The organism is Pseudomonas sp. 30_B (genome assembly GCF_017491605.1).
Classification (GTDB): Bacteria; Pseudomonadota; Gammaproteobacteria; order Pseudomonadales; family Pseudomonadaceae; genus Pseudomonas.
Window position 1 is genome coordinate 56,391 of record NZ_JAFGYY010000001.1, and the last position, 57,671, is coordinate 114,061.

At 65.3% G+C, this 57,671-nt stretch carries 41 protein-coding genes (2 of these 41 cut by a window edge); 26 read left to right on the forward strand and 15 right to left on the reverse strand.

Annotation, left to right across the window (positions count from 1 at the left end):
- The 7 genes from pilQ to hemE form a co-directional block, all read left to right on the forward strand.
- On the forward strand, positions 1–391 hold the final stretch of the coding sequence (gene pilQ / locus J5M67_RS00255) for a type IV pilus secretin PilQ (RefSeq protein ID WP_207882134.1). 1,748 nt of this gene lie to the left of the window's left edge; 391 of the gene's 2,139 nt are visible here — the last part of the coding sequence; the start codon falls outside the window, past its left edge; the stop codon is at positions 389–391.
- Positions 392–399: 8 nt separating this feature from the next.
- Complete coding sequence (gene aroK, locus J5M67_RS00260) at positions 400–918, forward strand: shikimate kinase AroK (protein ID WP_207882136.1); 519 nt, start codon at positions 400–402, stop codon at positions 916–918.
- Positions 919–968: 50 nt separating this feature from the next.
- Positions 969–2,075 carry a 3-dehydroquinate synthase gene (aroB, locus tag J5M67_RS00265; protein WP_207882138.1) on the forward strand — a complete coding sequence of 369 codons (1,107 nt, stop codon included), beginning with the start codon at positions 969–971 and terminating at the stop codon, positions 2,073–2,075.
- 6 nt (positions 2,076–2,081) lie between these two features.
- The gene (locus tag J5M67_RS00270; protein ID WP_207882140.1) at positions 2,082–3,770 is read left to right on the forward strand and encodes an AAA family ATPase; all 1,689 of its coding nucleotides are present in this window, start codon (positions 2,082–2,084) and stop codon (positions 3,768–3,770) included.
- A gap of 462 nt (positions 3,771–4,232) precedes the next feature.
- Entirely contained in the window at positions 4,233–8,678 is a 4,446-nt protein-coding gene (gene gltB / locus J5M67_RS00275) for a glutamate synthase large subunit (protein WP_207882144.1), read from the forward strand.
- A 27-nt stretch (positions 8,679–8,705) separates the two neighbouring features.
- On the forward strand, positions 8,706–10,124 hold the full coding sequence (locus J5M67_RS00280; protein WP_207882147.1) for an FAD-dependent oxidoreductase: 1,419 nt from the start codon (positions 8,706–8,708) through the stop codon (positions 10,122–10,124).
- A gap of 207 nt (positions 10,125–10,331) precedes the next feature.
- Positions 10,332–11,396 (forward strand): uroporphyrinogen decarboxylase, encoded by a 1,065-nt coding sequence (gene hemE, locus J5M67_RS00285; RefSeq protein ID WP_207882149.1) that lies wholly within the window; start codon positions 10,332–10,334, stop codon positions 11,394–11,396.
- A 389-nt stretch (positions 11,397–11,785) separates the two neighbouring features.
- Here the strand turns inward: hemE and gabP are convergent, their stop codons facing one another.
- Together gabP and J5M67_RS00295 are read right to left on the reverse strand one after the other, a co-directional pair.
- A complete protein-coding gene (gabP, locus tag J5M67_RS00290) occupies positions 11,786–13,177 on the reverse strand; it encodes a GABA permease (RefSeq protein ID WP_207882151.1) in 1,392 nt (463 codons plus the stop codon).
- A 244-nt stretch (positions 13,178–13,421) separates the two neighbouring features.
- Positions 13,422–14,741, reverse strand: a complete 1,320-nt coding sequence (locus J5M67_RS00295) for an MFS transporter (protein WP_207882153.1) — start codon at positions 14,739–14,741, stop codon at positions 13,422–13,424.
- Between the two features lie 262 nt (positions 14,742–15,003).
- Between J5M67_RS00295 and J5M67_RS00300 the strand changes: the two genes are divergently transcribed.
- Complete coding sequence (locus tag J5M67_RS00300) at positions 15,004–15,912, forward strand: LysR substrate-binding domain-containing protein (protein WP_207882155.1); 909 nt, start codon at positions 15,004–15,006, stop codon at positions 15,910–15,912.
- Between the two features lie 79 nt (positions 15,913–15,991).
- Positions 15,992–16,759 (forward strand): ParA family protein, encoded by a 768-nt coding sequence (locus tag J5M67_RS00305; RefSeq protein WP_207882157.1) that lies wholly within the window; start codon positions 15,992–15,994, stop codon positions 16,757–16,759.
- Between the two features lie 40 nt (positions 16,760–16,799).
- Here J5M67_RS00305 and J5M67_RS00310 read toward each other — a convergent pair whose 3' ends face one another.
- From J5M67_RS00310 to J5M67_RS00350, 9 genes are all read right to left on the reverse strand, one after another.
- On the reverse strand, positions 16,800–17,606 hold the full coding sequence (locus J5M67_RS00310; protein ID WP_207882159.1) for a universal stress protein: 807 nt from the start codon (positions 17,604–17,606) through the stop codon (positions 16,800–16,802).
- A gap of 77 nt (positions 17,607–17,683) precedes the next feature.
- Entirely contained in the window at positions 17,684–18,127 is a 444-nt protein-coding gene (locus tag J5M67_RS00315; RefSeq protein ID WP_207882161.1) for a YiiD C-terminal domain-containing protein, read from the reverse strand.
- A gap of 105 nt (positions 18,128–18,232) precedes the next feature.
- Positions 18,233–18,667, reverse strand: coding sequence for a thioredoxin TrxC (gene trxC, locus J5M67_RS00320; protein WP_207882163.1), 435 nt, complete (start codon positions 18,665–18,667; stop codon positions 18,233–18,235).
- Between the two features lie 51 nt (positions 18,668–18,718).
- A complete protein-coding gene (locus J5M67_RS00325) occupies positions 18,719–19,996 on the reverse strand; it encodes a bifunctional O-acetylhomoserine aminocarboxypropyltransferase/cysteine synthase (protein ID WP_207882165.1) in 1,278 nt (425 codons plus the stop codon).
- 123 nt (positions 19,997–20,119) lie between these two features.
- Positions 20,120–21,580, reverse strand: a complete 1,461-nt coding sequence (selO, locus tag J5M67_RS00330; RefSeq protein ID WP_207882167.1) for a protein adenylyltransferase SelO — start codon at positions 21,578–21,580, stop codon at positions 20,120–20,122.
- A gap of 58 nt (positions 21,581–21,638) precedes the next feature.
- Positions 21,639–24,995, reverse strand: coding sequence for a mechanosensitive channel MscK (gene mscK, locus J5M67_RS00335; protein WP_207882169.1), 3,357 nt, complete (start codon positions 24,993–24,995; stop codon positions 21,639–21,641).
- Between the two features lie 83 nt (positions 24,996–25,078).
- Positions 25,079–26,821 (reverse strand): potassium/proton antiporter, encoded by a 1,743-nt coding sequence (locus J5M67_RS00340; protein WP_207882171.1) that lies wholly within the window; start codon positions 26,819–26,821, stop codon positions 25,079–25,081.
- Between the two features lie 100 nt (positions 26,822–26,921).
- On the reverse strand, positions 26,922–27,578 hold the full coding sequence (locus J5M67_RS00345; protein WP_207882173.1) for a hypothetical protein: 657 nt from the start codon (positions 27,576–27,578) through the stop codon (positions 26,922–26,924).
- A 161-nt stretch (positions 27,579–27,739) separates the two neighbouring features.
- Positions 27,740–29,542: an acyl-CoA dehydrogenase gene (locus tag J5M67_RS00350; RefSeq protein ID WP_207882175.1), complete on the reverse strand. Its 1,803-nt coding sequence runs from the start codon at positions 29,540–29,542 to the stop codon at positions 27,740–27,742.
- Between the two features lie 132 nt (positions 29,543–29,674).
- Here J5M67_RS00350 and J5M67_RS00355 point away from each other — a divergent pair, with 132 nt between their 5' ends.
- A complete protein-coding gene (locus J5M67_RS00355) occupies positions 29,675–30,511 on the forward strand; it encodes a 23S rRNA (adenine(2030)-N(6))-methyltransferase RlmJ (RefSeq protein WP_207882177.1) in 837 nt (278 codons plus the stop codon).
- A 216-nt stretch (positions 30,512–30,727) separates the two neighbouring features.
- On the opposite strand, the gene msrA is transcribed toward J5M67_RS00355, so the two are convergent.
- From msrA to aceE, 4 genes are all read right to left on the reverse strand, one after another.
- Positions 30,728–31,375, reverse strand: coding sequence for a peptide-methionine (S)-S-oxide reductase MsrA (gene msrA, locus J5M67_RS00360; protein WP_207882179.1), 648 nt, complete (start codon positions 31,373–31,375; stop codon positions 30,728–30,730).
- Positions 31,376–31,457: 82 nt separating this feature from the next.
- Positions 31,458–34,157 carry a bifunctional diguanylate cyclase/phosphodiesterase gene (locus J5M67_RS00365; protein ID WP_207882181.1) on the reverse strand — a complete coding sequence of 900 codons (2,700 nt, stop codon included), beginning with the start codon at positions 34,155–34,157 and terminating at the stop codon, positions 31,458–31,460.
- Between the two features lie 286 nt (positions 34,158–34,443).
- Positions 34,444–36,078: a dihydrolipoyllysine-residue acetyltransferase gene (gene aceF, locus J5M67_RS00370; protein ID WP_207882182.1), complete on the reverse strand. Its 1,635-nt coding sequence runs from the start codon at positions 36,076–36,078 to the stop codon at positions 34,444–34,446.
- An 11-nt stretch (positions 36,079–36,089) separates the two neighbouring features.
- A complete protein-coding gene (aceE, locus tag J5M67_RS00375; RefSeq protein WP_207882184.1) occupies positions 36,090–38,738 on the reverse strand; it encodes a pyruvate dehydrogenase (acetyl-transferring), homodimeric type in 2,649 nt (882 codons plus the stop codon).
- Between the two features lie 244 nt (positions 38,739–38,982).
- Here aceE and glnE point away from each other — a divergent pair, with 244 nt between their 5' ends.
- From glnE to J5M67_RS00455, 16 genes are all read left to right on the forward strand, one after another.
- Entirely contained in the window at positions 38,983–41,928 is a 2,946-nt protein-coding gene (gene glnE / locus J5M67_RS00380) for a bifunctional [glutamate--ammonia ligase]-adenylyl-L-tyrosine phosphorylase/[glutamate--ammonia-ligase] adenylyltransferase (protein WP_207882186.1), read from the forward strand.
- Between the two features lie 272 nt (positions 41,929–42,200).
- Positions 42,201–43,244 carry a lipopolysaccharide heptosyltransferase II gene (gene waaF / locus J5M67_RS00385; protein WP_207882189.1) on the forward strand — a complete coding sequence of 348 codons (1,044 nt, stop codon included), beginning with the start codon at positions 42,201–42,203 and terminating at the stop codon, positions 43,242–43,244.
- Positions 43,241–44,311, forward strand: coding sequence for a lipopolysaccharide heptosyltransferase I (gene waaC, locus J5M67_RS00390; protein ID WP_207882191.1), 1,071 nt, complete (start codon positions 43,241–43,243; stop codon positions 44,309–44,311). The genes waaF and waaC overlap by 4 nt, the downstream gene beginning before the upstream one ends.
- A complete protein-coding gene (locus tag J5M67_RS00395) occupies positions 44,308–45,429 on the forward strand; it encodes a glycosyltransferase family 4 protein (RefSeq protein WP_207882193.1) in 1,122 nt (373 codons plus the stop codon). Before waaC ends, J5M67_RS00395 begins: the two co-directional genes overlap by 4 nt.
- Positions 45,426–46,232 (forward strand): lipopolysaccharide core heptose(I) kinase RfaP, encoded by an 807-nt coding sequence (gene rfaP, locus J5M67_RS00400; RefSeq protein WP_207882195.1) that lies wholly within the window; start codon positions 45,426–45,428, stop codon positions 46,230–46,232. Before J5M67_RS00395 ends, rfaP begins: the two co-directional genes overlap by 4 nt.
- Positions 46,232–46,966, forward strand: a complete 735-nt coding sequence (locus J5M67_RS00405; protein ID WP_207882197.1) for a lipopolysaccharide kinase InaA family protein — start codon at positions 46,232–46,234, stop codon at positions 46,964–46,966. The genes rfaP and J5M67_RS00405 overlap by 1 nt, the downstream gene beginning before the upstream one ends.
- Positions 46,963–47,718 carry a lipopolysaccharide kinase InaA family protein gene (locus J5M67_RS00410; protein WP_207882199.1) on the forward strand — a complete coding sequence of 252 codons (756 nt, stop codon included), beginning with the start codon at positions 46,963–46,965 and terminating at the stop codon, positions 47,716–47,718. Before J5M67_RS00405 ends, J5M67_RS00410 begins: the two co-directional genes overlap by 4 nt.
- A complete protein-coding gene (locus J5M67_RS00415) occupies positions 47,715–49,202 on the forward strand; it encodes a lipopolysaccharide kinase InaA family protein (protein WP_207882201.1) in 1,488 nt (495 codons plus the stop codon). Before J5M67_RS00410 ends, J5M67_RS00415 begins: the two co-directional genes overlap by 4 nt.
- Before the next feature lie 5 nt (positions 49,203–49,207).
- Positions 49,208–50,965, forward strand: a complete 1,758-nt coding sequence (locus J5M67_RS00420; RefSeq protein WP_017520455.1) for a carbamoyltransferase — start codon at positions 49,208–49,210, stop codon at positions 50,963–50,965.
- A complete protein-coding gene (locus tag J5M67_RS00425) occupies positions 50,949–52,079 on the forward strand; it encodes a glycosyltransferase (protein WP_207882203.1) in 1,131 nt (376 codons plus the stop codon). Before J5M67_RS00420 ends, J5M67_RS00425 begins: the two co-directional genes overlap by 17 nt.
- 33 nt (positions 52,080–52,112) lie before the next feature.
- Positions 52,113–53,711, forward strand: a complete 1,599-nt coding sequence (locus J5M67_RS00430; protein WP_207882205.1) for an aldolase catalytic domain-containing protein — start codon at positions 52,113–52,115, stop codon at positions 53,709–53,711.
- Positions 53,712–53,718: 7 nt separating this feature from the next.
- Entirely contained in the window at positions 53,719–54,462 is a 744-nt protein-coding gene (locus tag J5M67_RS00435; protein ID WP_207882207.1) for a 3-deoxy-manno-octulosonate cytidylyltransferase, read from the forward strand.
- The gene (locus J5M67_RS00440; RefSeq protein ID WP_207882209.1) at positions 54,462–55,133 is read left to right on the forward strand and encodes an HAD family hydrolase; all 672 of its coding nucleotides are present in this window, start codon (positions 54,462–54,464) and stop codon (positions 55,131–55,133) included. Before J5M67_RS00435 ends, J5M67_RS00440 begins: the two co-directional genes overlap by 1 nt.
- Positions 55,130–56,029, forward strand: coding sequence for a lipopolysaccharide core biosynthesis protein (locus J5M67_RS00445; protein WP_243434411.1), 900 nt, complete (start codon positions 55,130–55,132; stop codon positions 56,027–56,029). The genes J5M67_RS00440 and J5M67_RS00445 overlap by 4 nt, the downstream gene beginning before the upstream one ends.
- A complete protein-coding gene (locus J5M67_RS00450) occupies positions 56,026–56,982 on the forward strand; it encodes a glycosyltransferase (protein ID WP_207882211.1) in 957 nt (318 codons plus the stop codon). The genes J5M67_RS00445 and J5M67_RS00450 overlap by 4 nt, the downstream gene beginning before the upstream one ends.
- 36 nt (positions 56,983–57,018) lie before the next feature.
- On the forward strand, positions 57,019–57,671 hold the 5' portion of the coding sequence (locus J5M67_RS00455; RefSeq protein ID WP_368735914.1) for a glycosyltransferase family 2 protein. It continues 208 nt past the right edge of the window; 653 of the gene's 861 nt are visible here — the first part of the coding sequence; it begins with the start codon at positions 57,019–57,021; the stop codon falls past the right edge of the window.

The window sequence follows — 57,671 nt, forward strand, 5'->3', positions numbered from 1 at the left end:
CAGCTCCAGTGGCGCGACCTCGGTGTCCTTCAAGGAGGCCGCGCTGGCCCTGGAAGTGACCCCGCAGATCACGCCGGACAACCGCATCATCATGGAAGTCAAGGTCAACAAGGACGAGCCGGACTACGCCAACGCACTCAATGGCGTGCCGCCGATCAAGAAGAACGAAGTGAACGCGAAAGTGCTGGTCAACGATGGCGAAACCATCGTGATCGGTGGCGTGTTCTCCAACACCCAGACCAAGGCGACCGACAAGGTTCCGTTCCTGGGCGACGTTCCGTTCATTGGACGCCTGTTCCGTCGCGATACGGTAACCGACAGCAAGAACGAGCTGCTGGTTTTCCTTACCCCGCGGATCATGAATAATCAGGCCTTTGCAGTCGGCCGTTGATCAATGTCGTGTCCAATTTGATTCTGGTAGGCCCGATGGGGGCTGGGAAAAGCACCATCGGGCGTCTTCTCGCCAAAGAGCTTCACCTCGTTTTCAAGGATTCGGATAAAGAGATCGAGCAGCGCTGCGGAGCCAACATCCCCTGGATATTCGATGTCGAGGGCGAGGCGGGCTTCCGTGAGCGCGAGCAGTCGATGCTTGCCGAGTTGTGCGCCGAAGGTGGCATGGTCGTCGCCACGGGCGGCGGCGCGGTGATGCGCGATGCCAATCGGCAAATTCTCAAGAACGGCGGCAAGGTGATCTACCTGCATGCCTCGGTCGAGCAGCAGATTTCCCGCACCGCGCGCGACAAGAACCGCCCGCTGCTGCAGAAGCCCAATCCGGATCAGATCCTGCGTGACCTCATGCAACTGCGTGATCCGCTGTATCGCGAAATCGCCGATGTGATCATCGAAACCGACGAGCGGCCACCGCGCCTGGTGGTTCTGGAAATCCTGGAGCGTTTGCGTGAGTTGGAGCGCCATTAACGGCGCTCCAATCTGCGGTATCCTAGTCCCCTTTCTTGCCTGGGGGTTTCATGCGCACACTCAACGTCGATCTGGCCGATCGCAGCTACCCGATCTACATCGGAGAGGGGCTGCTGGATGATCCGCGCTACTTCGAGCCGCACATTCGCGGCCGTCAGGTAGCCATCGTCACCAACGAAACCATCGCGCCGCTGTACCTGGATCGACTGCAGAAGACCCTGGCCGGCTACAAGGTCATCACGGTCGTGCTCCCCGATGGCGAAGCCTACAAGCAGTGGGAAACCCTGCAGCTGATCTTCGATGGCCTGCTGACTGCGCGCCATGACCGCAAGACCACCCTGATCGCCCTCGGTGGCGGCGTTATCGGCGATATGACCGGTTTCGCCGCGGCCTGCTACCAGCGCGGTGTCGATTTCATCCAGGTGCCGACCACCCTGCTGTCACAGGTCGACTCCTCGGTAGGCGGCAAGACCGGTATCAACCACCCGCTGGGCAAGAACATGGTCGGCGCGTTCTACCAGCCGCAGGCCGTGGTCATCGACACCACCACGCTGCGCACCCTCCCGCCGCGAGAGCTGTCCGCCGGGCTGGCGGAAGTCATCAAGTACGGCTTCATCTGCGACGAGCCGTTCCTGACCTGGCTGGAAACGCACATGGATGACCTGCTGGCGCTGGAGCCGACTGCGCTCACCGAGGCCATCGAGCGCTCCTGCGCCGCCAAGGCCCGCGTGGTCGGCGCCGATGAGAAGGAAACTGGTGTCCGTGCGACCCTCAACCTGGGCCATACCTTCGGCCATGCCATCGAAACCCACATGGGGTATGGCGTCTGGCTGCATGGCGAGGCGGTCGGAGCGGGAACCGTGATGGCACTTGAGATGTCGCATCGGCTGGGATGGCTGACAAGTGTCGAGCGTGATCGTGGCATTCGTCTGCTGGCTGCGGCAAAGCTGCCGGTCGTTCCGCCGCAGGAAATGAACGCCGAGCATTTTCTCGAGCACATGGCCGTCGACAAGAAAGTGCTCGATGGGCGTTTGCGTCTGGTCTTGCTCCAAGGGCTGGGGGCCGCGGTCGTGACCGCCGAATTCCCCCGTGAGATTCTGGAAGAAACACTGCGCGCTGACTACCAGACACTGGTCGGTCAGGCAGGAGAGCAATGAGGTCCCATGTCCAGTTTGCACGCCGATGAGGCCTTTCTGGCCCACTACCAGTTCAGTCATGACCCGTTTGCACCCCGGGTTCCCGGCTTCAAGTTCTTCCCGGCGCAGCGCAAGCCTGTCCTGGGGCAACTGCACCATCTGGCACGCTACAGCCACCTGCTGCTGGCCGTAACCGGCCCGGTCGGTAGCGGCAAGACGCTGCTGCGCCAGGCACTGGTGGCCAGCACCAACAAGGACGCGGTTTCCAGCGTGGTCATCTCCGGCCGCTCGGTGACCGACGAAGCCACCCTGCTGCGTCAACTGGCGCAGGGCCTGGGCATCACCCAGACCAGTCTTGAGCCCATCCTGGCCAAGGTTGCCCAGCTGGCGATCACCGGGCAGGACGTCTATCTGCTGGTGGACGACGCCGAGCAACTGCGTGATGAAGCTCTGGAGGTCCTGCTGCTCCTGGCCGCCGGCAACACCGAGGCGCGCCTGCACGTCTTCCTGTTTGGCGAACAGGCCCTGCTGTCGCGCCTGGAAGTGTTGTCCGAAGGCGAAGAACGCTTCCACGCCATCGAACTGCAGCCTTACAGCGAAGAAGAGACCCGCGAATACCTCGCGCAGCGGCTGGAGGGTGCGGGGCAGGGCATCGAACTGATTTCCGCCGACCTGCTGGCCGATATCCATGAGCAATCCGGCGGCTGGCCGGGAGCGATCAACCAGGCCGCCCGGGATGCGATGATCGAAGCGATGCTGGCTGACCGCGGCGGCGCCCGCAAGGCTGCCAGCAGCGGCTTCAAGCTGCCGAAGAAGCACCTGGCCATTCTCGGCGTGGTCGCCATCGGCGTCGTCGCTGCCTGGTTCATGCAGGGCAAGACCAGCAAGCCTGAAACGACCGGCAACACCGCTGCACAGACATCCTCCCAGCTGCCGCTGGGTGGCGCGGCGCCGCAGCCGGATGCCCAGCCGAAGCCCGATGCCCAGGGCGGTGGCCCGTCGGTCGAGTTCGCCGGCTCCAACCAGCCGCTGCCGTTGCCGCTGGTAGGCGAAAGCCAGCCGGTGATCCGCGAACCCATGGCCCAGGCCGGTGGTCAGGAAGATGCCGACGAAGGCGCCATGCCGTCCGCGGCCATTCCGCCAACCGTGACCACTTCCGCGCCGCCGGTAACGCCGTTGGCCAATAATGGCCCGGCACCCCTGAACCCGGTGCCGCCGGCGCCGACCCAGGCGCAGCCAGCGACGCAACCGACGCCGAAGCCGGCACCGACCCAGGCTGCTACGCCGCGTCCCGAGCCGGTCAAGCCTGCCGCCACCGCTGCGGCCAAGCCTGCAGCCAAGCCGGCAGCGACCAAGCCTGCTACCACCGTCGCCAGCGCCAAGCCGGCCACGGCCAGCAAGCCTGCTGCCACCGGTGGCACGGGCAGCAGCAGCTGGTACCAGTCCCAGGCCGGTTCGCGCTACTCCGTGCAGGTGCTGGGCACCGGCTCGGAAGCCAGTGCCAAGGCCTTCATCAGCCAGCAGGGCGGTGGTGACTACCGTTACTTCCGCAAGAACCTGCAGGGCAAGCCGTTCTACGTCGTGACCTACGGCAGCTTCGCCGACCGCACCGCCGCACAGGCCGCGATCAAGAAACTGCCGGCGAAGATCCAGGCCTCCAAGCCCTGGGCCCGACCCTTCTCCAGTATCCAGCAGGACATCGCCGGAGCGCGCTGAAAGGTCGCACTGTCGCAATAATGAAAAAGCCGGGCCCCATAACATGGGGCTCGGCTTTTTTATTGGGTTGTTTCTTTGGCTGCATTCTTATAAAAATGCGACATCGGGTGTCGGCAGTGCGTCAAAAAAAACAGTGACGCCAGTCGCGCCGTGTGTACAATGACCTCCCTTTGCCTATCGGAAACTTGCCGCTTGAGCGAGTAGACAGGCAAAGCGCTTGATAGAGGGTCTGCTGACGTTTCGTCATGGCCAGACCGGCACCGCCGCCACGTTGGGTAAGACGTGGCAATTCGCGCGGAACGGTCATTCCAGGTGAACCAGGGGCTGGAGCGGCGCTGCACAATAGATGCGGCCCGTGCCTTTGGGGTGCGCGGGAAACAAGCCAGCAAAGGCGAAACCAGGCGATGGCGAAACGTCAGCAGACCCTGGAAATTAAAAAAGTTTTGCCGGTGAGAGTTCCCTATGAAAGCAGGTCTGTACCATCCTGAGACGTTCAAGGATAACTGCGGATTCGGTCTGATCGCCCATATGACGGGCGAGGCAAGCCACGAACTTCTGCAAACCGCCATCGAAGCACTGACCTGCATGACCCACCGAGGTGGGATCAACGCGGACGGGAAAACCGGGGACGGCTGTGGGCTGCTGATCCAGAAGCCCGACCAGTTCCTGCGCGCCGTGGCCCAGGAATCCTTCGGCGTCGAGCTGCCCGCCCAATATGCGGTGGGCATGGTCTTCTTCAACCAGGACCCGGTGAAGGCCGAAGCCGCCCGCGCGAACATGAATCGCGAGATCGAGCGCGCCGGCCTGAAGTTGGTCGGCTGGCGCAAGGTGCCGATCGACACCAGCGTCCTGGGTCGCCTGGCGCTGGAGCGCCTGCCGCAGATCGAGCAGGTGTTCATCGGCGGTGAAGGCCTGTCCGACCAGGAATTCGCGGTCAAGCTGTTCAGCTCCCGTCGCCGCTCCTCCGTGGCCAACGCCGAGGACGCCGACCACTATGTCTGCAGCTTCTCGCACAAGACCATCATCTATAAGGGCCTGATGATGCCGGCGGACCTCGCCGCCTTCTATCCGGACCTCTCCGACGAGCGCCTGAAGACCGCCATCTGCGTGTTCCACCAGCGCTTCTCGACCAACACCCTGCCGAAATGGCCGCTGGCCCAGCCGTTCCGCCTGCTGGCGCACAACGGTGAGATCAACACCATCACCGGCAACCGCAACTGGGCCCAGGCCCGCCGCGCCAAGTTCGCCAACGAATGGATGCCGGATCTCGAAGAGCTGGGCCCGCTGGTCAACCGCGTGGGCTCGGACTCCTCCAGCATGGACAACATGCTCGAGCTGATGGTCACCGGCGGCATGGACATGTTCCGTGGCCTGCGCATGATCATTCCGCCGGCCTGGCAGAACGTCGAGACCATGGACGCCGACCTGCGCGCGTTCTACGAATTCAACTCGTTGCACATGGAGCCGTGGGACGGCCCGGCCGGCGTCGTGCTGACCGATGGTCGCTACGCCGTCTGCCTGCTCGACCGCAACGGCCTGCGCCCCTCGCGTTGGGTTACCACCAAGAACGGCTACATCACCCTCGCCTCGGAAATCGGCGTGTGGGACTACAAGCCCGAGGACGTGATCGCCAAGGGCCGCGTCGGCCCGGGCCAGATCCTCGCGGTGGACACCGAGACCGGCCAGCTGCTGCAGACCGAGGACATCGACAACCGTCTGAAGTCGCGCCACCCCTACAAGCAGTGGCTGCGCCAGAGCGCGCTGCGCATCCAGGCGACCCTGGACGACGACCAGGGCGTGGCCAGCTACGACGGCGACCAGCTCAAGCAATACATGAAGATGTTCCAGGTCACCTTCGAGGAGCGTGACCAGGTGCTGCGTCCGCTCGCCGAGCAGGGCCAGGAAGCCGTCGGCTCGATGGGCGACGATACCCCGATGGCGGTGCTGTCCAAGCGCATCCGTTCGCCGTACGACTATTTCCGCCAGGTCTTCGCGCAGGTGACCAACCCGCCGATCGACCCGCTGCGCGAAGCGATCGTAATGTCGCTGGAAACCTGCCTGGGCATCGAGCAGAACATCTTCGAAGAGTCCCCGCACCACGCCAATCAGGCGATCCTGACTACCCCGGTGATCTCCCCGGCGAAGTGGCGGACCCTGATGAACCTGGAGCGTCCGGGCTTCGACCGTCACCACATCGACCTGAACTACGACGAGTCCGTCGGCCTCGAAGCGGCCGTGCGCAACATCGCCGACCAGGCTGAGGAGGCCGTGCGCGCCGGCAAGGTACTGCTGGTGCTGTCCGACCGCCACATCGCTCCCGGCAAGCTGCCGGTGCATGCGGCCCTGGCCGTCGGCGCCGTGCACCATCGCCTGGTGCAGACCGGCCTGCGTTGCGATTCCAACATCCTGGTGGAAACCGCTACTGCCCGTGACCCGCACCACTTCGCGGTGCTGGTGGGCTTCGGCGCGTCCGCGGTCTACCCGTTCCTCGCCTACGAGGTGCTGGCCGACCTGATCCGCACCGGTGAAGTGCTGGGCGACCTCTACGAGGTCTTCAAGTACTACCGCAAGGGCATCTCCAAGGGGATGCTGAAGATCCTCTCGAAGATGGGCATCTCTACCATCGCCTCCTACCGTGGCGCCCAGCTGTTCGAAGCCATCGGCCTGTCCGACGAGGTCACCGGCCTGTGCTTCCCGGGTACCCCGAGCCGCATCCAGGGCGCGCGCTTCATCGACATCGAGAACGAGCAGAAGCTGCTGGCCTTCGAGGCCTGGAACAACCGCAAGCCGATCCAGCAGGGCGGCCTGCTGAAGTTCGTCTACGGCGGGGAATACCACGCCTACAACCCGGACGTGGTGAACACCCTGCAGGCCGCCGTGCAGCAGGGCGACTATGCCAAGTTCAAGGAATACACCGCGCTGGTCGACCAGCGCCCGGTCTCCATGCTGCGCGACCTGCTCAAGGTCAAGACCAGCGAGCAGCCGCTGGGCCTGGACGAGATCGAGCCGCTGGAGTCCATCTTCAAGCGCTTCGACGCCGCCGGCATCTCCCTCGGTGCGCTGTCTCCGGAGGCCCACGAGGCCCTGGCCGAAGCCATGAACCGCCTGGGCGGCCGTTCCAACTCCGGTGAAGGTGGCGAAGACCCGGCGCGCTACGGCACGCTGAAGAGCTCGAAGATCAAGCAGGTGGCCACCGGCCGCTTCGGTGTGACCCCGGAATACCTGGTCAACGCCGAAGTCCTGCAGATCAAGGTGGCCCAGGGCGCCAAGCCCGGCGAGGGCGGCCAGCTGCCCGGCGGCAAGGTCAACGGCCTGATCGCCCGCCTGCGCTATGCCGTGCCCGGCGTGACCCTGATCTCGCCGCCGCCGCACCACGACATCTACTCCATCGAAGACCTTGCCCAGCTGATCTTCGACCTCAAGCAGGTCAACCCGCAGGCGCTGGTTTCGGTGAAGCTGGTGTCCGAGCCCGGCGTCGGCACCATCGCCGCGGGCGTGGCCAAGGCCTATGCCGACCTGATCACCATTTCCGGCTACGACGGCGGCACCGGCGCCTCGCCGATCACCTCCATCAAGTACGCCGGTTCCCCGTGGGAGCTGGGCCTCGCCGAGGCGCACCAGACCCTGCGCGGCAACGACCTGCGCGGCAAGGTCCGGGTGCAGACCGACGGCGGCCTGAAGACCGGCCTGGACGTGATCAAGGCGGCCATCCTCGGCGCCGAGAGCTTCGGCTTCGGCACCGCGCCGATGATCGCCCTGGGCTGCAAATATCTGCGCATCTGCCACCTGAACAACTGCGCCACCGGCGTTGCCACCCAGAACGACAAGCTGCGCAAGGACCACTTCATCGGCACCGTGGACATGGTGGTGAACTTCTTCACCTTCATCGCCAGCGAGACCCGTGAGTGGCTGGCCAAGCTCGGCGTGCGCAGCCTGGAAGAACTGATCGGCCGTACCGACCTGCTGGAAATCCTCCCGGGCGAGACGCCCAAGCAGGGCAACCTCGACCTCACGCCGCTGCTGGGCAGCGACCTGATCCCGGCCGAGAAGCCGCAATTCTGCGAAGTCGACAAGAACCCGCCGTTCGACCAGGGCCTGCTGGCCGAGAAGATGGTCGAGCTGGCCCGCTCCGCCATCCAGGGCGCCAAGGGCGGCGAGTACGAACTGGACATCTGCAACTGCGACCGTTCCATCGGCGCGCGGATTTCCGGCGAGATCGCCAAGGTCCACGGCAACCAGGGCATGGCCAAGGCGCCGATCACCTTCCGCTTCAAGGGCACCGCGGGCCAGAGCTTCGGCGTATGGAACGCCGGCGGCCTGCACCTGTACCTGGAAGGCGACGCCAACGACTACGTGGGCAAGGGCATGACCGGCGGCAAGCTGGTCGTCACCCCGCCCAAGGGCAGCCCGTTCAAGTCGCAGGAGTCGGCGATCGTTGGCAACACCTGCCTCTACGGCGCCACGGGCGGCAAGTTGTTCGCCGCCGGTACCGCGGGCGAGCGTTTCGGCGTGCGCAACTCCGGCGCCCACGCCGTGGTTGAAGGCACGGGTGACCACTGCTGCGAGTACATGACCGGCGGTTTCATCTGCGTACTGGGCAAGACCGGCTACAACTTCGGCTCCGGCATGACCGGTGGCTTCGCTTATGTCCTCGACATGGACAACACCTTCGTTGACCGCGTGAACCATGAGCTGGTGGAAATCCAGCGCATCAGCGGCGAAGCGATGGAGGCCTACCGCAGCCACCTGCGCAAGGTCCTGGTCGAGTACGTGGCGGAAACCGCGAGTGAATGGGGCGCACATCTGCTGGAGAACCTCGACGATTACCTGCGTCGGTTCTGGCTGGTGAAGCCGAAGGCCGCAAGCCTCGGTTCCCTGCTGACCAGCACCCGTGCCAACCCGCAATAAGCGCTCGAAGTCTGAAGAGGTCTTGAAATGTCTGAACGTCTGAATAACGACTTCCAGTTCATCGAAGTCGGGCGCAAGGATCCGAAGAAGAAACTGCTGCGCCAACGCAAGCGCGAGTTCGTGGAAATCTACGACTTGTTCAAGCCGGCGCAGGCCGCTGACCAGGCGCACCGCTGCCTGGGCTGCGGCAACCCGTACTGCGAGTGGAAGTGCCCGGTACACAACTTCATCCCCAACTGGTTGAAGCTGGTCTCCGAAGGCAACATCCTCGCCGCCGCCGAGCTGTCCCACCAGACCAACACCCTGCCGGAAGTCTGCGGCCGGGTGTGCCCGCAGGACCGCCTGTGCGAAGGCGCCTGCACCCTGAACGACGGCTTCGGCGCGGTCACCATCGGCTCGGTGGAGAAGTACATCACCGATACCGCCTTCGCCATGGGCTGGCGCCCGGACATGTCCAAGGTCAAGCCCACCGGCAAGCGCGTCGCGGTGATCGGTGCGGGCCCGGCGGGCCTGGGCTGCGCCGACGTGCTGGTGCGTAACGGCGTGACCCCGGTGGTGTTCGACAAGAACCCGGAAATCGGCGGCCTGCTGACCTTCGGCATCCCCGAGTTCAAGCTGGAGAAGCAGGTGCTCTCGCGCCGTCGCGAAGTCTTCACCGGCATGGGCATCGAGTTCCGCCTGAACACCGAGATCGGCAAGGACATCGCCATGGAGCAACTGCTCGATGAGTACGATGCCGTGTTCATGGGCATGGGCACCTACACCTACATGAAAGGCGGCTTCCCCGGCGAGGACCTGCCCGGCGTGCACGATGCGCTGGACTTCCTGATTGCCAACGTGAACCGCAACCTGGGCTTCGAGAAGTCGCCGGAAGACTTCGTCGACATGAAGGGCAAGCGTGTCGTGGTGCTGGGCGGTGGCGACACTGCGATGGACTGCAACCGCACCTCCATCCGCCAGGGTGCCAAGAGCGTGACCTGCGCCTATCGCCGTGACGAAGAGAACATGCCCGGCTCGCGCAAAGAGGTGAAGAACGCCAAGGAAGAAGGCGTGAAGTTCCTCTTCAACCGCCAGCCCATCGCCATCGTCGGCGAGGACAAGGTGGAAGGCGTGAAGGTGGTCGAGACCCGTCTCGGCGAGCCGGACGCCCGTGGCCGTCGCAGCCCCGAGCCGATCCCGGGCTCCGAGGAGATCATCCCGGCGGAAGCCGTGCTGATCGCCTTCGGCTTCCGCCCGAGCCCGGCCCCATGGTTCGACCAGCACCAGGTGGAAATCGACAGCCAGGGCCGCGTCATTGCCCCGGCCGCCGCGCAGTTCAAGCACCAGACCAGCAATCCGAAGATCTTCGCCGGCGGCGACATGGTCCGCGGTTCCGACCTGGTGGTGACGGCGATCTTCGAGGGGCGCACTGCGGCTGAAGGCATCCTGGATTACCTGGGCGTCTAAGCCGGACCTGTAGGGGCGAGGGGGACGCCATTGTTATTGCTCGCGAACTCTGGCCCCGCAGCGGGGTTTGTTCGCGAGCAAGCTCGCTCCTACGAAAAGCACATTCCAGTGCGGCAGAATGCCGCTTAAGACAAAAGGCACGGCACCCGCCGTGCCTTTTCGTTTGGGCTTTGCGAAAATGCCCGCACTTTTTTTCCGGATGCCGTTATGACTGCCCTGAAGAACGATCGCTTCCTCCGCGCCCTGCTCAAGCAGCCCGTCGATGTCACCCCTGTCTGGATGATGCGCCAGGCTGGCCGCTACCTGCCGGAATACCGCGCCACCCGCGCCAAGGCCGGTGACTTCATGAGCCTGTGCATGAACCCGCAGATGGCCTGCGAAGTGACCCTGCAGCCGCTGGACCGCTACCCGCAGCTGGACGCGGCGATCCTCTTCTCCGACATCCTCACCATCCCCGACGCCATGGGCCAGGGCCTGTTCTTCGAGACCGGCGAAGGTCCGCGTTTCAAGAAGGTCGTGACCACCCAGGCCGACATCGACGCCCTGCCGATCCCCGATCCGGAGAAGGACCTGGGCTACGTGATGGACGCCGTGCGCACCATCCGCCGCGAGCTGAACGGCCGCGTGCCGCTGATCGGCTTCTCCGGCAGCCCCTGGACCCTGGCCACCTATATGGTGGAAGGCGGCTCCAGCCGTGACTTCCGCAAGACCAAGGCGATGCTTTACGACAACCCGCAAGCCCTGCATGCGCTGCTGGACAAGTTGGCGCAGTCGGTCACCAGCTACCTCAACGGCCAGATTCTCGCGGGCGCCCAGGCGGTGCAGATCTTCGATTCCTGGGGCGGCGCTCTATCGGCGGCGGCCTACCAGGAGTTCTCCCTGGCCTATATGCAGAAGATCGTCGACGGCCTGATCCGCGAACATGAAGGGCGCCGCGTGCCGGTGATCCTCTTCACCAAGGGCGGTGGCCTGTGGCTGGAATCCATGGCCAACACCGGCGCCGAAGCGCTGGGCCTGGATTGGACCTGCGACATCGGCAGCGCCCGCGCCCGCGTCGGCGACAAGGTCGCCCTGCAGGGCAACATGGACCCGGCGGTGCTCTACGCCAAGCCGGATGCCATCCGCGCTGAAGTCGCGCGTATCCTCGGCGCCTTCGGTAACGGCAATGGCCATGTGTTCAACCTCGGCCATGGCATCACCCCGGAAGTCGACCCGGCCCACGCCGGCGTCTTCTTCGAGGCGGTGCACGAGCTGTCGGCGCAGTATCACTGAGCCTGAGGCTCCACCGAAAAGCCCCGCAGTCGCGGGGCTTTTTGTTTTGAATGAATGTGTACGGCGACGCTCTTCGTAGGAGCGAGCTTGCTCGCCAACTGCTTGGCACCGATGTGCCCTTGTAGGAGCGGGCCATGCCCGCGATCGCGCGCATGGCGCGCTCCTACAGATGGGCGCTGCAGATCGGCGTTTCTCGGTAACGGCGGATTCCGCCGCGAGAGATTTCGCGGACAAGGTCCGCTTTTACGAAAGCCGATCCGCGCGTAGGAGCGGACTCCGTCCGCGATCGGCCTGAACGGCACACTACGACATGACGCAATGAAAAAAGCCCCGCTCGGAAGCGGGGCTTTTTCGTTCCCTCATGGAGCCTCACGCCCCATCAGGGTGCATCACGCGGCATCGCCCACCAGGCCAGCGGCCTTTTGGGCCTTGCGGCGGTTCGACACCAGCAGGCCCGAGCAGACCACCACGATGGTCAGCAGGGTGGTGGCGACCACTTCCATGCGGTGATCCGGGCGGATCAGCATGATCGCCAGGGCGCCGACGATGAACAGGATCACCGCCCAGGTCAGCCAGGGGAACAGCCACATCTTCAGCTTCAGCTGGTGGCCCTGGGCGAGTAGCTTCTTGCGCATGCGCAGCTGCGACATGGCGATCACCAGGTACACCAGCAGGGCGATGGCGCCGGAGCTGGCCAGCAGGAAGTTGAACACTTCGGCCGGAGCCAGGTAGTTGGCGAAGGTGCACAGGAAGGCCATGGCGGTGGACAGCAGCACGGCATAGACCGGGGTGCGGCTGACGCTGGTCACCTGGGCGATCTTCGGCGCGTCGCCGCGCTTGCTCAGCGAGTACATCATGCGCGAGGCGGTGTAGAGCGCCGAGTTCAGGCAGCTGGTCACCGAGACGAGCACGATGATGTCGACGATCAGCTTGGCGTACGGGATATGCAGGTGTTCCAGCACGGTCTGGTAGGAGCCCATGCTGACCAGGCGCGGGTCATTCCACGGCACCAGGCAGACCACGATCAGGATCGACAGCAGGTAGAACAGCGCGATACGCCAGATCACCGAATTGGTGGCACGGGTGATCTGCTGGGCCGGGTCCTTGGACTCGGTGGCGGCGATGGTGACGATTTCCGAACCCATGAAGGAGAACATGGTGGTCAGCAGCGCGGCGAGCACGGCGCCCCAGCCCTTGGGCATGAAGCCTTCGCTGGTCAGGTGGCCGATTCCGGAGACTTCGCTGTTGGGCGAGAAGCCGAAGATGGCCGCGCAGCCCAGCACCAGGAAGGCAATGATCGAGACGACCTTGATCAGCGCCAGCCAGAACTCGAACTCACCGTAGTTCTTCACGCTGAACAGGTTGGTGACGGTCAGCGCGGAGGTGATCACGAAGGCCAGGATCCAGATCGGTGCGCCAGGGAACCAGGCGTGGATGATCGCGGCGGCGGCATTGGCCTCCAGCGGAATCACCAGGACCCAGAACCACCAGTACAGCCAGCCGATGGTGAAGCCGGCCCAGTGGCCGATGGCGCGGTCGGCGTAGGTGGAGAAGGAGCCGCTGTCCGGCTGCGCGACGGCCATTTCGGCCAGCATGCGCATCACCAGGACCACCAGCAGGCCGGCGACCAGATAGGAAATCATGACAGCCGGGCCAGCCTCGGCAATGGCGTGGCCGGAACCTACGAACAGGCCCGCACCAATGGCGCCGGCGATTGAAAGCATCGTGACGTGACGATTTTTCAGGCCCTGGGAGAGGCCGGAAGAAGGAGTACTGCTCATGCTTTACCTACAACTACAGGAGGGAATTGCGTACTGCGGGAGCCGAGGTCCGTTTCAGGAATCCAACAAGTCGTGCATTTTTATTGACGCAAGGATCGCGCCATATTTTGTTACGACTTTAGTCGTAGGATGGGAATAAGTGCTACAACGCCCCCATTAGGGGCGTCGCAGGAGAGTCGAAATTTATCTTTGCACGACCGTCTATGGTCGCTTTTGGATATGTAGCGACAAAAGTGTGTAGAAACTACCCGTGACCGGCGAGTGTAGGGAGGTCGCGCGGTAACACTGCCAGGCGTGCCAGGTGCAGCGACACGAGCAGTGCGATCACCAGCAGGCTGGCGATGAACAGGCCCACACCATTCCAGCCGTAGTGGTGCCAGAACACCCCGCCTGCGGTACCGGCGACGCTGGAGCCGACGTAGTAGCAGAACAGGTACAGCGACGACGCCTGGCCCTTGGCTTTCAGGGCGCGGCGCCCGATCCAGCTGCTGGCGACCGAGTGCGCGCCGAAGAAGCCGAAGGTGAACACCAGCATGCCGACCAGTACCAGGGCCAGCGGTTGCAGCAGGGTGATCAGCAGGCCGCCGAGCATCAGTGCGATCATCGCCCAGAGCACCTTGCGCCGGCCCAGGCGGTCGGCCAGGGAGCCGACCCAGGCGGAACTGTAGATACCCGACAGGTAGACCACCGAAAGCACACCGACCACCGCCTGGCTCAGGTGGTATGGGGCCGCCAGCAGGCGGTAGCCGATGTAGTTGAACAGGGTGACGAAGGCGCCCATCACCAGGAAGCCCACGAGGAACAGCCAGGGCAGGCCGGCGTCGCGGAAATGCCCGCGGAAGCCTTCGGCCAGTTGGCGCGGCTTCAGCGGCGCCGGGCGGAAGTTCTTCGACTCGGGGAGGATGCGCCAGAACAGCAGCGCCGCGGCCAGGGCGAGCACGCCCAGGGTGGCCAGCGCCACATGCCAGTTCACGTAGTCCACCAGCACGCCGCTGATCAGCCGGCCGCTCATGCCGCCGATGGCATTGCCGCCGATGTACAGCCCCATGGACAGCCCGATGTGCTGCGGATGGATTTCCTCGGAAAGGTAGGTCATCCCGACTGCCGCCAGGCCGCTCAGCGACAGGCCGAGCAGCGCGCGCATCAACAGCACGCCGTGCCAGGTCGGCATCATCGCGCTGCCGAGGGTGAACAGCGCGGCGAGGACCAGCGAGGCGACCATGATCGATTTACGCCCGATGGCGTCGGAGATCGGCCCGGTAACCAGCAGGCCGAAGGCCATGGTGATGGTGGAGATCGACAGCACCAGGCTGCTTTGCGCCGCTGTCAGATCGAAGGCCTTGGACAGCACCGGCATCATCGGCTGCACGCAATAGAGCAGGGCGAAGGTGGCGAAGCCGCCGGAGAACAGCGCAAGCGAGGTGCGCATGAAGGCCGGGGTGCCTTTTTCGATGTAGCTTTCGATCTCTTCGACGGCGCTGACCACGCTGGTATTCGCCTGGCGCGCGGCATTCAGCAATTCGGGTTCGACTGGCTCGGAAGCCCGTAACGCAGATTGACTCACAACTCACCTCGATTCGGCTCGCGCAGGACGGCAAAAGGCCCGTGCAGCGGGGATGGCAGAAGTTTTTGGAGTTGTTATTGGGCTTGTGCTGGCAAGGATAAGGAGCTGTATTTATTATTTCCAATATATTAATCGACATGTTTAAGTCGTTTTGCGAATCAATGGTGGATACCGCCGTTTGCACCTGCGTGGTGTTGAACCGATCGCGGACGGAGTCCGCTCCTACCTGGTCGGGAATACCGGCGCTTTAACGGGGGAAAACATGGAACTGCGACATCTGCGTTACTTCATCGCCGTGGCCGAAGAGCTGCATTTCGGCCGGGCCGCCGAGCAGCTGGGCATCTCGCAACCGCCGCTGAGCCAGCAGATCCAGGCACTGGAAGAGGAGATCGGCGCACGGCTGCTGGAGCGCACCAACCGACGGGTGGCGCTGACCGCGGCGGGGCAACTGTTCCTGACCGAAGCGCGTCTGGTGCTGCAGCAGGTCGATCGCGCGGTGCTGCTGGCGCGCCGGGCGCACCAGGGCGAGATCGGGGAACTGAAGATTGGTTTCACCGCCTCCGCGCCTTTCACCTCGACTCTTCCGCGCAGCATCCTGGCGTTCCGCCAGGCCTACCCGGACGTCCACCTGGAGCTGCAGGAACTGAGCAGCGGCCAGGCCGTGGAAGCCTTGCTGGAGGAGCGCGTGGAGGTCGGCCTGATCCGCCCGATTGCGCTGCCGGACAGCCTGGAGGCCGTTGAGCTGTTCAGCGAGCCCCTGGTGGCGGTGCTGCGGGCCGACCACCCGCTGGCCGAGTCCAACCCGGACGGCCTGGAGATCGCCGCGTTGGCGGACGAACCCTTCGTATTCTTTCCCCGCAGCTACGGCACCGGCCTCTACAACCAGTTGATCGCCCTGTCGCGGCAGGCCGGCTTCAGCCCGCGCATCGCCCAGGAAGCCGGCGAGGCCATGACCATCATCGGGTTGGTGGCCGCCGGGCTGGGCGTCAGCATGCTGCCGGCCTCATTCCGCCGCACGCGGGTGGACGGCGTGGTCTACCGCACGCTGCTCGATCCGGGTGCGACCAGTTCGGTCTGGCTGGTGCGTCGGCGTGACGAACATTCGCCGCTGGCGCAGTCCTTCATCGACCTGCTGACCCGCGAGGTAGCCGCCTTGCGCGCGGTTGGCTGAACCGTTCGACGGAGGGCTCGCCGTTGTCATGGGCATTGCATAGAATCCGGAACACTCGAATGGATTACGGAGCAGGCTCATGCGGCGCGTGGTGTTCAATCAGAAAGGCGGAGTGGGCAAGTCGAGCATTGCCTGCAACCTGGCGGCGGTCAGCGCGGCGGAGGGCTACCGCACACTGCTGGTGGACCTGGATGCCCAGGCCAACTCGACGCACTACCTCACCGGCCTGACCGGCGAGGACCTGCCGGTGGGGATCGCCGACTTCTTCAAGCAGACCCTCTCGTCCGGACCCTTCAGCCGCAAGGGCAAGGTCGATATCTACGAGACCCCCTTCGACAACCTGCACATCGTCACCGCGAGCCCGGAGCTGGCCGACCTGCAGCCCAAGCTCGAGCAGAAGCACAAGATCAACAAGCTGCGCAAACTGCTGGACGAACTGGCCGACGACTACGACCGCATTTACCTGGATACTCCGCCGGCGCTGAACTTCTACACCGTCTCGGCATTGATCGCCGCCGATCGCTGCCTGATTCCCTTCGACTGTGACAGTTTCTCCCGCCAGGCGCTGTATGGGCTGCTGCAGGAGATCGAGGAGCTGAAGGAAGACCACAACGAGGAGCTGGAAGTCGAAGGCATCGTGGTCAACCAGTTCCAGCCGCGCGCCACCCTGCCGCAGCAGCTGCTGGATGAGTTGGTCGAGGAAGAGTTGCCGGTACTGCCGGTGTACCTGATGAGCTCGGTGAAGATGCGCGAGTCGCACCAGGCGTGCACTCCGCTGATCTTCCTCGAACCCCGGCACAAGCTGACCCAGCAGTTCGTCGAGCTGCACAACCTGCTGGAAGCCTGATTTCCTGACGCGCTCCGCCCAGGGAGCGCGCAGTGTCGCCTCACTGCGAGATGAGAATGTCGCAGGGAGGGCGGCGCAGGAAGTAGCGGGTCGAGCTGCCCAGCATGGCCTGTTCGATGGCGCCGCGGCTGCGGCTGCCGAGCACCAGCAGGTCCGGCGTCCATTCCCCCAGGGCGCTCTCCAGCGCCTGCTGGAAGTTTCCCGGTTGTACCGCACAAAGCAGTTTTGGCCCTTCGGCCGGCAGCTGTTCACGCTCGTCCTGCAGCGTCTGGCGCAGCAGCGCGCGTTGGGTCTCCAGATGCTCGTCAGCACGCTCGGCCTTGCCCGGCTGGTAGGCGTTGAGCGCCAGTAACTCGGCACTGCTCGGCAGCAGGCGGTAGCCGGCGCGCCAGGCCTGGCAGGAGCACAACGACAGGTCCAGCCCGGCCAGTGCCCGTGCATACGGAGCGGCGGACTCATCTACCGCCAGCAGGATTGGCGCGCGGCAATGACGGGCGATGCGTTCCAGGGTGGTGCCATCGAAGCGCTCGAGCAGTTGCTGGTGATGCGCGCCGATCAGCAGAAGGTCCGCCTTGAGCTCCTGCGCCGCCTGGGTGACGGTGGTCGCCGCGCGGCCCTGGCGGATCAGCAGCTGATAGTCGGCGATGGCGTTGGCCGCGGCGGCGTCGCGCAGCGCGACCTCGGCGGCCTCGCGGACGGTATCCATCATGCGGTCGGGGAAATACTCCTCGATCACATGCAGCAAGGTGACCTGCGCATCGTGCTGGCGGGCCAGCTGGGCGGCGCGGCGTACCGCGATGTCCGCCTCGACGCTGAGGTCATGGGCGACGAGCAGGTTCCTGTACATGGTGGGCTCCCTCTGTGGCGCGTCCACTGTCGCGCCACGTAGGAAATTTCACCTTGATGCAGGGCAATGGCCCGGATTCAGCGGCTGCGCAGCTGATAGACGGCGTGGCTCTCGGCGACGACGTTGCCTTCCGCGTCCTTGAGCTGCAGGTCGAGGACGAAGTCGGATTTGCCGGTGGTGGTCGCTTCCTCGCCGATGCGCTGGATTTCATCCTCGCTGAGCCAGGCGTCGACAGTGACGTCGCTGGCGGCGGGGCGCAGGAAGCGCAGGCCGGCTTCCTTGACGATGGGATAGAAGCGCCGGCTGTCGAAGCTGGTCAGCATCAGGATGCCGCCGGGCAGTTCCGCCACGGTGAACAGGGCGCCGGCGTACATGTTGTGGATGTGGTTCTCGTTGCCCTTGAGCGGCATGCGCAGGCGCACATGGCCCGGCTCCAGCACCTCGGCCTTGAGGCCGGTGCGTTTGACGAAGGCGATGTGTTCTTCGGTGAGCTGACGGATAAATTCTTCGGGGTAAGGCATGGGCGCGCTCCGTTTCGCCTGTTTGTCGTCTGCCCAAGACTAGCTGCGCCGCGCGGCCTGGCAATGACCGCGCGGATTGACCGGATCGCTCAGTGGGTAGAAGCGTCAGACGCCGTTGCGGGACAGCCAGTCCAGCAGCTGCGGCAGCGGCATGGCACCGCTCTGGCGCGCCACTTCCTGGCCGTTTCGGAACAGGATCAGGCTGGGAATCGAACGAATCCCTAAGCGGGTGGAGAGGTTCGGGTTGGCATCGCTGTCCAGCTTGGCCAGGCGCACCTTGCCCGACAGTCGCGCGGCAGCCTGTTCGAAGGTCGGCGCGAAGGCCTTGCAGGGGCCGCACCAGGCAGCCCAGACGTCCACCAGCAGCGGCAGGTCGCCCTTGGCCTGGGCGGCGAAGCTGGCTTCGTTCAGCTCGAAGGGACGGTCGACGATGACCGGCGACTGGCAGCGACCACAGCGCGGCGCGTCGCCCAGGCGTTCTGCCGGTACGCGGTTAAGGCCGTTGCAGTGCGGGCAGGGGATGATCAGAGATTCGGACATGGCGAGGCTCCAGAGGCTGTGACGCCAAGGTGGAGCCTCGCGGTCCGGGTTTCAACCCTCGGCGGAGCGCAGCGCCTGGGCGAGGTCGGCGAGGATGTCGTCGATGTGCTCGATGCCGATGGACAGGCGCACCATGTCGCGCGGTACGCCGGCCTTCTCCAGTTCCTCGTCGTTGAGCTGGCGGTGGGTGGTGGAGGCCGGGTGGCAGGCCAGGGACTTGGCGTCGCCGATATTGACCAGACGCACCACCAGTTTCAGCGCGTCGATGAAGCGCGCGCCGGCTTCCTGGCCGCCCTTGATGCCGAAGGAGAGGATCGCCGCCGGCTGGCCGCCCATGTAGCGCTGGGCCAGGGCGTGCTCGGGGTGGTCGGCGAGGCCGGCGTATTTCACCCAGCTCACCTGCGGGTGTTCCTGCAGGTAGCGCGCGACCCTCAGGGCGTTGTCGCAATGGCGTTCCATGCGCAGGGCGAGGGTTTCCAGGCCCTGCAGGATCAGGAAGGCGTTGAACGGCGACAGCGCGGCGCCGGTGTTGCGCAGCGGCACCACGCGGCAGCGGCCGATGAAGGCGGCGGGGCCGAAGGCTTCGGTGTAGGTGACGCCGTGGTAGGACGGGGCCGGGGTGTTGAGCAGCGGGAAGCGCGCCTTGTTCTCGCTCCAGGGGAATTTGCCGGAGTCGACGACGATGCCGCCGATGCTGGTGCCGTGGCCGCCGATGTACTTGGTCAGCGAGTGCACGACGATGTCCGCTCCGTGCTCGAAGGGCCGGCAGAGGATCGGCGTGGCGACGGTGTTGTCGACGATCAGCGGTACGCCATGGCGGTGCGCGGCGTCGGCCAGGGCCTTCAGATCGACGATGTTGCCCGCCGGGTTGCCGATGGATTCGCAGAACACCGCCTTGGTGCGTTCGTCGATCAGCGCTTCGAGGGCGGCGATGTCGTCGTGGGGAGCGAAGCGGGTCTGGATGCCGAAGCGCGGCAGGGTGTGGGCGAGCAGGTTGTAGGTGCCGCCGTAGAGCTTGGCCACCGAGACGATGTTGTCGCCGGCTTCGGCCACGGTCTGGATGGCATAGGTGATGGCGGCCATGCCGGATGCCACGGCCAGCGCACCGACGCCGCCTTCCAGCGCCGCCACGCGCTCCTCCAACACCGCGTTGGTGGGGTTCATGATGCGCGTGTAGATGTTGCCGGCGACCTTCAGGTCGAACAGGTCGGCGCCGTGCTGGGTGTCGTCGAAGGCGTAGGAGCTGGTCTGGTAGATCGGCACGGCCACGGCCTTGGTGGTCGGGTCGGGGCTGTAGCCGGCGTGAATGGCCAGGGTTTCCAGTTTCATCGTTCGAGCATCCTTGTGGGCAGAAAGGCCCGAGGATGCGAGCGGCGCCCGGCCCCGGTCAATGACCGGGAGCAATACCGCCGGGGCGCCGCTAGATCGCTTTTCGCTGAGCTTATAACCGCCTCAGGAGGAGCAGCTGATCTCCAGGTGTTTGCCCCAGTCCGGCGGGCGGCGGGTGAAGGCTTCGGCGCCGGGCTGTTCCTCGAAGGGCCGGCTGAGCACGTCGTGCAGACGACGCACCACGCTGTAGTCACCCTGTTCGGCAGCGGTGATGGCTTCCTGGGCGAGGTAGTTGCGCAGCACGTAGAGCGGGTTGACCGCGTGCATGCGCGCGCGCCGGTCGTCCTGGCTGCCGCCTTCGCGTTCGGTACGGGTGCGGTAATCGGCGGCCCAGGCATCGAACGCGGCCAGGTCGACGAAGTCCTCGCGCACCACCGACAGCGCCTGCTCCGCTGCCTGTTCGCCGAGGCGGCGGAAGAACAGCGAGTAGTCCACCGCGCCTTTCTGCATGGCTTGCAGCAGGGTTTGCACCAGTTCCAGGTCGCCGTCTTCCGCCGTGGTCAGGCCCAGGCGGCGGCGCATCAGGTCGAGGTAGTGCGCCTGGTAGAGCGGCAGGAACAGGTCCAGCGTGGCGCGCAGATCATCGACTTCGACGAAGGGCGTCAGCGCCTGGCCGAGGGCGGCGAGGTTCCAGTGGGCGATGGGCACCTGGTTGCTGAACGAGTAGCGACCGGTGTCGTCGGAGTGGTTGCAGATGTGGTTGGCGTCGAAGTCGTCGAGGAAGGCGTAGGGGCCGTAGTCGAAGGTGATGCCGAGGATCGACATGTTGTCGGTGTTCATCACGCCGTGGCAGAAGCCGTAGGCCTGCCACAGCGCGATCATCTCGGCGTTGCGCTCGACCACCTCGCGGAACAGGGCGAGGTAGGGCTTTTCCGATTCCAGGCACTGTGGGAAGTATTCGCGCAGGACGAACTCGCCCAGGACCTTCAGCTGTTCTTCCTGCTTGGTGTAGTAGAAGTACTCGAAGTGGCCGAAGCGCACGTGGCTGGGCGCCAGGCGCAGCAGCATGGCGCCGGTTTCCTTGGTCTCGCGCCACACCGTGGTACTGGAGCCGGTGACGCACAGCGCGCGGCTGGTGGGGATGCCGAGGGCGTTGAGGTATTCGCTGGCGAGGAATTCGCGGATCGACGAGCGCAGCACCGCGCGACCGTCGCCCATGCGCGAATAGGGCGTCTGCCCGGCGCCCTTGAGGTGCAGGTCCCAGTGCTCGCCGGCGTCGTTCAGCACTTCGCCCAGCAGCAGGCCGCGGCCGTCACCCAGGCGCGGGTTGTAGGCGCCGAACTGGTGCCCGGAGTAGACCATCGCCCGTGGCTCGGCCGCGTCCCATAGCTTGTGCCCGGCGAAAATCTCGGCGAACACCGGGGTGTCCGCTTCGCTCGGGTCGAGGTCGAGCAGCGCCATGGCCTGCGGACTGGCGATGACCAGGCGCGGGTCGGCGATGGGATCGGGCAGGACTTCGGTGGAGAAGACGTCGCCCAGGCGGGCGAAGCGGTTATCAAAGGTCAGTTCGTTGAGCTTTTTCACACGCAAACTCCGGATAAGTCCGAGCATTGTGCTCGGACTTATCCGAAGGCGTCCACCCTCAGGCCTTGCTGGCGTCGGGCTTGTCCTGCACCGCCTTGACCGGAACCGGCGCGGTAGAGGGCTGCTGGCCGATGACCAGTTGGGCTTCCTGGCCCTGCAGGTTCTTCACGAACACGTCGACCTGGTTGAAGGCCATGTCGATGCCGTTCTCGCGGAAGGCCAGGGCGATGCGGGTGAGGGTTTCGTCCACCGCCGGGTTGCGATCGCCCAGCTCGCGCACGTGGAAGCGCAGCTCGTAGTCGAAGGTGCTGGCGCTGATGGTGGTGAAGTACAGCACCGGCTCCGGGTCGCGCAGGATGCGGCTGTTGGCATGGGCCGCGTCGAGCATGATCTTGCGCGCCAGCGGCAGGTCGCTCTCGTAGGCCAGGCCGATCTTGATGGTGACCCGCGTGACGGTGTCGCTCAACGACCAGTTCACCAGTTGGCCGGTGATGAAGGTCTGGTTGGGGACGATGATTTCCTTGCGGTCGAAGTCGGTGATGGTGGTGGCACGGATGCGAATCCGGCTGACGGTGCCGGACAGGCTGCCGATGGTCACCACGTCGCCGATCCGTACCGGGCGCTCGAAGAGGATGATCAGGCCGGAGACGAAGTTGGAGAAGATCGCCTGCAGGCCGAAACCCAGGCCCACCGAGAGCGCGGCCACCAGCCATTGCAGCTTGTCCCAGCTCACGCCCAGGGTGGACAGCGCGCTGACGAAGCCGACGCCGCTGATGGCGTAGGAGAGCAGGGTGGTGATGGCGTAGGCGCTGCCCTGGGCCAGGGTCAGGCGCTGCAGCACCAGCACTTCCAGCAGGCCGGGCAGGTTGCGCGCCAGGGCCACGGTCACGGCGGCGATGACCAGCGCCATGAGGAAGTCGCCCAGGCTGATCGGCGTGGTCGATGCCGCATCGCCGGTACCGGTGGTGTACTGGTAGAGGGTCACGTTGTCGAGGTAGGAGACCACGCTGATCAGGTCGGCCCAGACCCAGTACAGGGTCACCACGAAGCCGATCAACAGGCCCAGGCGGATCAGTCGCATCGACTGCTCGTTGATCTGCTCGATGCCCAGGGTCGGCTCTTCCACCACTTCGCCGCCCTCGATGCCTTCCTTGGCCGGCGACTGGCGCTTGGTCAGTGCGCGCTGGTAGGCCAGGCGTCGCGCGGCCACGCTCATGCCGCGGACGAAAGTAGCTTCCACCACCATCCAGAACATCAGCAGGAACAGGGTGTCGATCAGCCGGTCGGTGAGCTTGAGCGCGGTGTAGTAGTAACCGAAGCCCACCGCCAGGAACAGCGCCACGGGCAGCACGGTGAAGCCCAGGCCAACGATCATCTTGATCAGCGACGGACGTTCGCTGGAGGGGCTGCCGAACAGCAGCTGGCCCAGTATCCAGGTCATTGCCGCGTAGCCGAACAGGACGATGCCGATGCCGATCACGTCGTCGGCCAGGCTGGCCGGCTGGTGCTCGGCGACGGTGACCACCGCGACCAGCGACATCACCACCAGACCCAGTCGGCGCATCAGCTTGCCGAGGAACTGCACCTGTGCCTGGCTCCAGTGGAAGTGCCGCTCGGCGATGCCACCCGGACGCAGGATGCGGTGCGCGGTGTAGAACACCAGCCAGACCTGCGCCATTTCCAGCAGCGCGCTGCCGAGGGTGGCGTTCTGGCCGCGGGCGTCGAGCAGCAGGGCCAGGCCGGCGATCGCCAGCGCCAGGGTGCCGGGCAGCGCCAGCAGGACGGCGAGCAGCAGGGCCAATGGGGTGTGTGCCTGGCCGTCGCGCTTGAAGTGGCCGATGTCGTCGTTCAGCGATTCCAGCTTGTCGTAGAGGAACCGGCGTTTCCACAGGAGCGCCGCGACCAGCAGGAGCAGCGGGAGGAACAGGAAGGGGCGGTCGATCAGGCCCGCGCCGAGTTCTTTCACGCCCGAGCCCCAGGGCACTTCGGCCAGCTGGTGATGCAGCAGGGTCGGGGTCATCTTGAACCACGACAGGTCCAGCGGGCGGTTGCTGGGAATCCAGAACATCTGCTCGTCGAGGGTGGCGCGCAGCTTGTCGGCAGTTTCCTTGAGCTGCTTCTGGTTCAGCTGCAGGGTGATCGCTTCGTTGAGCAGCGCGTTCAGCTCGTGGTTGAGCCGCTCCATCAATTCCAGGCGGGTGTTGACCAGTTCACTCAGGTCATGGCGCAGCTGCGGGGTGATGCTTTCCTGCGGTTGCTGGGCCAGCAGATTGTCGATGTAGACCTCGGAGCTGTTCAGCTCGTCGCGCTTCTGGTTCAGCTCGAACTGGTACAGGCGCAGGTCGGCAATCTCGTCGGCCAGGTCGCGGTCAGTCTTGATCACCGGCAGCGATTGCTTCTGCTGGTAGAGGATCTTCGCCAGCAGCAGGCTGCCGCGCAGCACGTTGATCTGCTCGTCCAGCGCCTGCTCGCCCTGGGTCAGGTTGTCGAGCTGCTGCTTGGCTTCGAGGTCGCGCCGGGTCAGGGTGTTGAGACGATCGGTGGTGCGCAGCAGGTAGTCGGAGAGCTTGAGGTTGGCGGCGCTCTCCTGGCTCAGCAGGCTGTCGGTGCCGGCGGCCTGGTCGGCGTCCTTGGACAGCGCGGCGACGGTCTTCTCCGACTGCTCGCGGCGCTTCTCGCTGATCATCGTCTGCAGTTCGAGGGTTTCGTGCTCCTCGCGGCCGATACGTTCGGCCAGCAGGTCGCGCTGGCTGGAGGCGAGGTCGAGCAGCAGGTTGTTGCCGGCCAGTTGCTGGCGCAGCAATTGGTTCTGCGCGGTGAGCGCGGCCTGTTCGGCTACCAGCTCGTCGCGATGCTCGTCACCCAGCGGCTTGCCGCTTTCCTTGCCGACCTTGAGCAGGCTGGCGATCTCCAGCAGGCGTGTCTGGTTCCGGCTCAGGTCGGCCTGGGCGCGCTCGGGGCGGGTTTGCGCGGTGAGCGCATCGCTCTTGGCTTCGGCCATCTCCTTCTGCCAGGCGGCCAACTGGGTGGATTGCTCGTTGAGCAGCATTTCCAGCTGGACGGCGTTGTAGCCGGCGTAGCGCTGCGAGGCAGGCTTGTCGCTGCTGCCCTTGAGGCGATTCAGGGCCTTCTGGTTCTCGCTGATCATCTTGGGCGCGTCGGCCAGCTGGCCCTTGAGATCGGCCAGCTGCTTCTCGCTGTCAGCCTTGCTCGCCAGCAGCTTGAGGGTGTTCTCGAGGCTCGCCTTGAGCAGCTTGGCGTCGGCCTCCGGCAGCTTGCGGTCGGCCAAACCGTCGAGGCTTTGCTGCACCTGGTCGGCGCTGGGCGGAGTGGTTTCGGCGGCCAGCGCGGGCAGGCCGGTGAGCGTGCCGCCCAGAAGGACGACGGTAAGCAGGGTACGCAGCAGGAATGACATGGTCGCGATCAGCGGCTCGTGCGGAAAGTGGAGTGAGGTTAGTGCTGGCAGGCCGGCGCCCGCAAGCGAGCGCCGGTGGGCGGTCAGAGGAACAGGCCGGGGCCGGGGCGACCTTCGGGGAATTTGACCCCCACCTTGCGGATCTTGTTCCCATCCAGGGCGGCCACGGTCCAGGTCAGGCCGTTCCATTCCACCTGGTCGCCGATGATCGCCTGGCCGCCGATTTCGTGGGCGATGAAGCGGCCCAGGGTCTGCTCGCCGTCCACGCCCTCCAGCTTCAGGCCGTACAGCGAGGCCACGGCGGAGAGCTGGCCGTCGCCTTCGAGGACGAAGTCGCCGAAGAAGCGCGCACTCAGGCCACGGTCCGGCGCCTGGCTGAACAGCTTGCCCAAGGCGGAGAGGTCGTGCTCGTGACCGATCACGCAAAGAATGTCATCGGCTTCGAGAATGGTACTGCCCGACGGGTGCAGCAGTTGGGTGCCGCGGAACAGGGCGGCGATACGGGTGCCTTCTGGCATCTTCAGCTCGCGCAGGGCGGCGCCGATGCACCACTTTTCCTTGCTCAGGTGGTAGACGAACAGCTCCCATTCGCTGGTCGGGTGCACTTCCAGGCCGGCGCGGGAGATCGGCGCCGGGTCCGGCGGCACGATGACCCGCAGCAGCTTGGCGGCCCAGGGCAGGCTGGTGCCCTGCACCAGCAGGGAAACCAGCACGATGAAGAAGGCCACGTTGAAGAACAGCTGGGCGTTGGGCAGTCCGGCCATCAACGGGAACACCGCGAGGATGATCGGTACCGCGCCGCGCAGGCCGACCCAGGCGATGAAGGCCTTTTCGCGGGTATGGAAGGCGCGGAACGGAATCAGGCCGACCAGCACCGACAGCGGGCGGGCGAAGAGGATCATCCATAGCGCCAGCCCCAGCGCCGGCAGGGCGATGGGCCAGAGATCGTGGGGCGTGACCAGCAGGCCGAGGACCAGGAACATGCCGATCTGCGCCAGCCACGCCATGCCGTCGAGCATGTGCAGGATGCCGTGGCGAGAGCGGATCGGCTGGTTGCCCAGCATCAGGCCGCACAGATAGATGGCAAGGATGCCGCTGCCATGCACCGCGTTGGACACGGCGAAGATCAGCAGGCCGCCGCTGATCACCAGCAGCGGGTAGAGGCCGCTGGCCAGGTGGATGCGGTTGATCACCTGCAGCAGCAGCCAGCCGCCACCCAGGCCGAGCAGCGAGCCGATGCCGAACTCGCGCAGGAAGTGCCAGAGAAAGCTCCAGCTCATGCCGCTTTCGCCGTGGGCGAGCATGTCGATCAGGGTGACGGTGAGGAACACCGCCATCGGGTCGTTGCTGCCCGACTCGATTTCCAGGGTGGCGGTGACCCGCTCGTTGAGGCCCTTGCCGCCGAGCAGTGAGAACACCGCCGCGGCGTCGGTGGAGCCGACGATGGCGCCGATCAGCAGGCCCTCCATCCAGCTCAGCTTGAACAGCCAGGCGGCGGCGATGCCGGTCAGCCCGGCGGTGATCAGAACCCCGGCGGTGGCCAGGGACAGCGCGGGCCAGAGCGCTACGCGGAAGCTCGCCACTCGGGTGCGCAAGCCGCCATCGAGGAGGATGACCGCGAGTGCCAGGTTGCCCACCAGGTAGGCAATGGGATAGTTGGAGAAGCCGATGCCGCCGGGGCCGTCGGTACCCGCGACCATGCCCACGGCGAGGAAGATCACCAGGATCGGGATGCCCAGTCGCGAAGACAGCGAGCTGACCAGGATGCTCATGCCGATCAGGACAGCAGCGATCAGGAAATAGCTGTTGATGGCCACGGCATCCACAGTGTATCGACCTCCAGGGTAGTGGGGAGTGGCGACGCTACTGGGGATCAGGATGCAGGCCGCATGCCAGGCGATTCTAACCTGCGGATTTGCAAGGCTGTCAAAGGTTAGTTGAGGTTCGTTCGGCGACGATTTCCGGCCAGGACGCGGCGTCGCTCCAGGCGGGAACCGGGTTGAGGGTGGCGAGTGCGGCGGGCGCCCAGCTCAGCGGTTCGTCGGGAACGAGACGGACCGCCGAGAGGCAGGCTTCCCGGTCGTGCTGCAGTGTGACGAGGGCCTTGTGCACTTCGCCGGACAGGTTGGCCTGACGGCTGCCACTGACAGCGCGAACCTGCGTATGCCAGAGGCTTCGCGCCGAACTGCCGGCGACGCCGCAACTGCCCAGCGGCTCGTAGTAGGACGAGCCGAACTGGGCGTAGCCGGCATTGACCAGCGCATTGAAGTAGCGGCTCTGCGAGGCGATGGATTGACCATCGCCGCCACGCAGCACGGCCAGTCCGTCGGTCATCGCCTTGTCGATGGTCTTCAGGTAGGCGTCGGCGTGTTCGAAGGCTTCGGCGCTGGGCTCGTTGTAGATGGGCGCGGCGTTCAGCGTCTGTGCCGGGGGGCGCAATGGGCTATCGCCGGGGAGTGCGTCCACCGAGTTCGGGGTCAGCAGGAAAACCATGCAGGTCAGCCCGACTGCGATGGCGAGCAGGGGCAGCAGAACGGGCAGGTTGTGGGACAGGCGGGGGAGCGTCGGAAGGTAGGTGGCCATGGGCATGACTGACGTGACGGTGCGCGGGCGCTATTCAACGTCATGGAACCCCGGTTTTTCTGCCGGTTGATTTGGTGGTACTTGTCAGTTTTTTCCGTAATTGATGAGTGAGCGGCATAAAAAAGCCCCGGACGTGGCCGGGGCTGGAGGGACATGCAGGACTAGAACCAGGCGTCCTGCATGGTGGAACAGGTGTCGTCGCGGGCTTCGAGCAGGCCCAGTTCGTGGTGGCAGGACGGCACTTCCCAGGTCAGGAAGTAGCGCGCGGCCTGGAGCTTGCCGCGGTAGAAGTCGGTGTCCGAAGGATTGCCGCGCGCCAGGCCCTCCTCGGCGCGAATCGCCTGCTCCAGCCAGCGCCAGCCGATCACGGCGTGGCCGAATACCTTGAGGTACAGCGCGGAGTTCGCCAGCCCTTGCGCCACGCGGCCCTGCATCAGGTCGCCGAGCAGGCTCAGGGTGGTTGCCGACAGGCGCGCCATCAGCTGCTCCAGCGGCTCGCGCAGCCTGTCCAGCGTCGGGTGCGCCTGGGCGCGCGCGCAGCACTGGTTGATCAGGCGAGTCAGTTGCTTGAGGCCGGCGCCATTGTTCTGCGCCAGCTTGCGCCCCAGCAGGTCCAGCGACTGGATGCCGTGGGTGCCTTCGTGGATCGGGTTCAGGCGGTTGTCGCGGTAGTACTGCTCCACCGGGTATTCGCGGGTGTAGCCGTGGCCGCCGAGGATCTGGATCGCCAGTTCGTTGGCCTTCAGGCAGAACTCCGAGGGCCAGGATTTGACGATCGGGGTGAGCAGGTCGAGCAGTTCGTGGGCCTGCTTGCGCTCTTCCTCGCTGGGCAGGGTTTCGCAGTCGTCCACCAGGCGCGCGGCGTACAGGCCGAGGTCGAAGGCGCCTTCGACGTAGGCTTTCTGGGTCAGCAGCATGCGGCGCACGTCGGTGTGCTCGATGATCGACACCGGCGCGGAGGTCGGGTCCTTGGCATCCACCGGGCGGCCCTGCGGACGTTCGCGGGCGTATTCCAGGGAATACAGGTAGCCGGCGTAGCCGAGCATGATCGCGCCCATGCCGACGCCGATGCGTGCCTCGTTCATCATCTGGAACATGTAGGCCAGGCCGTGGTGCGGCTTGCCGACCAGGTAGCCGACGCATTCGCCCTTGTCACCGAAGTTCAGGGCGGTGGAGGTGGTGCCGCGCCAGCCCATCTTGTGGAACAGGCCGGCCAGGGTCACGTCGTTGCGTGCGCCGAGGGAGCCGTCGGCGTTGACCAGGAATTTCGGCACGATGAACAGGCTGATGCCTTTCACCCCGGCCGGGGCATCTGGCAGCTTGGCCAGCACCATGTGCACGATGTTGTCCGACAGCGGATGGTCGCCGCCGGAGATGAAGATCTTGTTGCCGCGGATACGGTAGCTGCCGTCGGCGGCGGGTTCGGCGCGAGTGCGGATGTCCGCCAGGGAGGAGCCGGCGTGGGGCTCGGTCAGCGCCATGGTGCCGAAGTAGCGGCCCTCGATCATCGGCTGCAGGAACAGGCGCTTCTGCTCCTCGCTGCCGAAGGTCTCGATCAGGTGGCTGGCGCCCATGCTCAGCATCGGGTAGGACGAGGTGGCGATGTTGGCCGACTGGAAGTGCGCGAAGCAGGCCCGCGAGAGCAGGTGCGGCAGCTGCATGCCGCCCTGTTCGAAGCTGCGCGAGGCATTCTGGAAACCGGCCTCGTTGAAGGCGTCCACCGCCGGCTTCACCTCCGGGATCAGTACCGCGCCGCCGTCGACGTACTGCGGTTCGTTCTCGTCGTTCTTGCGGTTGTGCGGGGCGAACAGCTCCTCGGCGATACCACGGGCGGTGCCCAGGGCGGCGTCGAAGGTCTCGCGGTTGTGGTCGGCGAAGCGTTCGCGCTGGGTCAGTGCCTCGGCGTCGAGCACTTCGTAGAGTTCGAAAGCGAGGTTGCGGGAGCTGAGCAGGGTCTCGGACATGGTCGATCTCCGTGGGAATGGCCGCAGTCTAGTCTGGTGAATGAAGTCCTCACAGAATCATCCATGAGCGTGATAAAGGGCTAAAACACCTCGACTACGGCTACACTGCGCGCCTTGAGGAGTCTGCCATCCATGAACTACCGCCACGCCTACCACGCCGGCAACCATGCCGACGTGTTCAAACACATCGCCCTGGCGCGCATCTTCGCGCTGATGGCGCGCAAGGACACGCCCTTCGCCTACCTCGATAGCCACTCGGGTGTTGGCCTGTACGACCTGCTGGGCGACGAAGCCAGCCGTACCGGCGAATGGGAGTCGGGTATCGGTCGCCTGTGGGAACGCGAGGACCTGCCGGAGCTGGTGCAGGACTACCTGGAGGTGGTGCGGGCGCTCAATCCCGACGGCGAGCTGGAGTTCTATCCCGGTTCGCCGGAGTTGGCGCGCCGCCTGACCCGGTCGCAGGACCGGGTGCTGCTGAATGAGCTGCATCCAGAGGATGGCCGCCTGCTCAAGGCCAACATGGGCGGCGAACGCCGCATCGCTGTGCATCAGGGCGACGGCTGGCTGCTGCCGCGCGCCTTCCTGCCGGTATCCGAGAAGCGCGGCGTGCTGCTGATCGACCCGCCCTTCGAGCAGCCGGATGACCTGGAGCGCTGCGTGGCCGCGCTGGACGAGGCCATCGGTCGCATGCGCCAGACCGTGGTCGCCATCTGGTACCCGATCAAGGACCGCCGCCAGCTCAAGCGCTTCTACCAGCGCCTGGAGAAGTGCTCGGCGCCCAAGCTGCTGCGTGCCGAACTGTGCGTGCATCCGGCGGATACCGCCGAGCGCCTGAACGGCTCTGGCCTGGTCATCGCCAACCCGCCGTGGCCGCTGGATGAAGAGCTGCGCGGCCTGCTGCCGTGGTTGGCGGACACGCTGGCGCAGAGCGAAGGCAGCTGGCAGCTGGACTGGCTGATCGCGGAATGAAAAAAGCCCCGGCAAGTGCCGGGGCTTTTCTTTGGGCTCTTCGTAGGAGCGGATTTATCCGCGATAGGCTTGGCGAGGGGCTCGGCCAATCGCGGACGGAGTCCGCTCCTACGTTGGCGGCGGGCACGGAGCTCCCCTGTAGGAGCGGGCCATGCCCGCGATTCGCGGACAAGGTCCGCTCCTACGGGAGCGAACAGTACGGCGCAATACCAGCGCTCACGCCGGCAGGCAAACGCCGGTGCCGCCCAGGCCGCAGTAGCCGTTGGGGTTCTTCGCCAGGTACTGCTGGTGGTAGGCCTCGGCATAGTAGAACGGCGGCACCTCGCGGATTTCCGTGGTGATCTCGCCGTAGCCCTTGGCGCTCAGTTCCTTCTGGAACGCAGCGCGGCTGGCTTCGATGGCGGCTTTCTGCGCCTGGTCGAACCAGTAGACCGCCGAACGGTACTGGGTGCCGGTGTCGTTGCCCTGGCGCATGCCCTGGGTCGGGTCGTGGGATTCCCAGAACACCTTGAGCAGCGCCTCGATGCTGGTTTCGCGCGGGTCGAAGACCACCAGCACCACTTCGGTGTGGCCGGTCAGGCCGGAGCAGACTTCGTCGTAGGTCGGATTCGGGGTCAGGCCGCCGGCGTAACCCACCGCGGTCACCCACACGCCCGGCTGTTGCCAGAAGCGCCGCTCGGCGCCCCAGAAGCAGCCGAGGCCGACGACGATCTGCTGCAGGCCGGCGGGGAAGGGCGCGCTCAGCGGGCGGCAGTTGACGTAATGCGTTTCCGGCACTGGCATCGGGCTTTCCCGGCCCGGCAGGGCTTGGGCGGAGCTGGGCAGTTCCAGCTTGTGGGCAAGTATTTGCGAGCGCAGGGTCATGGCATTCGTCTCCTCTGAATAGGGGCGGCAATAGACTCGGGTACTCACGGAAGATTACAGCGTTTCGCCCTCGCTGCGGGGCTCAATTCGGGCGGCAGGGATAGCGCTGGAGGCTGGAGGAGAGATCGATGCCGGGGATCGGCTTGTCGAACAGGTAACCCTGGCCGATGTCGCAGCGGTTGCGCCGCAGGAAGGCCAGCTGGGCGGCGGTTTCCACGCCTTCGGCGACCACCTGCAGCTTGAGGTTGTGGGCCATGGCGATCACCGCCGAGGTGATTTCCATGTCGTCCTGGTTGTCGGGAATGTCCTTGATGAAGCTGCGATCGATCTTGATCACGTCGATGGGGAATTTCTTCAGATAGCTCAGCGACGAGTAGCCGGTGCCGAAGTCGTCCATGGCCAGGGTCAGGCCGAGGCTCTTCAGGTTTTCCAGTTGCTGGCGGGTGTCGTCGGTGGCGTCAAGCAGCAGGCTTTCGGTGAGCTCCAACTCCATCTGGTCGGCGGGGATGCCTTCTTCCTGGAGGATCGCGGCGATCGAGCCGACCAGGTCGGGGTCGCTGAACTGCTTGGGCGACAGGTTGATCGCGATGTGCAGTTCGCCCAGGCCCTTGGCCGCCAGGTCGCGCACCTGGCGACAGGCCTGGCGGATCACCCATTTGCCGATGGGGATGATCAGGCCGGTTTCCTCGGCGACGCTGATGAACTGGTCGGGGCGGATCATGCCCTTTTCCGGGTGCTGCCAGCGCAGCAGCGCCTCCAGGCCGAGCAGCTGGCCGCTGCGCAGGCACAGCTTGGGCTGGTAGTGCACCGCCAGTTCGTCCTGCACCAGCGCGCGGCGCAGGTTGCTCTCGACGAACAGCTTGTAGCTGGCTTCGGCGGTCATCGCCTCGGTGAAGGTCTGTACCTGGTGCTTGCCGTTGGCCTTGGCCTTGTGCAGGGCGAGGCCGGCGTTCTTCATCAGGGTCTGTGGGTCGTGGCCGTGCTGCGGCGCATAGGCGATGCCGATGGAGCCGGTGACGTTGATCAGTTGGTTGTCCACGAACAACGGCTTGTCGAGCACATCGAGGATCTGCTCGGCGATCTGCTCGCCGCGGTCGACCACCGACTCTTCCAGCAGCACGGCGAATTCGTTGCTGGCAAAGCGCGCCAGGGTGGTGTTGTCGCTGAGGCTGCTGCGCAGGCGCCGGGCCAGGTTGGCCAGCAGCTTGTCGCCGGTCTGGTGACCGAGGCTGTCGTTGATCCGCTTGAAGTTGTCGATGTCCACCAGCACCAGGCCCAGCGAGTGCTTGCTGCCGGCCTGCAGGCGCTCTTCCAGGGCGCTGATGAAGAAGTGCCGGTTGGCCAGCCCGGTGAGGTTGTCGCGGTAGGCGAGCTTCTCGATGTGCTGCTGGGCCAGCTTGCTCTGGGTGATGTCTTCGTAGATGCCGATGTAGTGGGTCAGCTCGCCCTTGTCGTCGTGAACCTTCGACAGCGACAGCTGGCCCCAGTAGGGCTCCAGGTTCTTGCGCCGGCTGCGGAACTCACCCTGCCAGCTGTTCTGGCTGACCAGGGTGGAGCGCGCGTCGAACAGCAGATCGCCCAGGTTGGTCAGTGCGGGAAGCTCCGGCAGGCGGCGGCCGCGCACTTCATCGGCGCCGTACTGGGTGATGGCGGTGAAGCTCGGGTTGACGTACTCCACCAGCCCCTCGCGGTCGATCAGCAGGAAGGCGCTGGCGCTCTGTTCGACGGCGCGCTGGAACAGGTGCAGGGCGCTGGAGGCGTTGCGCCGCTCATGGTTCATCAGGACCTGGGCATACTGGTCGGCCAGTTCGCCGGCGAAGGCGATCTCGTCGCTCTGCCACATGCGCACCTCGCCGATGTGCTCCAGGCACAGCACGCCGACCACTTCGCCGCCGATGCGGATGGTGGCGTCGAGCAACGCGCTGATGCCCAGGGGGCGCAGATGACGCTTGGCCAGCTCCTGGGTGCGCGGATCCTGGAGGGCGTTGTGGGCGTCGATGGCGCGGCCGCTGTGGACCGCGTCGAGGTAGTGGGGGAAGTTGCTGGCGTCGATGTCCGGCGGCTTTTCGTACTGGTCGGTGTCGCGGCGGTACACGGTGACCGCTTCCAGGCGATTGTCCGCATGCAGGCGCCAGATGCCGGCGCGGGCTACGTCATAGGCTTCGCAGGCGGCCTGGGCGATCAGTTGCGCGGCCTCCAGCAGCGGGTCGCTGGACAGGTAGCGGTGCCGCGCCAGGCGCACGATCAGGTTCTGCTGGGTGCGTGAGCGCACCAGGTGCTGCAGGTGTTCGTCCTGGGAGCGCTGGTACATTTCCAGCGACATCTTCAGACGCAGGTTCTGGGCTTCCAGGTCCAGGAGGCGCGGGTCCAGCTCGACGTCCTGGGCGTCACCCTCGTCCTGCAGCAGGTAGCCGTGCAGCAGTTGCCGGCCGTGCTGCTGGAAGGATTCGCCGACCTCCAGGATGTTCAGCGTGCCGCGCGGCGAGTGCAGGCAGTAGCGCACCTGGTAGCGGCCATCCTGCAGCAGTTGCTGCTGGACATGCTCATGCAGGCGATGGCGCGCCTCGGGCTCCATCAGGCTGGCATAGGGGGCGTCGAGGATGCCACAGAGGTCCTGGGCGGGCACGCCGATCTGGCGTTCGCAGCCCGGGTCGAGGAACAGCAGGGTCCAGCTGGCTTCGTTCAAGCGCTCGAAGCGCAACAACCCCAGCCGCGAAGGGACGGGGAGCTGCGTGACAACCTCGGCCACCGAACGGCTGGCGGCATCGGGATGACTCTTCATGCGCGGCTTGATTTCCAGGTGCTGGCGAGGTGCATCGCCTCGGCCGAATAATATGGGCGCTGCAAGATTTGCATGCCGCGTGGGCCGCTGACAAGCCAGGACTTTATCGGCCGTCACGCAGGGAAGTTAAGTCGAGGGCGGATGTGGCATCAAGCCGCCGGCCTGAAGCCTGCGGACAAAAAGAAGCCCCGCCATCCGGCAGGGCTGGAGAGAACGAGCGTGGCGTGCTCGTCGAGAGGAAGGCCGGCACAGGGCCGGCCTTTTACAACACTTACAACCGTGACACTTACAACAGCAGGGTGCGGATATCACCCAGCAGGTCGGACAGGCGCTTGGTGTAGCGCGCGGCGGCCGCCCCGTTGATCACGCGGTGATCGTAGGACAGCGACAGCGGCAGCATCAGGCGCGGCTGGAAGGCCTTGCCGTCCCACACCGGCTGCATGGTCGCCTTGCTGACGCCCAGGATCGCCACTTCCGGCGCGTTGACGATCGGCGTGAAGCCGGTGCCGCCAATGTGCCCGAGGCTGGAGATGGTGAAGCAGGCGCCCTGCATGGCGTCGGCGGAGAGCTTCTTGGTGCGCGCTTTCTCGGCCAGTTCGGCGGCTTCGGCGGCGAGCTGCAGGAGGCTCTTCTGGTCGACGTTCTTGATCACCGGGACCAGCAGGCCATCCGGGGTGTCCACGGCAAAGCCGATGTGCACGTACTTCTTGCGGATCAGCGCCTTGCCGCTGGGGGCCAGCGAGCTGTTGAAGTCCGGCATTTCCTTGAGCAGGTGGGCACAGGCCTTGAGCAGGATCGGCAGCACGGTCAGCTTGACGCCGGCCTTCTCCGCGACGGCTTTCTGGGCCACGCGGAAGGCTTCCATCTCGGTGATGTCGGCCGAGTCGAACTGGGTCACGTGCGGCACGTTCAGCCAGCTGCGATGCAGGTTGGCGGCGCCGACCTGCATCAGGCGGGTCATCGCCACTTCTTCCACTTCGCCGAACTTGCTGAAGTCGACTTCCGGAATCGGCGGGATGCCCGCGCCACCGCTGGCGCCTGCCGGCGCGCCGGATTTGGCGCGTTGCAGTTGTTCTTTCACGAACGCCTGCACGTCTTCCTTGAGGATGCGGCCCTTCGGACCGGTGCCTTTCACTTCGGACAGCTCGACGCCGAACTCGCGGGCAACCATGCGTACGGCCGGGCCTGCGTGAACCTTGGTGCCGTCACGGCTGGGCGCGCCCACCGGGGCGACTTCCGCGGCCTTGGCCGGCGCGGCGGCAGCCGGTGCGGGAGCCGCAGCCGGTGCAGCAGCGGCCGGAGCCGGAGCTTGCGCGGCGGCAGGAGCAGCCGCGCCTGCCACCTTGAGCTTGAGGATCAGGTCGCCGGTGCCGACTTCGTCACCGATCTTGATCGACACGCTTTCCACCACGCCGGCAACCGGCGAGGGGATTTCCATACTGGCCTTGTCCGATTCCAGGGTGATCAGCGACTGGTCGGCTTCGACCGTGTCGCCGGCTTTCACCATGACTTCGATGACGTTGGCCTTGCCGGCCGAGCCGATGTCCGGGACATGGATGTCCTGGACGCTGGCGCCAGCGGCGGGCGCGGCAGCCGGAGCCGGGGCAGCGGCCGGAGCCTCTGCCTTCGGTGCTTCCGGAGCCGGTGCCGGAGCTTCGGCCTTGGGCGCTTCGGCGGCAGCCGAACCACCCTCGACTTCCAGTTCGAGGATCTCGTCGCCTTCCTTCAGGGTGTCACCCACCTTGACCTTCAGGCTCTTCACCACGCCGGCCTTGGGTGAGGGGATCTCCATGCTGGCCTTGTCCGACTCCAGGGTCAGCAGGCTCTGGTCGGCCTCTACGGTGTCGCCGACCTTGACCAGCAGTTCGATGACTTCACCCTGACCATTGCCGATGTCGGGTACACGAATCAGTTCGCTCATCGTGCCTCTCCTCAGCAGTCCAGCGGGTTGCGTTTTTCGGGGTTGATGCCGAACTTGGCGATGGCTTCGGCCACCACTTTGGGTTCGATATCACCACGGTCGGCCAGGGCTTCCAGCGCGGCCAGAACGACCCAGTGACGGTCCACTTCGAAGAAGTCGCGCAGCTTGCGGCGGCTGTCGCTGCGGCCGAAGCCGTCGGTGCCCAGCACCTTGTACTCCTTGCTCGGCACCCACTGACGGATCTGCTCGGCATAGAGCTTCATGTAGTCGGTGGAGGCGATCACCGGGCCCTTGCGGCCGGCCAGGCACTCTTCGACGTAGCTCTGCTTGGGCTTCTGGCCCGGGTGCAGGCGGTTCCAGCGCTCCACGGCCAGGCCGTCGCGACGCAGTTCGTTGAAGCTGGGTACCGACCAGACGTCGGCGCCGATGCCGAAGTCGTTGCGCAGGATCTTCGCGGCTTCCTCGACTTCGCGCAGGATGGTGCCCGAGCCCAGCAGCTGCACATGGTGCGCGGCGGCCTTCTTGTCCTCGTCGAGGAGGTACATGCCCTTGATGATGCCTTCTTCCACGCCCTTGGGCATGGCCGGCTGAACGTAGTTCTCGTTCATCACGGTGATGTAATAGAAGATGTCCTGCTGCTCTTCGATCATCTGGCGCGAGCCTTCGCGGATGATCACCGCCAGCTCGTAGGCGTAGGTCGGATCGTAGGTGCGGCAGTTCGGGATGGTCGCCGCCAGCAGGTGGCTGTGACCGTCTTCGTGCTGCAGGCCTTCACCGTTCAGGGTGGTGCGGCCGGCGGTGCCGCCGATCAGGAAGCCGTGCGCGCGGCTGTCGCCAGCGGCCCAGGCCAGGTCGCCGATACGCTGGAAGCCGAACATCGAGTAGAAGATGTAGAACGGCAGCATCGGCTGGTTGTGCGTGGAGTACGAGGTACCCGCGGCGATCCAGCTGGACATGGCGCCGGCTTCGTTGATGCCTTCCTCGAGGATCTGACCTTTCTTGTCCTCGCGGTAGAACATCACCTGGTCTTTATCCACCGGCTCGTACAGCTGGCCGACGGAGGAGTAGATACCCAGCTGGCGGAACATGCCTTCCATACCGAAGGTACGGGCTTCGTCCGGCACGATCGGGACGATGCGCGGGCCGAGTTCCTTGTCCTTGACCAGCTGCGAGATGATCCGCACGAAGGCCATGGTGGTGGAGATTTCGCGGTCGCCCGAGCCGTCGAGGATGGCCTTGAGGGTTTCCAGCGGGGGAACCGGGACCTGGAAGCTCTTCTCGCGGCGAACCGGCATCACGCCACCCAGGGCGGCACGGCGGTTGGCCAGGTACTTGGCTTCGGCGCTGCCTTCTTCGGGGCGGTAGAACGGCAGGTTTTCCAGGTCGGCATCCTTGATCGGGATGTCGAACTTGTCGCGGAACGACTTCAGGGACTCGACGTCGACCTTCTTGACGTTGTGCGCGATGTTCTTCGCTTCGCCGGAACCTGTGCCGTAGCCCTTGATGGTCTTGGCCAGGATGACGGTCGGCTGGCCCTTGTGGTTGACCGCCTGGTGGTAGGCCGCATAGACCTTGTAGGGGTCGTGGCCGCCACGGTTGAGTTTCCAGATCTCTTCGTCGGAGAGGTCCTTGACCATCTCCAGCAGCTCGGGACGTGCACCGAAGAAGTGCTCGCGCACGTAGGCGCCGTCCTTGGCCTTGTAGTTCTGGTATTCGCCGTCGATGACCTCGTCCATGCGCGCTTGCAGCAGGCCGGCTTCGTCCTTGGCGAACAGCGGGTCCCAGAAGCGGCCCCAGACCACCTTGTTGACGTTCCACTCGGCGCCACGGAACACGCCTTCGAGTTCCTGGATGATCTTGCCGTTGCCGCGAACCGGGCCGTCGAGGCGCTGCAGGTTGCAGTTGATGACGAAGATCAGGTTGTCCAGCTTCTCGCGGCCGGCCAGGGAGATCGCGCCCAGGGATTCGGGCTCGTCGCACTCGCCGTCGCCCATGAAGCACCAGACCTTCTGCTTGCCGGCGGGGATGAAGCCGCGGCTTTCCAGGTACTTCATGAAGCGCGCCTGGTAGATCGCCTGGATCGGGCCCAGACCCATGGAAACGGTCGGGAACTGCCAGAAGTCCGGCATCAGCCAGGGGTGCGGGTAGGAGGACAGGCCGTTGCCGTCCACTTCCTGGCGGAAGTTGTTCAGCTGGTCTTCGGTGATGCGGCCTTCGAGGAAGGCACGGGCATAGACGCCGGGGGAGGCATGGCCCTGGAAGAACACCAGGTCGCCGCCGTGTTCGTCGGTCGGGGCCTGGAAGAAATAGTTGAAGCCAACGTCGTACAGGGTCGCGGAGGACGCGAAGGAGGAGATGTGGCCGCCCAGATCCGGGTCGTTCTTGTTGGCCTTCATCACCATCGCCAGGGCGTTCCAGCGCACCAGGGAGCGGATGCGGCGTTCCATGAACAGGTCGCCGGGCATGCGGGCTTCGTGGGTGACCGGAATGGTGTTGCGATACGGCGTGGTGATGGCGTAGGGCAGTTGGGTGCCGGACCGGCTGGCCAGCTCGCCCATACGGGTCATCAGGTAATGGGCGCGGTCTTCACCTTCACGGTCCAGGACCGATTCCAGGGCGTCCAGCCATTCCTGGGTTTCGACGGGATCAAGGTCTTGCATGGCTTGCTCCAGGGCGGAAAGGCTTCCAGAATCGGAAGCCAGTAGATCGTTGCCGATAGCTGCATCAACCTCGTGGGCGACGCGGCGAATTCTTGGAAGTACACCGGGGGTGCGTCCGGCGGGTTGTAGTTTTACTACAAATCGCCGGCAGTTACATCCCTCTGCCAGAAAAAGTTAGTAGTAAAACTACAGGGGCGCGAAAAGACAGGAATGCCGGCGCCTCGCCGACCCCTCAGGATAGAACATGAGCCTGCCGTCCCTGGCCGCTGTGCCGGCCACGCTGAAGCCCCTCGCCGAGCGAGCCGAGCAGAATTTCCGCTCCGCCGTTTCCCTGCTTTCCCCCGAACAGATCGCCAGTTTCGACACGTGGTCCGACGAGCGGCATGCCGACTTCGCCCGGGTCACTGCCGGTAGCGACTTCGTCGCCGAGCAGGTCCAGCGCGATCCTGCCTTTTTATTGGAGCTGGCTGCGACCGGCGAACTGGAGCGCGGCCTGCAGCCGGGCGAGATGCACGCCCAGCTGGAGGCGCTGCTGCACGAGTGCGCCGACGAGGATGAGCTGGGTCGCCGCCTGCGCCGCTTCCGCCGTCGCCAGCAGGTGCGCATCATCTGGCGCGACCTGACCCGCCGCAGCGATCTGGCCGGCACCTGCCGTGACCTGTCCGACCTGGCCGATGCCTGCATCGACCAGGCCTATCAATGGCTGTACGTGCGCCACTGCCAGCAGTTCGGTACGCCCATCGGCAATCGCTCCGGCTCGCCGCAGCACCTGATCGTGCTGGGTATGGGCAAGCTGGGGGCGGGAGAGCTGAATCTGTCCTCGGACATCGACCTGATCTTCGGTTATCCCGAAGGCGGCGAGACCCAGGGCGCCAAGCGCGCGCTGGACAATCAGGAGTTCTTCACCCGTCTGGGGCAGAAGCTGATCAAGGCGCTGGACGCCATCACCGTCGAAGGGTTCGCCTTCCGCGTCGACATGCGCCTGCGTCCCTATGGCTCAAGCGGCCCGCTGGTGTACAGCTTCGCCGCGCTGGAACAGTACTATCAGGACCAGGGCCGCGACTGGGAACGCTACGCGATGATCAAGGCGCGGGTGGTCGGCGGCGACCAGGAGGCCGGCCAGCGCCTGCTGGAGATGCTGCGGCCGTTCGTCTACCGCCGCTACCTGGACTTCTCCGCCATCGAGGCGCTGCGCACCATGAAGCAGCTGATCCAGCAGGAGGTCCGACGCAAGGGCATGAGCGAGAACATCAAGCTGGGTGCCGGCGGTATCCGCGAGGTGGAGTTCATCGCCCAGGCCTTCCAGCTGATCCACGGCGGCCGCGATCTGAGCCTGCAACAGCGGCCGCTGCTGCGGGTGCTGGCGATCCTCGAAGGGCAGGGCTACCTGCCGCCGCAGGTGGTCGCCGAACTGCGCGAGGGCTACGAATTCCTGCGCTACGCCGAGCATGCCCTGCAGGCCATCGCCGACCGGCAGACGCAGATGCTGCCGGAGGACGAGCTGGAGCGTATCCGCGTGGCCTTCATCATGGGCTTCGCCAACTGGTCGGCCTTCCACGAGGCCATCAATCATTGGCGCGAGCGCATCGACTGGCATTTCCACCAGGTCATCGCCGACCCGGACGAAGACGAGGACGGCAAGGTCGACACGACTATTGGTGGCGAGTGGATTCCGATCTGGGAAGAGGCGGTGGACGAGGAGTCCGCCTGCCGGCAATTCGCCGATGCCGGGTTCACCCAGCCGGCGGCCGCCTGGAAGCGCCTGACCGACCTGCGCAATGGCCCGCAGGTGCGCGCCATGCAGCGCCTGGGGCGGGAGCGGCTGGATGCCTTCATGCCGCGCCTGTTGAACATGATCGCCGAGCGCGGTCCGGCGGACGTGCTGCTGGAGCGCACGCTGCCGCTGATCGAGGCGGTGGCGCGGCGCTCGGCCTATCTCGTGCTGCTCACCGAGAACCCCGGCGCGCTGGAGCGTCTGCTGACCCTTTGCGCGGCCAGCCCGATGGTGGCCGAACAGATTGCCAAGTTCCCCATCCTGCTCGACGAACTATTGAATGAAGGGCGGCTGTTCCGCCCGCCCCAGGCCGCCGAGCTGGGCGCCGAGCTGCGCGAGCGGCTGATGCGCATCCCTGCGGACGACCTCGAACAGCAGATGGAAACCCTGCGCCACTTCAAGCTGGCCCACGCCCTGCGCGTGGTGGCGTCGGAGATCGCCGGGACGCTGCCGCTGATGAAAGTCAGCGACTACCTGACCTGGCTGGCCGAGGCGATCCTCGACCAGGTGCTGGCGCTGGCCTGGGATCAACTGGTGCAGCGCCACGGCCGGCCGGCCCGCGCCGACGGTACGCCCTGCGATCCTGACTTTATCATCATCGGCTATGGCAAGTCCGGCGGGCTGGAGCTGGGCCACGGCTCGGACCTGGACCTGGTGTTCATCCACGACGGCGACCCGCAGAGCGAAACCGACGGCGAGAAGTCCATCGATGGCGCGCAGTTCTACACGCGACTGGGGCAGAAGATCATCCACTTCCTCACCGCGCAGACGCCGTCCGGCACTCTATATGAGGTGGATATGCGCCTGCGCCCCAGTGGTGCCTCGGGCCTGCTGGTCAGCTCGTTGCGCGCCTTCGAGGCCTACCAGATGGGTGAGGCCTGGACCTGGGAGCACCAGGCCCTGGTGCGCGCTCGCGTGCTGGCCGGCTGCAAGCGCGTCGCCGGCGCCTTCGAGGCGATTCGCGCGAAAGTGCTCGGCCAGCAGCGCGACCTGGCGGAGCTGCGCAAGGAGGTCAGCGAGATGCGCGCCAAGATGCGCGACAACCTGGGGACTCCCGCCACAGCCGCCGGCACCGCGAAAAATGCCTTCGAAGCCACGGCCTCGTTCGATCTCAAGCAGGATGCCGGTGGTATCGTCGATATCGAATTTATGGTGCAATACGCGGCCCTGGCCTGGTCGTGGCAGCACCCGGAACTGCTGGAGTTCACCGACAACATCCGCATTCTGGACGGGCTTGAGCGAGTTGGCCTGATGTCCGGTGAGGATGTCCTTCGCCTGCAGGACGCCTACCGGGCGTACCGCGCGGCGGCCCACCGGCTGTCCCTGCAGAAGCAGCCGGGCGTGGTGAGCGGCGACCACTTCCATTCCGAACGCCGCATGGTGATGGCGATGTGGAAGGCCTTCGAGCTGACCTGAGTCACCCGGCTTCCTCCGTAAATTCCCCCCGAAGAACTGACGGACAGGATGATGGCCGCCAGGTCGGCGGGGGTTGAAACCTGACCGGGACCGGTCGGTTCTGGCGCTGCGCCAGGTCACAGGGAGTGACGAAATCCGCCCGGCCGGCGCGCTGGCTGGGCTAGACTGCGGGCATTCGATGCCTGGCACCCGACCGTAACGGCCTGCGCCGCGCGGCTGGATGAATGGAGTACGGGGAGGCGAGAGCCTCCCTGGTCGTTTCTGGAAAACGCATGAGAATTCTGATCGTAGGCCCCTCCTGGGTGGGCGACATGGTGATGGCGCAGACGCTGTTCCACTGCCTCAAGCAGCGCCATCCCGACTGTGTGATCGACGTGCTGGCGCCCGACTGGAGCCGGCCGATCCTCGAGCGCATGCCCGAAGTCCGCCAGGCCCTGAGCTTCCCGCTCGGCCACGGCGTGCTGGATATCGCCGCGCGCCGGCGCATCGGCAAATCCCTCAAGGGGCAATACGACCAGGCCATCCTGCTGCCGAACTCGCTCAAGTCGGCGCTGGTGCCGTACTTCGCCGGCATTCCCACGCGCACCGGCTGGAAGGGCGAGATGCGCTACGGCCTGCTCAACGACATCCGCACGCTGGATAAAGAGCGCTATCCGCTGATGATCGAGCGCTTCATGGCCCTGGCCTACGAGCCGGACGCCGAGCTGGCGCAACCTTATCCACAGCCGCGCCTGTCCATCGAGGCGCAGAGCCGCGATGCCGCCCTGGCCAAGTTCGGCCTGAGCCTGGACCGCCCGGTGCTGGCGCTGTGCCCGGGCGCCGAGTTCGGCGAGGCCAAGCGCTGGCCGGCCGAGTACTACGCCAAGGTCGCCGAGGCCAAGATCCGCGCCGGCTGGCAGGTGTGGATCTTCGGCTCGAAGAATGACCACCCCGGCGGCGAGGACATCCGCTCGCGGCTGATCCCCGGCCTGCGCGAGGAATCGGTGAACCTGGCCGGCGAGACAGCCCTAGCCGAGGCCATCGACCTGATGTCCTGCGCTGGCGCCGTGGTCACCAACGATTCCGGCCTGATGCACGTGGCCGCCGCGCTGAACCGCCCGCTGGTGGCGGTCTACGGTTCGACCTCGCCACAGTTCACCCCGCCGCTGGCCGAGCACGTGGAAATCGTCCGCCTCGGCCTGGAATGCAGCCCCTGCTTCGACCGCGTGTGCCGCTTCGGCCACTACAATTGCCTGCGCGAACTCAAGCCGGCGCCGGTGCTGGAAGCGCTGGACCGTCTGGTCGGCGATCCGGTGGATGTGGAAAGCGCTGAATGAGGGTGTTGCTGATCAAGACGTCGTCCCTGGGCGACGTCATCCATACCCTGCCGGCGCTCACCGACGCCGCCCGCGCCATTCCCGGCATCCAGTTCGACTGGGTGGTCGAGGAAGGCTTCGCCGAGATTCCCGCCTGGCACCCGGCGGTAGCCCAGGTCATTCCGGTGGCGATCCGCCGCTGGCGCAAGAACCTCTGGCAGACCCTCAAGAGCGGCGAGTGGAGCCGTTTCAAGCGGCGCCTGAAGGAGGTCGACTATGACCTCGTCATCGACGCCCAGGGCCTGCTCAAGAGTGCCTGGCTGACCCGCTACGTGCGCCGCCGCACCCCGGTTGCGGGACTGAACCGCGAGTCCGCCCGCGAGCCGGCCGCCAGCCGCTTTTACCGCCGCACCTACCCGGTTGCCTGGGGGCAGCACGCCGTCGAGCGCGTGCGCCAGTTGTTCGCCCAGGCGCTGGACTATCCGCTGCCTGGCGGTACCGGCGACTACGGCCTGGATCGCAGCCGCCTGCTGGATTCGGTGGAAACCGAGCCCTACCTGGTGTTCCTGCACGGCACTACCTGGGTTACCAAGCACTGGCCCGAGGCCTACTGGCGCGAGCTGGCCGAGCGCATGGGCGAGCGCGGCTGGTCGGTGCGCCTGCCCTGGGGCAACGATGCCGAGCGCCAGCGCGCCGAGCGCCTGGCCCAGGGCTTGGAAAATGCCTCGGTGCTCCCCAGATTAAGCCTTGCAGGCATGGCCAAGGTACTGGCCGGCGCTTCCGCCTGCGTGGCGGTCGACACCGGGCTCGGACACTTGGCGGCCGCACTGGACGTGCCGACCCTCTCGCTGTTCGGCCCGACCAATCCGGGCCTGACCGGCGCCTATGGGCGTTCCCAGGTGCACCTGGCCAGCGACTGGTCCTGCGCACCCTGTCTGCAGAAGACCTGCACCTACCAGCCGACGGCCGAAGACAAGCGCCAGTTCGACCTGCGGCATGAACAACCTCTGTGCTTCACGCGCCTGAACCCGCAGCGCGTGGCGACCCAGCTGGAGGCACTGCTGCTGGCTCCGGAGACGCTGCGATGACCCTGGCTTTCGTCCTCTACAAATACTTCCCGTTCGGTGGATTGCAGCGCGACTTCATGCGCATCGCCCTGGAGTGCCAGCAGCGCGGCCACGCCATCCGCGTCTACACGCCGATCTGGGAGGGCGAGGTGCCGCCCGGCTTCGACGTGCGCGTGGCGCCGGTCAAGTCGCTGTTCAATCATCGCCGCAACGAGAAATTCAGCGCCTGGCTGGCCGCGGACCTCGCGCGCTCGCCGGTGGACCGGGTGATCGGCTTCAACAAGATGCCGGGCCTGGATCTGTATTACGCCGCCGACGGCTGCTTCGAGGACAAGGCGCAGACCCTGCGCAATTCGTTCTACCGCCGCTGGGGCCGTTACAAGCACTTCGCCGACTACGAACGCGCGGTGTTCGCGCCGGAGTCGAAAACCGAGATCCTGATGATCTCCGAGGTGCAGCAGCCGCTGTTCATCAAGCATTACCGCACCCCCGAGGCGCGCTTCCACCTGCTGCCGCCGGGCATTGCCCAGGATCGCCGTGCGCCGGCCAACGCCGCCGAGATCCGCGCCGAGTTCCGCCGCGAGTTCAAGCTGGCCGACGATGACCTGCTGCTGGTGCAGATCGGCTCGGGTTTCAAGACCAAGGGCCTGGACCGCAGCCTGAAGGCGCTGGCCGCGCTGCCGCGCAGCTTGCGCAAGCGCACCCGGCTGATCGCCATCGGCCAGGACGACCCCAAGCCCTTCCTGCTGCAGGTCAAGGCGCTGGGGCTGTCGGACAACGTGCAGATCCTCAAGGGGCGTAGCGACATTCCGCGCTTCCTGCTCGGCGCCGACCTGCTGATCCACCCGGCCTACAACGAGAACACCGGCACCGTGCTGCTGGAGGCGGTGGTGGCGGGGCTGCCGGTGCTGGTCACCGACGTTTGCGGCTACGCCCACTACATCGACGAGGCCAAGGCCGGTCGAGTGGTGCCGTCGCCCTTCGAGCAGGACGATTTCAACGCCATGCTCAAGGACATGCTGGAGGACGATGCCGCACGCGCCGAGTGGTCGCGCAACGGTCTGGCCTTCGCCGACACCGCCGACCTCTACAGCATGCCGCAGCATGCCGCCGACCTGATCCTGCGGGAGCGCGCATGAAGCTCGAGCTGCACGAACCCTTCAAGACCCTGTGGACCGGCAAGGACCCCTTCGTCGAGGTCGAGCGCCTGCAAGGCAAGGTCTACCGCGAACTGGAAGGCCGCCGCACGCTGCGCACCGAGGTCGACGGGCGCGGCTACTTCGTCAAGATCCACCGCGGCATCGGCTGGGGCGAGATCGTCAAGAACCTCTTCAGCGTCAAGCTGCCGGTGCTCGGCGCGGGCCAGGAGCAGCGAGCCCTGGAGCGCCTGCACCGGGCGGGCGTGGCAACCATGACCTCGGTGGCCTATGGCGAGCGCGGCGGCAATCCGGCCGCTCAGCACTCCTTCATCATCACCGAGGAACTGGCGCCCACCACCGACCTTGAGGTCCTGTCGCTGGACTGGCGCCAGCAGCCGCCCGAGCCGCGCCTGAAGCGTGCGCTGATCGCCGAAGTGGCGAAGATGGTGGGCACCATGCACCGCGCCGGGGTCAACCACCGCGACTGCTATATATGCCATTTCCTGCTGCACACCGACCGCCCGGTCAGCGCCGATGACCTGCGCCTGTCGGTGATCGACCTGCACCGCGCCCAGACCCGCGCCGCCACGCCGCGCCGCTGGCGCAACAAGGACCTGGCGGCGCTGTACTTCTCCGCGCTGGACATCGGCCTGACGCGCCGCGACAAGCTGCGCTTCCTGCGTGATTACTTCGGTAAGAATCTGCGTGACATCCTGCGCGAGGAGGCTGCGCTGCTGGCGTGGATGGAGCGCAAGGCGGCCAAGCTGTACGACCGCAAGCAACGTTATGGAGACCTGCTCTGATGGCCGGCTGGGCACTTGAAGCCGACTACCAGCATCTCGCCGCCGATTTCGGCAGCCTGGATGCCGTGTTCGCCCTTGACGGCGAGCGCATCACCAAGGATGCGATGTCCGATGTCGTCCGCGTGGAGCGGGACGGCGTGCGCTACTACGTCAAACGCTACCGCAAGCCGGGCAAGGGTTTTCGCCGCTATCTGCCGCGTCCGCGGGTGAAGGCCGAGTGGCAGAACCTCAAGCAGTTCGCCAAGTGGGGCATACCGACCGCGAAAGTGGTGGCCTACGGGCTGGAGCGCGCCAACGGCGGTTTCTCCCGTGGCGCGATCATCACCCGCGAACTGGTCGGGACCGAAGACCTGCATGCCCTGGCCAAGCGCGACGATCCGCGCCTGAAGGATCGCACCTGGGTCGAGCATGTCATGCGCCAGCTGGCCAGCTACACGCGGACCATGCATGACAACCACTTCACCCACAACGACCTGAAGTGGCGCAACATCCTGGTGGACGGGGAGGGCACGGTGTACTTCATCGATTGCCCGATTGGCGATTTCTGGGTCAGCTTCATGCTGCGCTACCGCATCACCAAGGACCTGGCCACCCTCGACAAGGTCGCCAAGTACCACCTTTCCTACACGCAGCGCCTGCAGTTCTACCTGCTCTACCGGCGCCGCGAACGATTGAACGCGTCGGACAAGAAGCGTGTCCGGCAGATCGTCCATTTCTTCGAGGGACGCGAGTGAAGGATTTCATTGCTGAGGGCGATCAGGCGCTGCTCGAGCGCAACGCCCTGGCCGATTTCGATGCCCTGTGGGACCTGCAGCTGGAAGCCGTGGACGAGCCCAACACCGAGCGCGGTGGCTGGAGCAGTGTCTATCGCCTGGAGCTGGACGGCACCGCCTACTACCTCAAGCGCCAGAGCAACCACCTGACCCGCAGCGTCCGCAAGCCCATGGGCGAGCCGACCTTCAGCCGCGAGTTCCGCAATATCCAGCGCTACCACCAGCTCGGCATTCCCTCCATGCAGGCGGCCTTCTTCGGCGCGCGGCAGGTGGGCAGCGAGCGCCGGGCGATCCTGATGACCCGTGCCCTGGATGGCTGGCGCGACCTGGACAGCCTGTTGCAGGGCTGGTCGAACCTCTCCGCAGAGCGGCGCCAGGCCATCCTGCACGCCTGCGGCATGCTTGCCCGCCGCCTGCACGAGGCCGGGCAGATGCACGGCTGCTTCTATCCCAAGCACATATTCCTGCGCGAAACCGACGATGCCTTCGAGGCGACCCTGATCGACCTGGAGAAGACCCGTCCGCTGTGGTTCGGCCAGCGCGACCGCGTGCGCGACCTCGAACCGCTGCTGCGCCGTGCGCCGGACTGGAACGAAACCGACGTGCGCAACCTGCTGGCGGCCTACCTCGGTACCTCGGCCAGTGGGCGAGAGGTCGACGACTGGTACCGCCGCCTCGGCGCCCGCCGCAAGAAGAAGGAAGGCCGCACATGAGGTTATCCTCCCTGCGCGATGCCGGTCGCACGCCCGCGCTGCCGCTGCGCGTCGAGCTGGAGGATGGCGCCGGCGCCGCCGAACTGCGCCTGGACAGCCTGCTGCGCGTGTTGCCCGGCCAGCGCTATGTCGGCGCGGCCAATTGGCGCGGCCGCGCGGTGCTGGCCAAGCTGCTGGTCGGCGGCAAGGCCGCGCGGCACTTCCAGCGCGAGCGCGAAGGCGTGCGCCTGCTCGCCGAGCAGGGCCTGACCACGCCGCAGTTGCTCGCCGACGGGCTGAAGGATGGCGAGGGCGGTTGGCTGCTCTTCGAGTTCCTCGACGGTGCGCAGAGCCTCTGGGACGCCTGGCGCGCGGTGGAAGGTGAGCCGACGTTGTCCGACGGGCAGACCGCAGTCATCGCCGAGGCGTTGACCGCCATCGCGCAGATGCACGCCAAGGGCCTGTGGCAGGAAGACCTGCACCTGGACAACCTGCTGCGCCACGGCGGCAAGCTGTACCTCATCGACGGCGCCGGTATCCGTGCGGAAACGCCCGGCCAGCCGCTGTCGCGCAAGCAGGTGCTGGAAAACCTCGGGGTGTTCTTCGCCCAGCTGCCGGCCAGTCTCGATCCTCATCTTGAAGAACTGCTGATCCACTATCTGCTGGCCAACGGCGAGCACGCGCTGCCGCTGGAAGCTCTGCAGAAGGAAATCGCGAAGGTTCGACGCTGGCGCGTCGGCGACCTGATGAAGAAGATCGCCCGCGACTGCAGCCTGTTCAGCGTGTTCAAGGGGCCGTTCGGCCTGCGCGCGGTGCGCCGTGAGGAAGAGGAGGGGTTGCAGCCGCTGCTGGCCGATCCGGATTCCTACATAAATCGCGGACATGTCTACAAGACCGGCGGCGCGGCGACCGTCGCCAGGGTCGAGCTGAACGGCCGGCCTCTGGTCATCAAACGTTACAACATCAAGAACCTGCTGCACTGGTTCAAGCGCTTCTGGCGCCCCAGCCGCGCCTGGGCTTCGTGGCGCGAGGGCAATCGCCTGGACTTCCTCGGCATCGCCACGCCCAAGCCGCTGGCGGTGATCGAGCGTCGCTGGCTGTGGCTGCGCGGCCCGGCCTTCCTGATTACCGATTACCTGGCGGGTCAGGATATAATCGCCCGTTTCAAACCCTACCTGGACCAACCGGAGGGGGGCGGCCTGCCGCCGGAATCGGATCTTGTGGCCCTGGACAGACTGTTCGCGGCGCTGGTGCATGAGCGCATCAGCCATGGCGACCTGAAGGGGCACAACCTGTTCTGGCAGGAGCAGGGCGACGGTGGGCAATGGTCGTTGATCGACCTCGATGCCATGCAACGCCACTCGCGAGACGCGAGCTTCGCCCGCGCCTATGCCCGCGACCGTGCGCGCTTCCTGCGCAACTGGCCGACGGATAGCGCACTGCACCAGCTGCTCGACGAACGTTTACCGCGGGTGCCTGGCACCCGCTCAGATGAAAGAGGCTAGACCCTGTGGCATTGACCATCCTCGGCCTGTCCGGCGCCGTAAGCCATGACCCTTCCGCCGCCCTGTACATCGACGGCAAGCTGGTCGCGGCCGTCGAAGAAGAGCGCTTCGTCCGCGACAAGCACGCGAAGAACCGCATGCCCTACGAGTCGGCCAAGTTCTGCCTGGAACAGGCCGGGATCAAGCCGTCGGACGTTGACGTGGTGGCCATTCCCTTCGCCCCCATCAGCATCTTCGACAAGGCCCGCTGGCACTACGCCAAGCGCTACGCCTATGCGCCGGACCGCGCGCTGGACGCCATCCTGCTCGGCAACCGCCGCTACCACCGCTACTACAAGCGCATCCAGTGGTGCCTGCAGCAGCTGGGCTTCGACCTGAAGAAGACCAAGATCCAGCCGGTCGAGCATCACCTGGCCCACGCCTCCAGCGCCTACCACTGCTCGGGCTTCAAGGAGAAGACCGCGATCCTCGGGATCGACGGCAAGGGTGAATACGCCACCACCTTCTTCGGCTACGGCGAGAACGGCAAGATCCACAAGATCAAGGAGTTCTACGATCCGGACTCCCTGGGCGGCCTGTACGGCGCGCTGACCGAGTACCTCGGCTTCGACATGCTCGACGGCGAGTTCAAGGTCATGGGCATGGCGCCCTACGGCGACGCCAGCAAGTACGATTTCTCCCGTCTCGCCAAGTTCGAGAACGGCGAGCTGATCATCAACACCGACTACGCCAACGTCATCGGCTTCCGTCGCTACAAGGAAAAGGGCAAGGGTTACTACTTCTCGCCCAAGCTGATCGAGTGGCTCGGTCCGAAGCGTGAAGGCGACATCGCCGACGATCCCTACATCCACTACGCCGCCAGCATCCAGGCGCTGTTCGAGAAGCTGGCGCTGGAGATGATGGATTACTACCTGGGCGACATCATCCGCGAGACCGGCAAGATCGCCTTCGCCGGCGGCTGCGCGCTGAACGTCAAGCTCAACCAGAAGATCATCGCCCGTCCCGAGGTCAAGGAGCTGTACGTGCAGCCCGCGGCCAGCGACGCCGGTACCGCCGTTGGCGCCGCCGCGTACGTGTCCTGGGAACGCGGCGTGCCGGTCGAGAAGATGGAACACGTCTACCTCGGCCCGGAATACAGCAACGAAGACGTCATCGCCGCCTGCGCCCGCCACGAGGCCAAGCCGGTATGGCGCAAGATCGACAACGTGCCCGAGTTGATTGCCAAGGTGCTGGTGGACGGCAACCCGGTGGCCTGGTTCCAGGGCCGCATGGAGTTCGGTCCGCGCGCCCTCGGTGGCCGTTCGATCATCGGCTGCCCGAGCGTGCCGGGCGTGGCTGACCGCATCAACGCGCAGATCAAGTTCCGCGAGCGCTGGAGGCCCTTCTGCCCGTCGATGCTGGATACCGTCGGCCCGCAGATGTTCAAGATCGACCACCCGGCGCCGTTCATGACCTTCACCTTCGAGGTCAACGAAGAGTGGAAGACCCGCGTGCCGGAAGTCGTCCATGAAGACGGTACGTCCCGCGCCCAGGTCTTGAAGCGCGAATTCAACCCGCGCTACTACGACATGATGAAGGAGCTGGAGAAGCTCACCGGCAACGGCGTGGCGCTCAACACCTCGCTGAACCGCCGTGGCGAGCCGATGATCTGTTCGCCCACCGACGCCCTGAACATGTTCTACGGCTCGGACCTGCAATACCTGATCATGCAGGACATCCTGGTGGTCAAGGATGGCGCGGCGGCCTATGACTCGCTCGGCTGAACCGCGCGTCCTGCAGTTCTGCCACGGCTATGACGGGCCGTTCCTCGACTGCGCCCGTCAGTACGCCAGCCTGTTCGCCGGCACCGGCTACCGGGTGACCACGGTGTTCCTCACCGGTGCGCCCGACGCCGAAGTAGCCTCCGGCTGCGCCAGTGACGAAGTGCTGTTCCTCGACTACAGCTCGCGAGACATTCGCGGGCTGAAGCTCAAGGCGATCCGCGACCTGCGCGAGATCGCCCGTTCCCGCGACTTCCGCTTCTGCATCGCGCACCGCTTCAAGCCGACCTGGATCGCCATGCTCGGCACGAAATTGCCGATCATCGGCGTGCACCATGGTTTCGGCGACTTCCAGCGGCTGGGACGCAAGCTGTTCGCGCGCGTCTTCGCCGAGCGCCTGAGTCTGCTCGGCGTCTCCAACGCCGTGCGCGACGAGATCCGTACCTGCCTGCCTGCCTGGCCGCGCGAGCGTATCGAGACGTTGTACAACCGCGTCGACGTCGATGCCCTGCAAGCCGAGCAGCTCGACCGCTATCCGGCACGCCAGCACCTGGGGCTGGCGGATAACGCCTGGGTGGTCGGCAACGTCGGCCGCCTGCACCCTGACAAGGACCAGGCCACCCTGCTGCGCGGCTTTGCCCAGGCGTTGCCGCGGCTGCCGCACAACAGCCTGCTGGCGATCCTCGGCAAGGGCCGCCTGGAAGAGGATCTCAAGGACCTGGCCCGCGAACTGGGTATCGCCGAGCGCGTGCTGTTCCTCGGCCAGGTTCCCGAGGCCAAGCGCTATTTCAAGGCGTTCGACGTGTTCGCCCTGAGCTCAGACCACGAGCCGTTCGGCATGGTCCTGCTGGAGGCGATGGCCGCCGGCGTGCCGCTGATCGCGACCGCGGGCGGCGGTGCCGGTGAAGTGGTTGAAGGCGTTGGCATCCTGTTCCCGCTGCGTGATGAAAAAGCCCTGGCCGAAGGCCTCGGCCATATGGCGGCGCTCGATCGCGGCCAACGCGAGGCCTGTGCGCAGCAGATGGAGCAGCGCCTGCAGACGCGCTTCTCCGATGAGGCGGTGCGACGGGAGTTCTGGAGTCTGCCGCTGGTTAAGGCGATCGTCGGCGGTCGCTGACTCGTTTCCATATCACGCTCGAGGGACGACTACGTGAGCGACGCCAAGGCCTTTCTGCTGGATTGCACGCTGCGTGATGGCGGCTATTACAACAACTGGGATTTCGACGCCGAGCTGGTCCGTGACTACCTGCGGGCCATGGCCGCCGCTGGCATCGATTATGTCGAGCTGGGTTTGCGTGGCTTTGCGCGCCATGGCTTTCGTGGCGGCCATGCCTACAGCACCGATGCCTTCCTGAGCAGCCTGCCGCTGGTGCCCGGCGTCTGTTATGGCGTCATGGTCAATGCCAGCGAGCTGGTCCAGCACGCCGAGGGCGTGCTGGCCGCTGCCAAGCTGCTGTTTTCCGCTGCCGCCGAGTCTCCCGTCGGGCTGGTGCGCATCGCCAGTCACGCCCATGAGTTCGAGGCCGTCCTTCCCGCCTGCCAATGGCTCAAGCAGCAAGGCTACAAGGTCGGGATCAACCTGATGCAGATCGCCGAGCAGGCGGATGAAACCATCGTCCGGTTGGCGGAAGTGGCCCAGCAGTTCGGGTTGGACGTCCTGTATTTCGCCGACAGCATGGGTAGCCTGTCGCCGACCGACGTGCGCCAGATCATCGGCCTGCTCCGTCAGGGCTGGAAAGGTGCACTGGGTATCCACGCCCATGACAACCGTGCGCTGGCGCACGCCAATACGCTCGAAGCCATTGCCGCTGGCGCCACCTGGGTGGATGGCACGGTACTGGGCATGGGCCGCGGGCCGGGCAACGCGCGCATCGAATATCTGGCCATGCAGCGCGGCAACGGGAATCTCTCGCCGCTGTTGCAGCTGGTCTCGCAGCGCTTCCAGCCTATGCAGCAGCGCTATGGATGGGGGACCAATCCCTACTATTACCTGGCCGGCATGCACGGCATTCATCCGACCTACGTCCAGGAGATGCTTGCCGACTCCCGTTATGGCAATTCGGACCTGCTGGTGGCCATCCAGGCGTTGCGCGCCAGCGGCGGCAAGAAATACAACCCCGACACGCTGGAAGCGGCGCGCCACTTCTACCACGGCGCGCCCCATGGCGAATGGGCGCCGCAAGAGCTGCTCGATGGCCGAGAAGTCCTGCTGCTGGGGAGCGGTGAGGGGGTGGCGCGACATCGGGAGGCGATCGAGCAGTACATTCGCAAGTCCCGGCCGGTGGTGCTGGCGCTGAACACGCAGACGGACATTGCGCCGGAGCTGATCGACCTGCGTGCGGCCTGTCACCCCTTGCGTCTGATGGCGGACGGCGCCGAGCACCTGCGATTGCCGCAGCCTTTGATCACGCCGGCCGGGATGTTGCCAGAGGATGTACGTGCTTCCCTAGACGGCAAGACACTCCTGGACTTCGGCCTGTCGATCGAAAAGCAGGGCTTTGGTTTCCATTCGCGGCACTGTACATTGCCGACGTCTCTGGTTGCCGCCTATGCGCTCGCCGTGGCTGCCAGCGGCAAGGCCCGACGGGTACTGCTGGCGGGTTTCGACGGTTATCCGGGAGAAGACCCGCGCAATGTCGAGGTCAACGACCTGCTGGAGCTCTATCAGGCTCAATGCGCTGCGCCGGAACTGCTTGCCGTGACGCCAACCCGCTATCAGATACCCTGTTCTTCCATTTACGCACTCTGAGTCGCCCATGGCCGCTACGCCTGATTACGCCGTCATCATCCCCGCCCGCTACCAGTCCAGCCGCCTGCCCGGCAAGCCACTGGTGCAGCTGAACGGCGTGCCGATGATCGTGCGGACCTATGGACAGTGCCTGAAGGCCTGTCCCGCCGAGCGAATCCATGTGGCCACCGACGACGATCGCATTCGCGAGGTATGTGAGCAGCACGGCATCTCCGTACTGATGACATCCTCGCAATGCCTGACCGGCACCGACCGGTTGGCCGAGTGCGCTCAGCAACTGGATGCGGACATCTTCATCAACGTCCAGGGCGACGAGCCGGTCTTTAACCCCGACGATCTGCGCCGGATGATCAAGGCGTGCAGCCAGTGGCCGGGCGAAGTGCTCAATGGTTACTGCGCCATCGAGGAAGAGGAACAGTTCCGCAGCACCAGCACGCCCAAGGTCGTCCTCCGTCCGGATGGACGGCTACTGTACATGTCGCGTGCGACCATCCCGGGCACCAAGAGCAACGAATTCGTTCGCGGCTGGCGCCAGGTCTGCCTGTACGCCTTCCCCCGCGAGTCCCTGGCGGCTTTCGCGGCCTGCGACAGCAAGACACCGTTGGAAAGTCTAGAAGACATCGAAATCCTCCGGTTCCTCGAGCTGGGCTGGGAAGTGCGGATGCTCGAGCTGTCCCAGGACTCCATCGCCGTGGACAATCCCGAGGACGTCGCCGCAGCCGAAGCGGCCATCCTGGCGCGGGGGCTCTGATGCAGCGCCCGCTCGCCGACTACCGTTGTCTGGTATTTGATTGCGATGGCGTCGTTCTCGACTCCAATGCGGTGAAGACAGAGGCGTTCCGTCAGGTTGCCCTGCCGTTTGGCGAGGCCGCCGCGCAGGCGTTCGTCGACTATCACCAGGCCAATGGCGGCATTTCCCGCTATCGCAAGTTCGAGTATTTCCTGCAGCAGATACTCCAGGTGGATGACATGCAGGACCATCTGCCGGTGCTCCTTGATCAGTACGCCAGCGCCGTGCGCCAGGGACTGCTCGCATGCGCCGTCGCGCCGGGCCTGCAACAATTGCGCGAGCTGCTGCCGCAGAGCCGCTGGATGATCGTCTCCGGCGGCGATGAAGCCGAGTTGCATGACGTGTTCGCCACTAGGGGGCTGGACGTTCTCTTCGACGGTGGGATCTTTGGCAGCCCGACGCCGAAGGACAGCATCCTGGCACGCGAGCAGGCTTCAGGTAATCTTCAGGGCCCTGCGTTGTTCCTGGGGGACAGCCGCTTCGACCACCAGTGTGCCGAGGCCGCCGGGCTTGATTTCGTCTTTCTCCAGGGCTGGAGTGAGTTTCACGACGCGCCGAGCTATTTTGCCGACAAGGCGGTCGCCCAATACTCTGATATCCAGGCCCTGCTCGAGGCGGAAAGAGCACAATGAACACTGTGGCCCTGGAGATCGCCAGTACCGGAGAGCGAGGTCTGCGCCTGCCTGATGGGCGGTACCGGCCGCTGGCGTCCTGGGAGCCGTTGCGTAACAGTTGCAGTGGTCCGGTGTTTATCATCGCGTCCGGCCCTTCGGTGGCGGAGTTTCCGATGCAGCGCTACGCCGGCGTGCCGATGATTGCCATGAACGGCTCCATTGCCTGTTTCGAAACGGCCGGTCTACGTCCGCTGTTCTACCTGTGCGATGACGCAGGTGTCGCGGAAAAGAAAAGCGCGGCACTGGCCAGCGGTATTCGCCTGTCGCGCTGGTCCGCGTTGAATCTGGAGTCGATGCAGCGTCTGTACGAGGCGGAACCGCGGTCGCTGGAGGCGGAGAGCCTGCTGCTGATGGAGCGAGTCAATCGCTGGATCGGTGTGCGGCGACTTTCCGACCGTTCCTTCGCCTGGTCGGCCCGCCGCGATCCGGATTTTGTCATGCGCTGGTCGCTGCTGAGCCAGACCTCCAACCGTATCGGTTTCAGCCGCAATTACGCGCGCGGGTACTTCAATGCACGTACCATCGCGTATGCCGCAGTACAGCTTGCATATTTCCTGGGCTTCGACAAAGTCTTCCTGGTCGGGGTCGACATGAACTCATCGCTTGGCCAGTTCTACGACCCAGCAGGTGCTCAGGTCAGAAGCCGCCTGGATGATGACTTTGGTGATCACATCCTGCCGCACTTCGACATCCTGGCACGGCGGGTCATCGACTCAAGATTCCAGGTATTCAATCTTTCCCGCGACAGCCGGCTGCCTGGCGAGATGATTCCCAAGGTCAGCCTCGGGCAGGTCGATGACCTGATCGGCTCGAAATCGCAACCATTGGCTCCCGAGGTGGGCAAGTCGGTATGAAGGTTCTGTTCCTGGTCCAGAAAGAGCAACGCGCCATCCTCGATCGCCTGTACGACGGTATCGCCGAGCACTGCGATTGCGACCTGCGCTGGTTGACCAGCGACGAGCAGGCTAATTTGCGCCGTTACTTCCGTGAGCACGTGGATGTCTCGAAGTACGATCGCATCCTGTTCTTCCTGCGCTTCAAGAAGGAAATGCGCCAGGCCGCCTTCATTCGCAGCGTGCCCAATCTGGTCATCCTCGAGCACGATGCCTACCAGAACTACATCCCCTGCAAGTACACCGGGAAGTTCAGTGCGCACTATCGTCGCCTGCCCTGGGCGCGGGTGATCAGCTCGGGCTTCATGGTCAGCGAGCGGCTGCGCCAGGAAGGCTTCGATGCGGTCTTCGTGCCGAAGGGCTACGACCAGGACCTGCTCCACGATCTGGGGCGGGAACGCGATATCGAGCTGGCTTTCGTCGGCAGCACCGGCAGCGTTGCCTACAACGGCCGCAAGGCGCTGCTGGACGAGCTGGGCAGGGTGGAAAACCTGCTGGTCACCAAGACCAATTCGGGCGAGGACTACCTGAATACCCTCAACCGCATTCGCTTCTTCGTCAGCGCGGATGTCGGCATGGGGGAATACATGATCAAGAATTTCGAGGCCATGGCCTGCGGCTGCGTGCTGCTGGCCTATGACCAGGGCGAGGATGAGAACCGCGCGCTTGGCTTGCAGGACATGCACAACGTGGTGCTGTATCGCGACGTGGCGCAGTTACGCAGCAAGCTGCAACAGCTGCGGGCCGATCCGCAGCAGGTGGCTCGGATCGCCGAAGCGGGGCGGAAGCTGGCGCAGGAAGGTTTCGGATTCGGTCAGATCGGTGCGCGCATCGTCGAGGCCATGACACCACCTCTGCGCGAACGAGCGCAGCCCGGTATGTTTGAGCGTCTGCGCCTGGTACTGGGAGTCTGATCGGTGTCCAACTCCTTGCCGGCTGCCGAGATATCTGTGGAATACCCACTGATTTCAGTGCTGGTGCCTTGCTACAACCGCGAGCGTTACATCGAAGATGCGTTGCTGAGCATTCTCGAGCAGGACTACCCGAACTTCGAGTTGATCGTTGTCGATGACGGTTCGCAGGACGCCAGCATCGAGAGAATTGAGGCACTGCAGCAGCGCCATGACTTCCAGTTCTACCGCCAGGCCAACCAGGGCGTCAGCGCCGCGCTCAATACCGCGTTGAGCCATGCCCGCGGCGAGTTGGTAGCAACGCCGGACTCCGACGACATCATGATGCCGGGGCGTCTGAGTCTTCAGGCACGTTATATGAAAGAGCACCCCGAAGTTGGCTGCCTTGGCGGGCGGGTCATCTACATCGACGCCGATGGCAAGCGCCTGAAAGGCGAGCCGCGCGACGGTGTGCGCCGTTATAGCTTCGACGACCTGTTGGGAAAGGCCATTGCCATCGGCGCGACGGTGGCGATGTACCGCCGCGATGCCATCGAACGCGCTGGCGGCTATGATCCGGAGATTCGCATCCAGGACTTCCAGATGAGCCTGAAGATCGCCCACCTGGGTTATCGGGTCGAAGTCCTGCCGGATGTGGTCAGCGGCTACCGCCGTCATGAGGGCAACCTGTCGAAGACAGCCTACAAGCGCCA

What these genes read in the sequence shown, in the direction of transcription:
- glnE (WP_207882186.1), top strand. Translation starts at nt 38,983, where the DNA reads ATGAGCCTGCCGTCCCTGGCCGCTGTGCCGGCCACGCTGAAGCCCCTC.
- J5M67_RS00350 (WP_207882175.1), bottom strand. Translation starts at nt 29,542, where the DNA reads ATGTCCGAGACCCTGCTCAGCTCCCGCAACCTCGCTTTCGAACTCTAC.
- J5M67_RS00270 (WP_207882140.1), top strand. Translation starts at nt 2,082, where the DNA reads ATGTCCAGTTTGCACGCCGATGAGGCCTTTCTGGCCCACTACCAGTTC.
- J5M67_RS00425 (WP_207882203.1), top strand. Translation starts at nt 50,949, where the DNA reads ATGACTCGCTCGGCTGAACCGCGCGTCCTGCAGTTCTGCCACGGCTAT.
- J5M67_RS00310 (WP_207882159.1), bottom strand. Translation starts at nt 17,606, where the DNA reads ATGTACAGGAACCTGCTCGTCGCCCATGACCTCAGCGTCGAGGCGGAC.
- gabP (WP_207882151.1), bottom strand. Translation starts at nt 13,177, where the DNA reads ATGAGCAGTACTCCTTCTTCCGGCCTCTCCCAGGGCCTGAAAAATCGT.
- aceF (WP_207882182.1), bottom strand. Translation starts at nt 36,078, where the DNA reads ATGAGCGAACTGATTCGTGTACCCGACATCGGCAATGGTCAGGGTGAA.
- J5M67_RS00435 (WP_207882207.1), top strand. Translation starts at nt 53,719, where the DNA reads ATGGCCGCTACGCCTGATTACGCCGTCATCATCCCCGCCCGCTACCAG.
- J5M67_RS00415 (WP_207882201.1), top strand. Translation starts at nt 47,715, where the DNA reads ATGAGGTTATCCTCCCTGCGCGATGCCGGTCGCACGCCCGCGCTGCCG.
- J5M67_RS00280 (WP_207882147.1), top strand. Translation starts at nt 8,706, where the DNA reads ATGTCTGAACGTCTGAATAACGACTTCCAGTTCATCGAAGTCGGGCGC.
- msrA (WP_207882179.1), bottom strand. Translation starts at nt 31,375, where the DNA reads ATGACCCTGCGCTCGCAAATACTTGCCCACAAGCTGGAACTGCCCAGC.
- J5M67_RS00300 (WP_207882155.1), top strand. Translation starts at nt 15,004, where the DNA reads ATGGAACTGCGACATCTGCGTTACTTCATCGCCGTGGCCGAAGAGCTG.
- J5M67_RS00355 (WP_207882177.1), top strand. Translation starts at nt 29,675, where the DNA reads ATGAACTACCGCCACGCCTACCACGCCGGCAACCATGCCGACGTGTTC.
- aroB (WP_207882138.1), top strand. Translation starts at nt 969, where the DNA reads ATGCGCACACTCAACGTCGATCTGGCCGATCGCAGCTACCCGATCTAC.
- J5M67_RS00325 (WP_207882165.1), bottom strand. Translation starts at nt 19,996, where the DNA reads ATGAAACTGGAAACCCTGGCCATTCACGCCGGCTACAGCCCCGACCCG.
- J5M67_RS00345 (WP_207882173.1), bottom strand. Translation starts at nt 27,578, where the DNA reads ATGGCCACCTACCTTCCGACGCTCCCCCGCCTGTCCCACAACCTGCCC.
- rfaP (WP_207882195.1), top strand. Translation starts at nt 45,426, where the DNA reads ATGAAGCTCGAGCTGCACGAACCCTTCAAGACCCTGTGGACCGGCAAG.
- gltB (WP_207882144.1), top strand. Translation starts at nt 4,233, where the DNA reads ATGAAAGCAGGTCTGTACCATCCTGAGACGTTCAAGGATAACTGCGGA.
- J5M67_RS00315 (WP_207882161.1), bottom strand. Translation starts at nt 18,127, where the DNA reads ATGCCTTACCCCGAAGAATTTATCCGTCAGCTCACCGAAGAACACATC.
- hemE (WP_207882149.1), top strand. Translation starts at nt 10,332, where the DNA reads ATGACTGCCCTGAAGAACGATCGCTTCCTCCGCGCCCTGCTCAAGCAG.
- J5M67_RS00405 (WP_207882197.1), top strand. Translation starts at nt 46,232, where the DNA reads ATGGCCGGCTGGGCACTTGAAGCCGACTACCAGCATCTCGCCGCCGAT.
- waaF (WP_207882189.1), top strand. Translation starts at nt 42,201, where the DNA reads ATGAGAATTCTGATCGTAGGCCCCTCCTGGGTGGGCGACATGGTGATG.
- J5M67_RS00445 (WP_243434411.1), top strand. Translation starts at nt 55,130, where the DNA reads ATGAACACTGTGGCCCTGGAGATCGCCAGTACCGGAGAGCGAGGTCTG.
- mscK (WP_207882169.1), bottom strand. Translation starts at nt 24,995, where the DNA reads ATGTCATTCCTGCTGCGTACCCTGCTTACCGTCGTCCTTCTGGGCGGC.
- J5M67_RS00365 (WP_207882181.1), bottom strand. Translation starts at nt 34,157, where the DNA reads ATGAAGAGTCATCCCGATGCCGCCAGCCGTTCGGTGGCCGAGGTTGTC.
- aceE (WP_207882184.1), bottom strand. Translation starts at nt 38,738, where the DNA reads ATGCAAGACCTTGATCCCGTCGAAACCCAGGAATGGCTGGACGCCCTG.
- J5M67_RS00450 (WP_207882211.1), top strand. Translation starts at nt 56,026, where the DNA reads ATGAAGGTTCTGTTCCTGGTCCAGAAAGAGCAACGCGCCATCCTCGAT.
- trxC (WP_207882163.1), bottom strand. Translation starts at nt 18,667, where the DNA reads ATGTCCGAATCTCTGATCATCCCCTGCCCGCACTGCAACGGCCTTAAC.
- J5M67_RS00440 (WP_207882209.1), top strand. Translation starts at nt 54,462, where the DNA reads ATGCAGCGCCCGCTCGCCGACTACCGTTGTCTGGTATTTGATTGCGAT.
- J5M67_RS00395 (WP_207882193.1), top strand. Translation starts at nt 44,308, where the DNA reads ATGACCCTGGCTTTCGTCCTCTACAAATACTTCCCGTTCGGTGGATTG.
- waaC (WP_207882191.1), top strand. Translation starts at nt 43,241, where the DNA reads ATGAGGGTGTTGCTGATCAAGACGTCGTCCCTGGGCGACGTCATCCAT.
- J5M67_RS00305 (WP_207882157.1), top strand. Translation starts at nt 15,992, where the DNA reads ATGCGGCGCGTGGTGTTCAATCAGAAAGGCGGAGTGGGCAAGTCGAGC.